This is a genomic window from Rhizobium sp. CG5 (assembly GCF_023701945.1).
Taxonomy (GTDB): domain Bacteria; phylum Pseudomonadota; class Alphaproteobacteria; order Rhizobiales; family Rhizobiaceae; genus Allorhizobium.
This window is the reverse complement of the sequence record NZ_JABAEF010000003.1, coordinates 112,579-169,412: the sequence shown is the minus strand read 5'-3', so window position 1 is coordinate 169,412 and position 56,834 is coordinate 112,579. Positions and strand designations below refer to the sequence as shown.

Below are 56,834 nucleotides of genomic sequence, written 5' to 3'. Positions count from 1 at the left end.
ACCAGGTCAGGTTCAGTCATCGAAAACCAACTGGTAAGCACGGCGTGGCTATCGCGGAATATTCGGTGCCAATGGTCCTCTGGCCAGAGGTGTGCAACAAGCGATTGGCTGACCTGGATTTTATGAAAATGGCGCGCCGTCTCAGGCGATGATGAGAACTATGTCTACGCTATCGCCCTCTAATGCCCTCCACAGCTCTCCTTTGAGTCGATTGAGCGACAATACCCACTTTAGCGCACTTCAGATCCAAGGCTGCAAAAGCTGCGGGGTGAAAAAGCGGCCGTCGCAATGTTTCGCAAGTTCGCATAGCTCTAAGCTGGCGGCGTTTCGAGAGCGTCCAGAACATCCCGTCCCAGACTAAATCGTTCTCGATACCCAGGAAGGCACGTGCAACTGCGTGAACGCTCCAGGCCGATGAGCGCGATGACGTCGTCCGCCCTTTCCGATGGGATTCGCATACGACCGTCGCGAAGGGCGAGATACAGCGCTTCGACGGCAGGTTGATCGCCGAGGTCGGCGATGGCCGTCGGATGACAAAAGAGGTCTAACGACCAGCCAGGCGGTCGCGCTTTCATTAGGATGCCGGCGCGGGTACGCCCCTTTCGTTCATCAATAACCGGCAGGAGACATCGAGAGGCGGCGACCGCGATCGTCGCGGCCTCGCCGTCGTCCAGCGAAGGCGAGGTCGACGTGAGTTCGTGGAATATCTCGTATTCCACGTCGGTTATATTGGCGAGAGTCACGATTCCACCCGTCACGAGGCCGTGCAGAAAGCTGTGCTCGCCGTTACGGCGGCTCGTCTCGTGCTCCAGTTCTCCAGCCACAATCTCCGGCACGACGATATCGTTAGGGATGGCCGTGAGGATGCGCTCGCCATGCTTGCAAGCGTGAAGATTGATCAGAACACTCGTGTCGAGAACAAGCGGATCCGCGATATCAATCAGGGAGCTTGAGCAACTCATCCGTCTCTCTTTCCTCAAGCTCGATCTGGTCAATAATGCCGCGAAGCTCCACTCGGCCCACCTTTAATAGTTCCGCCAACTGTCCTTCAGACATCAGTTCACGCTTCCAGGCGGCATGCGCCATCAGGCTCATGCGGTGGGAAATGGGCCGGTCCGCGTCGCTCTTCGCTGGATCGCGGCGATCGGTCATTTCGCCGAGAACCTCCTGGACATGCTCATCGGTGATGCCGCCGTTGTTTTCGAACCAGGCCCAGGTGCCCTTCTTGGCAAGGCCTAATTCCTCGAGTCGGAGAGCGCACGCTTGGCGCGAGATATTATACTGTTGGGCGAGGAGAATGATCAGACGCCGGGTCGTTTTGCCGGTGATCTCCTTCAGTTGGCGGAAGCTTTCCGAGAAACTCTCGGCTGGCGTCACGAATGCACGGCCAAAAGCGTTAGCATAACGCTCATCGCGTGACAGGAATTTCTCATCGTCTTCAAGCACCTCCGGAGTCTGGCGGGTGCCATAGAAGTGGCCGAGTTCATGCGCCGCGGACTGGATGCGCCGCGGCAATGGATGGTTGGCATTGAGAAGAATGCACGCGCCGACGCTTTCATCGTAGGTGAAAAGACCGGCAACCTTCGAACCGGAAGAAAGCCGGCGCTGATACAACCGGATGCCGAGACCCAGGTCGATGACCGAGAAGATGTCAGCAATCGGTCCCGGACCAAGACCCAGCCAGTCGCGCAAATCCTTCGCATGCTTTTCGGCCAGGGCCACAACGTCGCCCTCGTTGATGCCGCGCTCCGGGGGATAATTTCGCCGCCGCTGGATGCCGAGGATGTTCTCCAGTTCAACGTCGGCTTTGATTAGGTCGTTGAACAACTGAACGGCTTCGTTGGTGTGTGCGTCCTCGGTTTCCCGCAATTTGCGGAAGCGGGGCATCAGATCGGTATGCACAGCTTCTCGGCGGAGGAGTGCGTTCACCGATACGCCGTAGTGGCGGGCGAGCATCTGGATTTCCTGAATGCGCACCCGGCGCACACCCTTCTCGATTGATACCAGCGTTGGGCGGGACATGCCGATGACTTGAGCCGCGTCATCCTGGCGGATTTCTGCATTCTCCCGTGCTATCCGTAGCCGACGTCCAATTTCCTGTGCGCTCAGCTCATTCAGATCGCCCATAGCGCCCTCCATCCATCCAGCTCTTCAAGAAGCTTTGTTCTCCTTGTGCGGACAGAAATGCCCGCCATTCCTCGGCATGCGTTACCAACATCGTCCTCAGTTTCTTCAGAGCTTCCTCGTAGCTTTCCCCTATTGCGGCCGCGATTTGCCAGGCGTGAACGCGAAGGTCGTCGTCAGGCAAGCCGCTCATGTCCGCGAGATGCTGCAGGTGGCGCACACCGACGCTTCCGTACTCGACCATGATGTCCCGATCAGCCTTCTGGGGTATGACCGACAGAGCATCGCCAGCGTCAGACGCGGCAAGGTCGGACACGACATACGTTCGAGGTGCCTCGTTGACGCCAGCGGCATGCATGCTGAGGCGTCTCAGCATGCAGGCAGCGCACAGGCCACACTGCTTCTTGCCACCTACATTGACGATCCGGCGGGTCTGCCAACAGGAATGGGTACTCGTCAGATGCCCTTCGGACTTTCCGGCTATGCCCAAAAATGCGCGTAGCGTCTGGCCTTTCGTAGACCACAGACGCGGCTGCTCAAACTGGACCCGGTAGCCCTGCAATGCCTTGATGAACCGCTCCATCTTCCGGAAGAACGTCGGATGGTTACGATAGTCGGCGTAGATGTTGTGCAGCGGAAGCAGCACGGGACCAAGCGCGCCCTGGCCGCTCTCCGGAACTACGATACGCGGCACGCTTGAGAGCTGCGCGGCAATCGCCGTCACCGCCGCAAACTGGAATCCGCGCGAGCGGAAGCTGCTTTCGTTGCCGCGGTACCCCTTAACCTTGAACGGAATTCGCGTGAAATAGCTGTCACCATTTTTCCGGCGCTGGCGATTGCCGGCGACGCGAATACAGAGCGCCTGTTCCTTGTCCCCGCTGAGAGCTGAGACGGCACGGGAATCCAAACCATCGCTATAGGCGACAGCGAAGGTTTTGGTCTTGCCGAAGTCCAGCGGCATCTGCCGCGAGCCGATAGGCGACAGGTTCTTCGCCTGAACGAAGGTAAATCGCCACGAGTCGCCGGTCAGATGGTTCAAGACGCTATGAAGGCTCTTCAGGACATCCGGCTTCTGCCAACTCTTGAAGTCGATAACTGGAAGGGTCACATCCAAGGTGCGGCGCCAGCCCAGCGGACGCTTCCAACGACGGTCAGCGAACTCGACGGCGGCACAGAGGACCAGCAAGTCGTAATGCAGCGGTTCGCACCCCTTCACGTCGAAGGTATCCAGAACCGCTGCGTCGAAACGAATGTGCCGGCCGACCTCTGCGGTCGCCGCGTCCTTCGGGACGGTGCGGCCCGGCTTCTGCCCCTTCTCGATAACGAACAGGCGCTTGTTTGGCATCGATGACTTGTTCGGATGGGTGCTCACTCCTCGGGCCCCGCGTCTACGCCGGCTTTCTTCTGAACTGCCTGACTGAAAGCGCGCTTGTTGCCCGTTGCTAAGGCGTCGCTGAGTTCACTGGACTTGATCGCAGCGAACGTCTCGCGGTTCCGCTCGATTCCCTTCCGGTACTCTTCTCGGCTCATATCGCCGAGTTCGCGGGCACGGATGCATTCTTCGTCGAGGCGGTTCTTGGTAATGCCGATCCACTCTTTTGCCGTGCTTTCGAGCGCCTCACCGAGGGCCTTGTCGGGAGACATTTGATCTTGGAGGTTGGCTATCAAATGCCGTTGTAGGGCGTCCGTCAAAGGCAACGGCGCATGATTGTCGAAAATCGTTTCGACCGTCGTGACAGGGTCCAGGTCCATTTGGGCACGCCCGGCGTGAGCTTTGAGTTCATCGAAAAGAGGACTGAATGCCTTCATGTCCACGTCACCAATCATGCTGTGGCACGCATGCATCGTGCGCTCTTCCGGGCTCGCGGCATCACTGACCAGTTCCTGGCCGTAGCGCTTCCAGCGGCTGGGCAGTTCCGCATTTCTGAATGGTCCATCAGTCATGATCGCCTCCCATGTCGGCAACATAGGCACGTAATCTGACAAAGTCAATATTTAATGGATATGTCCTGACATTTTGGACCAGTGGAATGCCATCGTCGCAGACCAACATCGCGATCCACCGACGGCTTTGGTCACGAATGAGCCAGCCATAAAGCGTATCGGACTTCTAGGAAGCCCGATCACGTTGCGGTACCGGACACCGTTGGCCAAAGAAAATAAGTCTGTGAATCCAATGGCCTGATAGCAGGCCGGGCCTGGAGGAACTTGCCCAGTGTCGATTATCACTGTAGTCCTGCATGAACGAAGGGCGATACGAATCGACAGGCGATGCACCCAGGAACGGCCGTCCGGCAAGATTGCGTTGAAAAGAACGGGTTGAGCGTAACCGACGCCGCCCGAATCCTCGGCGTCGATCGGCAAACCCTCAGCAATTTGCTGAATGCCCGGTCGGGAATCTCGCCCGAGATGGCCATCCGGCTGGAAAAGGCGTTCGGCACGCCAGCCCGCGAATGGCTGATCCGGCAGCTCGACTATGAGTTGGCCGAGGTCATGCACCGGGCCAACAAGATCAAGGTCGAGCCTTTCCGCGCCTCGGCTACGGAAAGCGGGGGGATGCATGAACGCCGTCGAGATTGAAGAGGCCATATCGGCGCTCGCAGAGCAGCCGTTCGACGCGGGGGAGTTTCCTTATCTCTTCCTGCAAGCCTTCGGGAACAAGGAAACGACTCTCAAGCGGCTGCGCAAGGGCGAGTCGAACAAGTCCGACCTTGGCGGCGTCCTTCAGACCAACAACATCCATATCGCCGTCGCCGCACCCGGCGAGGTGACGAACACCCTTGCTGCGCTGAAGGCCAGCCCGGCAACGACGCGGGCGAAGGCGAGATTCGTGCAGGCGACCGATGGCGACACGTTCGAGGCCGAGGACTTGGCATCGGGCGAGACGGTCGTCTGCGCCTTTGCCGACTTCCCCGACCATTTCGGCTTTTTCCTGCCGCTCGCCGGCATCACCACCGTGAAGCAGGTACGCGACAGTTCCTTCGATATCCGGGCGACCAGCCGCCTGAACCGCCTCTATGTCGAGCTTCTGAGGGACAATCCCGAATGGGGAACGGCCGAACGCCGGCCTGACATGAATCATTTCATGGCGCGGCTGATCTTCTGCTTCTTCGCGGAGGACACCGACATCTTCGGCGGCACGCGGCGCTTCACCACCACCGTCGAGCAAATGAGCGCCAAGGACTCGTCCAACACCCATGAGGTGATCGGCACGTTGTTCCGCGCCATGAATATGAAGAGCGCGGATCGCGTTGCGGCAGGGATTCCCCGCTGGGCCGACCAGTTCCCCTATGTGAACGGCGGGCTCTTCTCCGGCAGCATGGACGTGCCGCGCTTCAGCCGCATCGCGCGCTCCTACCTTCTCCACATCGGCAATCTCGACTGGACGAAGATCAATCCCGACATCTTCGGCTCGATGATTCAGGCCGTCGCGGAGGACGAGGAACGTGGCGCGCTCGGGATGCACTATACCAGCGTTCCGAACATCCTGAAGGTGCTCAATCCGCTGTTCCTCGACGACCTGCGCACGCGGCTGGCCGAGGCCGGGGACAATCCGCGCATGTTGCTGAACCTACGCAAGCGCATGTCGCGGATCAGGATCTTCGATCCGGCTTGCGGCTCCGGCAACTTCCTTGTCATCGCCTACAAGCAGATGCGGGCGATCGAAGCTGAGATCGACAAGCGCCGCGGCGAGGCCGACCGGCGCAGCGACATCCCGCTCACAAACTTTCGAGGGATCGAGCTGCGCGACTTCCCGGCCGAGATCGCACGCCTTGCACTCATTATCGCCGAGTATCAGTGCGACGTGCTCTATCGCGGCCAAAAGGAGGCCCTGCGAGACTTCCTGCCTCTGGACGCCGAGAACTGGATTACGTGCGGCAACGCCCTGCGGCTGGATTGGCTGAGTATCTGCCCGTCCACGGGGACCGGCGTGAAGCACCAGGCTGATGATCTGTTCCACACTCCGCTCGATCAGGCTCAGATCGACTTCGAGAATGAAGGAGGAGAGACGTATATCTGCGGAAATCCGCCATATCTCGGCTCGACATGGCAATCGGCCGAGCAGAAATACGACCTTCAGCAAATTTTCGATGGACGCACAAAGAGCTGGAAATCGCTCGATTATGTCGCTGGTTGGTTCATGAAAGCTGCTGATTACGGCACGCAGACTAATACCATTTCTGCTTTTGTGGCCACCAATTCAATTTGCCAAGGTCAGCAAGTGCCAATCCTCTGGCCGTTGATCTTGCAGACCGGCCATGAGATCGCGTTCGCACACACCTCATTCAAGTGGGCTAATCTGGCGAGCCATAATGCAGGTGTAACGGTTGCCATCATTGGCATCTCAAATCACGCAGGCAATTTGCGGCGGCTATTTTCGATCGGCGAGAACGGCACAACGATTGAGAAACAGACGGACAACATCAATGCGTACCTAGCGGCTGGTCGCAACATCATCGTGAGCAAAGAAAGCTCCCCTATTTCTACCATTCCAAAGATGATCTTCGGGAATAAGGTGGTGGACGGCGGACATCTGCGGATGAGCCGTGATGAAATAGGTGGACTTGGCCTTCCAGAAGAGAGCAAACGAAATATCATTCGACGGATTTACGGTTCGGCAGATTTTATTCGTGGAGAGAGTGTGTACTGCCTATGGATTGATGATAAAAATCTATCTGAAGCCATGAGCTACCCAACAGTCGCTGAACGGATAGAGGCGGTGAAAGCTCTTAGGCTCGCGAGCCCAGATAAGAGCGCCAACCAGATGGCCGATCGCGCTCATCAGTTTCGTGAGATGAGGCGAGCCCGAAACCATACTATCGTTCTTCCGAGAATTACGTCAGAGAATCGAGAATTTCTGCCTGTTGGGATTATCGACGCTAGCGGCGTGGTCAGCAGTCAAAGCTTTGCTCTATATGATGAACCAATTTGGCTGCTATCGATCATAGCATCACGTCTTCACGTAATGTGGATCGCGACGGTATGCGGGCGCACGCGAACCGATTTTGCATATTCCAACACCCTCGGCTGGAACACTTTCCCGGTCCCCGCGCTCACCGAGAAGAACATAGCCGACCTGACGCGTTGCGCCGAGGACATCCTGTTGGCGCGTGAAGCGCATTTCCCGGCGACGGTCGCCGATCTCTACAATCCCGACAATATGCCCGCCGACTTGCGGGAGGCCCACGAGCGCAACGACGAGGTGCTTGAGCGCATCTATATCGGCCGCCGGTTCCGCAACGATACCGAGCGGCTGGAAAAGCTGTTCGACCTCTACACCAAGATAACCGCCACCCCAGGCAAGGCCCTCAAGGCCAGGAAGGCGGCGTCGGCATGAGCAGCTATGTGTTGTTCCAAATGTGGGGACCGTTTCGGCAATCGTTGATCAAGGGGCATTTGTTCTATGTCGAGCAGGCGCGGAAGCGTTTGCTTTCGCAGTTCGACGAAATTGAGGTTGATGCCGACCAGGCAGCCGAGGAGTGGCTGGAGCAAAGTGGTCAGCACTTTGACCCGGACCGACATGACCCCGGCGACTTCTATGAAGCAGCCAACGACGTGGGCATCGAGTTCTATGGGCTCTTGAGCGGCATGCGAGAGCAAACCCGCTTGAGCGCCGTCGCTGGGATGTTCCACGAGTGGGACAAGCAGCTACGCGATTGGCTGGCACGTGAGATTCAGCATTGGCATCGTGGCGACAACGCCACCTTGAAGGTCTGGTCGGCTGACTTCGGCCAGATCGCCGACTTGCTAGAAAGCTTCGGCTGGAATGTCCGCAATGCAGACTACTTCCGCACGCTTGATGCGTGCCGCCTTGTGGTCAACGTCTACAAACACGGCGAGGGCAAATCTCTCGATGAGTTGAAAAGTAGTTTTCCTGAATATCTTGATGACCTGTTCAACGGCTCCGGCGGCGCTTTCTCAGACACAAAATATCGTGACCACACGCACCTCAAGGTGAGCGACGATCAATTTCAGGCGTTCTCGGACGCGATCTTGGCGTTCTGGCGGGACGTTCCAGAGAATGTCATCGATTCCCAAATGACTGACGTGCCGGATTGGTTTGGCAAGGCCATCATGAAGGACCGCGCCGATCCACAACAGGCGAGTAAGAAATGACCAATAGAGCCGATAAATCCGTCCCGTCTGTTTCAGTCTCTTACGGCCGCAACGGCAGCTCGACCAAGGCCAATGCCCTTGGCATGCGCCCGATGCAGGAACGCGCCTATGAGAAGCGGGGCGAGCAGTATCTTCTCATCAAGTCGCCGCCCGCTTCGGGCAAGAGCCGCGCGCTTATGTTCATCGCCCTCGACAAGCTTCACAATCAGGGGCTCAAGCAGGCGATCATCGTCGTGCCGGAAAAATCCATCGGCGCCAGCTTCAACGACGAACCGCTGACGAAATTCGGCTTCTGGGCCGACTGGACCGTCGCGCCGAAATGGAACCTTTGCAACGCGCCCGGATCGGACAATGGCGGCAAGGTCAATTCGGTCGAGGCGTTCCTGCAAAGCGACGACAAGGTGCTGGTCTGCACCCATGCCACCTTCCGCTTCGCCGTGGACAGGTTCGGGGTAGAAGCCTTCGACGATCGGCTGATCGCCGTTGACGAATTCCACCACGTTTCCGCCAACCCCGACAACAAGCTCGGCCTGCATCTCGGCCAGTTCATCGCCCGCGACCGCGTGCATATCGTTGCGATGACGGGTTCCTATTTCCGGGGCGATGCCGAAGCCGTGCTCGCCCCGCAGGACGAGTCGAAGTTCGATACCGTCACCTACACCTATTATGAGCAGCTCAATGGCTACGAATATCTGAAGCAGCTCGACATCGGCTATTTCTTCTATTCGGGTTCCTATGCCGACGACATCCTGAAGGTGCTCGACCCCGCCGAAAAAACGATAGTCCACATCCCCTCCGTCAATTCGCGCGAGAGCACGAAGGACAAGATCAGGGAGGTCGAGCACATCATCGAGGAGTTGGGCGAATGGCAGGGGGCAGACCTCGCCACCGGCTTCCAACTGGTTAAGACGCCCGAAGGCCGCGTCCTTCGGATTGCCGACCTGGTTGATGATGACGCCGCCAAGCGGGACCGGGTTTCCGCCGCGCTGAAGGACCCGGCACAGAAGAACAACCGCGACCATGTGGACATCATCATCGCGCTCGGCATGGCGAAGGAAGGCTTCGACTGGATTTGGTGCGAGCACGCGCTGACAGTCGGCTATCGGTCGAGCCTCACCGAGATCGTGCAGATTATCGGCCGCGCCACCCGCGACGCGCCGGGCAAGACCCGCTCCCGCTTCACCAACCTGATTGCCGAGCCGGACGCCTCCGAGGAAGCCGTCACCGAGGCGGTCAACGACACGCTGAAGGCCATCGCGGCAAGCCTGCTCATGGAGCAAGTGCTTGCGCCGCGCTTCGAGTTCAAGCCCAAGAACCCGCAGAGCGGACCGACGCCCGGCTTCGACTATGGCGAAGGCGGCTATGATCCCAATAAGACCAACGTCGGCTTCAACGAGGAGACGGGGCAGTTCCAGATCGAGATCAAAGGTCTTGTCGCGCCGAAGAGCGAGGAAGCGCAGCGCATCTGCCAGCAGGACTTGAACGAGGTCATCGCCGCCTTCGTGCAGGACAAGACGACGATCACGCGCGGCCTGTTTGATGGCGAGCACGCTGGTGGCGAGACCTTGGCAGAAGAGCTGACCCAGCTACGCATGGGCAAGATCATCAAGGACAAGTTTCCCGAGCTGGACGAAGAGGATCAGGAGGCCGTGCGCCAGCACGCCGTCGCCGCTCTGAACCTTGCGCAGAAGGCCAAGGAAGTCGCTTTGGGCGGAGCCGATGGCGACGGCGACAAGAGCCCGAACACGGCCTTCGTCGAGGGTGTCCGCAAGTTTGCAATGGACGTGCGCGAGCTGGACATCGACCTGATCGACCGTATCAACCCCTTCGGCGAAGCCTATGCCATCCTCGCGAAGACCATGAGCGAGGAGAGCCTAAAGCAGGTCGCGGCCGTGATCGGGGCCAAGCGTGCCACGCTGACGATCGAGGAGGCGCGCGAGCTTGCCAAGCGGGCTTTGAAGTTCAAGCAGGAGCGTGGCCGACTCCCCTCGATCACCTCGCCCGACGCCTGGGAAAAGCGCATGGCCGAAGGCGTGGCGTTCCTTCAACGCATGAAGACGGAGGCGGCGCGTGGCTAAGGGCTTCACCGACGAGGATGACGCGCTTCTCGAAGAGCTTGGCGTAGAAGTCGAGGCGAAGAAGGAATCCAGCCGGACACCGCGCGAAGAGCGCGTTATCGCCGGCTTCGAGGAGATTCAGCGTTTCGTCGAGCAGCACGGCCGGCCTCCGCAGCACGGTGAGCACCGCGACATCTTCGAGCGCCTATATGCGGTGCGCCTCGATCGGCTGCGCGAGCGGGCCGATTGCCGCGCCGTGATCGAACGCCTCGATCATCAAGGGCTTCTAGGTGCTACGGAGCCTGCCCCTGTCAGCGCGCCCGATGACCTCGACGATGACGAGCTTCTCGCGCAGCTTGGGGTGGTCGACGAGCCGAGCGACATCACGGAACTCCGGCATGTTCGGTCGGCTGCAGAGAAGCGGGCGGCCGAGGAAATCGCCAACCGCCAGCAATGCGAGGATTTCGACCAGTTCAAGCCGTTGTTCGAGCAGGTGCAGCGCGATCTTCAAAACGGCGTTCGCATGACACGGCGGTTTGTGAAGGACGCGGGTTTCCTGAAAGCGGAAATCAAGGCGGGACAGTTTTTTGTCCTTGGCGGACAAACCGCCTACGTCGCCGAGGTCGGAGAGCCGTTCAAGGCTCCGAATGGGGAAACGGATGCGCGACTCAGAGTCATCTATTCCAACGGAACCGAAAGCGATCTGCTTTTGCGATCGCTTCAGCGGGCGCTTTATAAGGACGAGGCCGGCAGGCGAATTAGTGATCCGGTAGCAGGTCCCTTGTTCGCCGACCAGAGCGAGGAAGGAGACGAGGCGAGCGGCATCGTCTATGTGCTGCGTAGCAAATCCGATCATCCAGCCGTTGCCGCGCATCGTGACGTGCTGCACAAGATCGGCGTGACCGGCGGTGACGTCGCGCGTCGCCTCGCCAACGCGAAGCTCGACCCGACCTTCCTTATGGCCGATGTCGAGGTCGTCGCGACCTACGAGCTATTCAACATCAATCGCACCCGGCTTGAGAACCTGATCCATCGGATCTTCGGCAAGGCCCGCCTTGACATCGAGATCAAGGATCGCTTCGGCATGCCGATCATCCCGCGAGAATGGTTCCTTGTGCCGCTTTTCGTGGTCGATGAAGCAATCGAGAAGATCAGGGACGGAACCATCACCGGCTATGCCTACGACCCGAAGACCGCCTCGCTCACGCGAACTGTCGGATAGGAGGCGCCTAGCCATCGACGGCTGGTGACGGGTGGAGAGGTCAACCGTGGTGATGACGGTTGGCACAGGAATCTTCGCCTTAGAAAGCAAATCTATGTGGATTTTCGGATATGGCTCACTGATGGAGGACGGATGGGAAAAGGAATTCGCATGCCTCCGTCGCGAAAGAGCCGCGCTTACTGGTTATGAACGCTCCTTCAGCAAGGCGTCGACGCTCAACTGGGGTTCTAAGGACGATCCTGCTCCCACCTTGCGCGTCGTTCCGCGTGAAGGTGCTGTATGCCGCGGCATCGCATTTGAGTTTGAGACATCAAGGGAAGATGCCGTCATTGCCTATCTCTCGAAGCGAGAGGGGCAAAGCTTTTGGCGACGGCAGGTAAAGCTCACATTGGATGCAGGCCAAGCAGTTCAGGGGTGCTGCTTTTTCTACGAGGGAAAGAATCTCATTCAAGCCACGAACGTCGAGGAAGTAGCTGCCATGGTACTACGGGCACGCGGCAGGGACGGAAGCGCTTTGGACTATCTTCGTAACACGAAGGATGCCGTCGATCGCATGGGTTTCCGCGACGAGGCTGTTGAAACCTTGTGGGCGGCAGTATTGCAGATGCAGAAATCCTGAAGTCGTTCGTTCATACGCGATTGATATTGTCCTCGTCGGGTGCGGCGGCCGAACTATTTTCAGCCCGAAAGGACCGGCATTCTGGCTACTGTTGTCCTAGATTCCGATACCATTTCCGCTCGGGCGGCGTCTTGGAGATGTCATCGTAACGGAAGCATTCGGCGAGATCGTCTACCGATTGGAGGACACCAAGCAGTACGTGGGCATTGATCGGTGTGCCGCCGCCTGTCTCATAGTGACTGACGTAGTTCGCGATAATCGCAGGGACATGCTGGTTGCGGAAATCTGTCTTCTGTTGCGCGCTCAGTACGATTCTGCCGGCGCCGTCGAAAAGGTCGATGGCCGATGAGATGGCGTCGAGGGCATTCCCGACAGTCTTGTTGTCGCTCCGGATCGCATAGTCGGGCGGCACCGGAATTTTCAGCTTAGAGATGATCTGCGACAGCTTGAACTCCAGGTACTGCCGTACGAACGGCTGGCCGATGTCCACCTGCCCGGCCTGAAGATGTGTCGTCGCGAGATTCTTGAGCCGGTTCGCATCGAGCTGGCTGGCGTACACGTTCCCCGTTGGGGCTGCGCCTTGCAGGCGCTGGTGGTGCCAACCCACCTGCTCGCTCGCCGTCTTGTCGAAATACTTCTCCAGCAGCGTGTCATGGCTGAGCACGATGAATTGCAGGCCGTCGGCTGCCGCTGAAGCCTGCAGCTTGGTGCGCAAGGCCTCCATCAAGGCGAACTGGTGGCCGCCGTCGAAGCTAGAGGTGATGTCGTCGAGCACCATGAAGCGGGCGGGACCGCTCTGCTTGACCGCCGCCGCGAAGAAGATCGAGCCGGCGATGGCGTTCCGGTAGCTCTCCGACAGGACGGCCCGTGCCGAGATGCCGGCCTCGCCGTAGAAGTTCTCCAGCTTCAGATCCACGTCTTCGCTGTCCGCCGACCGCTCCAGTTTGGGCCGCATATCCACGCCGCCCCGCACTAGACCCCGAAACAGGTTCTGATAGCTCGCCTCGATCGCGTTGATGCGCTGGGTCGCCAACCGGCTCTCCGCCTCGCCCACGGTCCTGGCGGCGGTGCCGATGAAGGTTTGCCACCGCTCTCGCCATTTCTTGTGCGTCCGCCAGGCGCTTGCTTCCTTTGCCGCTGTTTGATGCCCGAGGATGGCTTCACGAAAGCGGCTTCCGGCTTCGAGTTGCTGGGTCAGCGCAACTAGCGACGGCGGCAATTCGGCCTGAAGCTCCTGTTCCCGCTTTTGCACTGCCTCCAGGACGGACTTTCGCTCTTCTTCAAGCTGCTGCGCGTTATCGACCGCTTCCCGTAGGCGACCCTCGGTCAGGCGGCTTTCGATCGCCAACTGTCGGATGCTCGCCCGGTGCTTCTTGTTGTCCGGGACGGTGAGGGCGGCACAGCTTTCCAGCTTGTTGAGCCAATCCAGCCAGATGCTGGCAGTCACGGCCTGCTTGAATTCTTCGCCGAGTTGGTCTGCTTCACGGTAGCGCTCAAGCAGGCGCTCCATCCGCGTGGCAATGGGCTCTTCGATATGCGTGTCGCAGACGGGGCATTGGTGAGGATCGCTATAGTCCGCTTCCTCGACCACGCCCTTGGCGGCCCCGAAAAGGTCCTGCCGGCTCTTGCTGCCGGCGAGTGCTACCGCCGCGTCATGGCGGCGTGCCAGGTCGAGCAGCGCCCCGATATCGGCCGCCGCTTCCGGCGTGGACGCGCTCTTGGAAAGCTCCTCGATATTGCGCAGCACCTTCTGATATTCGGCCTTCGCCGGGCCACCCTCCGCCGCGACGATGGCGGCGCGAGCGGCTTCCATATCCACCGTCAGGATGTCTTTTCCGGCGAAGACAGGCGCGAGCGTCGGAATGGCGGCCAGTGCGGCCGTGACTTCCACGACCCGCTGCGCTTCCGCCGACAGGTCCTGGATTGCCGTTCCCGTCACAGCCTCATAAGCCGACAACGCCGCGGCCCGATGGTCCCGCACGAGCTTCTCGGCGGCCTCAAGCTTCGCCTTCAACGCGGCCATCTGGAAATCGGTGTTGAAAGCCCGAGTGTTGCTCGCCTGGTCGAACCGCTGGCGGAGGTGCGCGAAGCGGGTCAGTCCGATCAAGGAGGAGAAGGTGCGCCCCCGATCAAGGGGCGAATCGTCGATAAAGCGGGCGAACTTAGCGTAGTCGACGACCGTGAAATCTTCGGCCAACGCGGCGAGGAACGCTTCGGGGTCGGTATGTCCTGTCGGGCTTGTCACGGTGCGCTGGCCTGCGGCCGTGCGCTGGACGACGATTTCGATTGGTGCGGTGCCGTCGTCAGGTGTGAACTCCAAGGAGATGGAGCCGACTCCGCCCGTATGGAAGCGGTTCACATAGTATGTCTCTGGCCGCTCACTCCGCTGGAGCCCGTCGAGTTTGGGCAGCTTGTCAAAGATGGCGTAGCTGATGGCCTCGAACAGCGAGGTCTTGCCGATGCCGTTCTGGGCATAGATGGAATTGACCGCGTCTGGCTTGAAGCGAAGGGTGAGCGGATCTCCCTCGTTCTTGATGCCTCGAAACCCTTCGACGCCGAGCTTGGTCAGGTAGTAACGGGGCATCACTCGCCTCCTTGAGAGGCTATCTCCGCCTGCGCGGCGGCCTCCAAGGCTTCAAGGACCTTCTGATTGAAATCTCGCCGCGCGTTGTTGTCGCCGGTTTCCAGGATGGCGAGGTTATCGAAGAGGATTTTGGCGCACTCGGCATCAATTGTCTCAAGGTGAGCCTTCAGCCTACCGATGTTCGTCGACCAGTCCTCATCGAGTGAAAAGTCAAAACTGCCCGACATACTGATTCCCCCCAAGCGATCTCCCACAGCCACAATATACAACCGCTGCAATTTGCTCAATTGAAGTAGAAGAGCGGCGAGGCTCCATATCTCGACGGTGTTGCGACTTTTCTCAGTGATCCCAAGGGCTCGCACCGCCTCTCAGGGCTAAGGGCTCCGCCCTCGCGGCGGGCAAGAGCGGCCGGGCGGTATCCCCGACCTTCCGCGCGGATACGGCTTTCAGTAATCCCAGAACTACGGAAATCCGCTTGTGCAGGTCGGGTGATCCCCCTCCGCCCGGCCGCTCTTGCCCTCTGCTACCCCGGTCTCGCCGACGGGCAGGGTTGCAGCGCAGCGCTGCGCTCCAACCCAAGCCCATAGGAGAACGACCATGACCACGACCGCAAACAGCATCCCGACCGTCGAAAATGGCGCGACGGTTTTCATCCCGCTTAACAAGCTCAAGAAGCACCCGAAGAATGCCCGCAAGACCCCGCACAGCGAGGCGTCTATCGAGGCGAAGGCAGCGAGCATCGCCGCCAAGGGCATCTTGCAAAATTTGGTGGTGGAGCCGGAGCTTGATGCGGCGGGCGAACCGACCGGCGGCTATCTCGTCACCATCGGCGAAGGCCGCAGGCTGGCGCAGATGCTCCGAGTGAAGCGCAAGGAGATCAAGAAGACCGAACCCATCCGCTGCGTCATCGACACGGCGAACGACGCGGCGGAGATCAGCCTTGACGAGAATGTCACCCGCGAGAACCTACACCCCGCTGATGAATACGAGCGCTTCCGCGAGCTTTCGGAAAACCACGGATGGGGCGCGGAAGAAATCGCGGCCCGCTTCGGCGTGTCCCCACATGTGGTGAAGCAGCGGATGCGTCTTGGCGCTGTCAGCCCCAAGCTGTTGCAGGCTTACCGCGACGGCGAACTAACCTTGGATCAGTTGATGGCCTTCGCCATCACCGACGATCACGCGCGGCAGGAACATGTCTATCAAAACCTGTCCTATAACCGCGATCCGTCCATCATCCGGCGTGACCTGACCAAGATGAACGTGGCGGCGACGGATCGGCGCGCGGTTTTCGTCGGCGCGCAAGCCTATGCCGAGGCGGGCGGCAACATCATCCGCGACCTGTTCACCGAGGATCGCGGCGGCTTCTTTGAAGACCCCGCCTTGCTGGACCGGCTCGCCATCGAGAAGCTGGAGTGGGTCGCCGCTGAGGTGCAGGAGGCCGAGGGGTGGAAGTGGACTGCCGCCTATCTCGACTTCCCCCATGCCCATGGGATGCACCGCGTCTACCCGCATTCGGTGGAGCTTTCGGAAGCGGACGCCGCTTCCTACGACGCCGCGCAGGACGAGCTTGAGCGCCTGACGGCGGAATGGGAGGACGCCGATATTGACCTCCCGTCCGAAGTGGACGCCCGGTTCGCGGAGCTTGAAGCCGAGATCGAGCGTATCAACGCGCTGCGCCACGCCTACGATCCCGACGAGATCGCGCGCGGCGGTGTGTTCGTCGTCGTGGCCCATGACGGGCAAGCTCGTATCGAGCGCGGCTTCATCCGGGCCGAGGACGAGGCACCGGAGCCGGAAGCCGTCGAGGATGGCGAAACTGTCATCGACGGGGTGCGCGTCAATGGTGATGGTGAGATCATCGACGGCGACGAGCAGGACGGCGAAGGCGACCACGTTCCCGCAAGTGAGCCGGAAGAAGAAGATGCCGGGGATGACGGCAAGCCGCTGCCGGATTCGCTTATCCGCGACCTGACCGCACATCGCACCCTTGGCTTGCGTCTCGCCCTTGGCGAGCAGCCGGATATGGCGCTGATCGCGGTCATCCACACGCTAGCCGCGCAGACCTTCTATAAGGGCGGAGGCGAGGCCCATTGCCTCGAAATCCGTCCGACCAGCAACTACCTCGCGGCCCACGCGGACGGCATCGAGGACACGGCGGCGGCGAAGATGCTGGCGGATCGCCATGCCGGATGGGCGGCGGACATGCCGTGCGATGTGGCCGACCTCTGGGGGTTTGTCGCCGGTCTGGACTATGCGAGTCTGATGGCCTTGCTCGCGCATTGCGCCTCGCTCACCGTCAATGCGGTGAAGCTGCCGTGGGAAACCAGCAAGCGCCGCGCTCATGAGACGGCGGACAAGCTGGCGACGGCGGTGACGCTCGACATGACGGCGCACTGGACACCGACCGTGCGGGCTTATCTCGGTCGCGTCACCAAGGCGCATATCCTCGCCGCCGTGCGCGAGGCCCTTGGCGACGAGGCGGCGGAGCGGATCGCGGACATGAAGAAGCCGGCGATGGCAGAAACCGCCGAGCAGCTTCTGGCCGGGACCGGCTGGCTCCCGCCTGTGCTGCGCACCGAGCGGCCCGAGGCGTTCGCCACCGACGCCGATGTGATGGCACCGGAAGCACAGAGCGATGACCATTTCGTCGTCGCAGCGGAATGATCGCCGAGCCGGGACCGCGCAAGCGGTCCCGGCTTCTCACTGAAAAAATCGCGGCCGCGCGGTTGCCCGCGCGGCCGGCTCACCTCGACCATCGCAATGACACATCCTGTTCATGGTCGACAGGACAGGCACGGATCGCCAATACTGCACCATCCTCGAAGGAAGGAGCGATTGATCGGCAACCCGCGCCAGGCGTGAAGGAGAAGAATCATGGTCGCCGTAATGTTCATGAGCGTTGCTCTGATCGCAATGCTTTGCGTCCTGGCCTATACGCTCGCAGTCTATGCGCTGCCTTTCATGCTCGGCCTGACCGCCGCGCACTTCGCCTATCAGACCGGCTCCGGCTTCATCGGCGCGGGCCTCGTGGGGCTGGTGGCAGGCGGTGCGGCCTTCGGCGTCCTGGCGCTGCTGTTCGACACGCTGCGCTCACCTACCTTGCGCCTGATTGTGGCGCTGGTCTTCGCCACGCCCGCCGCCGTTGCGGGATATGCACTCGTCCACGGCGTCACCAAAGAATCCGTACCGTCCGAAATCTGGCGGCAAATCTTCTGCATCATTAGTGGCGGTTTCGTTGGCGTGTCGGCCGTGATGCGGCTAGCGATTCCAGCCGCCACGCTCCACCTGACCAGAACACGATAGCGCAGTCCCCCCGCTAATCAGATGATACCCACTTAGGTGCCGGGCCGCTCGGAAAGGACCATTCGCGACCGGTTTTTTCCTTCAGCTTTTCCAGTTGTTTTTGTAGTCGGCTTATCATCAGCTCATCGAGAAAGATAACCAGCGGTTCCCACTCAAGCGCACCTCCGACATGAAACCCCATGTTGAAGCTGACACTTAGATCGAACTTGCCTCCTTCGAAGCCAATGACCAAATTTCCGCTGATCGTATCGTGACCAACATTGTGCGCATATCGCTTATTGCGAAGTTCAACTATGTTGTCATGCACCGGGCGAAGCTTTGCTGGTAACGCTTTTCGAGAAACACCGCTCCCCAAGCCGCCGTCGACGAGGCGGCAGTATGTCGTGACGAATGCCAAGGTCAGCATATCGTTCTCTAGCGTCCACTCCATCGTCGCTTCAAAGTTAGTGGAAGCCAATCGGTGCTGAATGTAGCGGAGACTTGCCATCGTGGGAAACGCATGAACTAAGCGGTTCAAGTTATTTAAGCTCTCATCTACGCTCGCGAGAACAGTTTGGCCATCTTCTTTGAGGGCGTAGATGTGCTCCTGCCACTCGGCAGGCAGGTATTTGATCGCCTCCTCGGGGAATGCGACGTATTCTTTCTCGTCATCCTCTTCCACGTCACCATCCTTGCTTTCAGCATTTTGCTTCAAGATAGCTCCATACTCGCCGTAAATCCTCGGAATTTGGATCGATTCTACGCTTGGGGCGGCAGCGGTCCTTTCGCCGACGCCCCAATATGGCGAGGCTTCCAGAAGGCTGGCTTTCAGTCGCCGTTGCGGCGGGACCAGATGAGGTTGTGGCCGCGCCGCCCGTGGCCTGTCAGGCGACATAGCAAGGCCGGGAAACGCGGATCATCCGACAGGCCGGAGCTATTGGCGTGGCATCATGCGCGCGGACGTTCGGCAGCATCGTTCGAGGTCAACGCAACGATGGGAAAGTAGGACCGAACGTTCGTCACGCTCACCGGGGACAGTTGCCGAGCCATGACGGCGAGGATCAGGGCGGTAGTGCGTCGGCCTGCGAGGCCCACGCCGTTTCCGTTCTCGAGCGGCGAGGCGCAGGGATAGCCGCCATTGCCGTATTTCCCCGATTTCCTGAAACGGGCGCTCCATCCGCGATCTCGATTGGCATGGGTCTAGCCGGAGGACGGCTTCGCCTCGCTCGTCTCCGCAACGTCCATCGCCAACTTTTTTCCGCCGCCTTCGGCTTTGCATCGCGAAGCAAAAAAGCCGTCTCCGGCCGCCTTCCACTTCGTTCCAGCCCTCACGGGTGCAGGGCCGAGAGCCCCCGGTCAAACGCCCCCCCATCGAGGTCGCAATGGTGCGGCCCGACAGGAAAGGAATACGGCAATGGCGACCATCGGCACCTTCACCAAGAACGAAAACGGCGCGGGCTTCACCGGCGCGGTCAAGACCCTGACCCTCAACGTCAAGGCCAAGTTCGTCCCCTCCGAGGGCGAAAGCGAGCGCGGCCCCGACTTCCGCATCTTCGCCGGTGCGACCGAGTTCGGCGCGGCCTGGAAGAAGACCGCCCGCGAGACGCAGCGCGAATACCTCTCCGTCAAGCTGGACGATCCGAGCTTCCCGGCCCCGATCTACGCCAGCCTGGTCGAAGCAGAAGACGGCAGCGGCCACAACCTCATCTGGTCCCGCCGCAACGGCGACTGAAAGCCAGCCTCCCAAGAAGTCCCGCCGCGAGCGGGGCTTCTCTATGCTCATGGCCGCCACCGCGTGAGCCTACGGCTTCAAAAGACTTTTGATCTTATCCAGACTCCAATAGGGGTCGATAAAAGGACATTTGTAATTTGGTCCGAGTTGCTCGCGTTCGGCGTCATCGAAAAAATCTTTGGCGGCCTCGTGTAGATCTTCGGGGATAATCAAAAAGGCCGGATCGGTTTCCTTGAAATGGAGATCGCCGGTGTGACGCCATTCACGCTCCCATTCGAAGAAGTATGACGAACTTCCATACTGTCCGGGTAGGTCGACGAAAGGTGCCACACGCCAGATCGGATCGTCTGGGTTCCCCGCTGCGCCATCGATAAGTGAGCGTAAGGCCAAGGCGTGCGGCGTATCCTGATAGGCATAAAGGATCGGACCTCCGTTGCGCGCGACGATGAACTCTTTTCGGAAGACGATTCCGTATGAGCCGCGCTTGTCGGCCAGACGTTTGAGCTGATGCAGCGGCACTTCGCTGAAACAAACACATGGTGATGATTCTGTGTGATTCTTGCCGATGCCGAAGCGGTTACGCGCTTCGAGACGGCGACTCGCAAGAATGGAGATCGAATTATCGTATTCGCTGCTCGCCGCCGACTTCTTTGTAAAATGAACAACAAACGGGGACATATCTTCCCAGTTTGGATGGGTCGGTCCAATCAGCTTCTGCACCACAATTTTCTCCGAACGACTCAGTGAGCGCCGCAAGCGGCACGATTAATCTATTGAAACACTAAGGGCGCTGCCCTCGCGCGGCGCAAGGGACCGCTGACGCTCGACCGGGCCGGTCTCCCCAGCCTTCCTCCACATCGTTCCTCCGTTCCGTGCAGGCCGGGTGATCCCCCTCCGGCCCGGCCGCCCTTGCACCTTTCTACCCCGGTCTCGGCGACGGCCAGGGTTGCAGCGCAGCGCTGCGCTCCAACCCAAGCCCATGAGGATCAAGACCATGTATCACCAGCTCGCCACCCGGTTCGGTCGCAACTCGCATCAGATCAGCGGGCGTGAAGCCCTCGACAATGAAGCCCTTTACCGTCACGTCCCTTCTATCTTCGCCCGCGAGGCCCATGACAGCCGTTCCGAGCGTTACGTCTATGTCCCGACCATCGATATCGTGGAGGGGTTACGCCGGGAGGGGTGGTTTCCATTCTTCGCCGTGCAATCCGTTCCGCGTGACGACAGCCGCCACGGCCACGCCAAGCATATGCTGCGTCTGCGCCGGGATGACGGCATCGGCAAGCCGCAGGCCGCCGAAGTCATCATCGTGAACAGCCATGACGGGACCAGCGCCTATCAGATGTTCGCCGGGATGCTGCGTTTCGTGTGCACTAACAGCATGATTGCGGGCGAGCGGTTCGAGGAAATCCGCGTGCCGCACAAGGGCAATATCCAGCATGACATTATCGAGGGAGTTTATACGGTCGCGGAAGACTTCCCGCGCTTGATCGACGCCAGCGAAACCATGAAGGAAATCCGCATTTCCGAGGATGAGCGCCGTGTTCTGGCTGAGGCAAGCCTTGTCGCCCGCTATGGCGAGGATGGAAGTCCGCTGCGCCCCGAACAGATCATCGAGCCGCGCCGCCGCGAGGATATGGGCGGGAGCCTTTGGAGCACGTTCAACGTGATTCAGGAGCATTTGACCAAGGGCGGGCTGCGCGGCCAGAAGCGCAACGCCGAAGGTCGCATACGCCGCAGCCAGACCCGCGCCATCAACGGTATCGACCAGAACGTGACGCTGAATCGGGCGCTCTGGACGCTGGCAGAAGGAATGCAGCGATTGAAAGGATATTGATCGCGAGGGCGACAGGGCCGCCGACTTCGCGGCCCTGTCCTTCACCACAGACTTTCAGCACCCCCCAAAAAAACCGCGCCGATCCGGCCGTGCGGATCGGCGGCGCGCGGTCACGCTCGAAAACATGGCCGCGCTCGCCGGGTTGCGCCCGGCTCGCAGAATCACACAAGCACTCTTAAGAATAAAATAACCAAGACGGTGATCGCGTTAGGTGCTTCAGTTATCTTAACAGCACGACTACAGTTACTTTCAGCCATATTTGAAGCTCTCTATCCGGGCATTGCTTTGCATGAGCCCGGATAGAGAGGTAACGCCATGCTGAGCATCGACTGGCGTTCACCGGCGGCATACAAATTTGCCAAGAGCATCCCCGCTGCCGGTTTCGCTTGGGAATATCTTCGCCGCGACGACGATTATCGCCGCGAGTTTCAGGCAATGACCGCCACGAGCGAGCAAGATCCCGAATTGCTTGAAGCCTTCGTGCAACGCTGGGGGCTACGATTTTCCGACCGATCCTGAAACACCGTCTGATCGGCAATCACTGTTCTGGAATCCGAGCCTTCAGCCACAGGCGATATTGCTCTCTCCAGTGTGGCATCGCGACGGCGAGACGGAACCAATCATCACGCTGGCGCATCTCGACGGCCTCGACCTGCGCCGCGCTACAGACGGCTGGCATGGCATCTGGCAGGTCGATGGCACCGCCCATCAATTCTGGTTGCCGCAAGCCGTTCCCGATGCGGCGGCTTTCTACGCAGCATCCTTGCCGATGGATTCCTTTCTCGAACTGCGCGCCCATGCCGCTCGTCGATTCTGGCGCGCACTCAACGGCCGTCCGCCGGGTCCCGATTTTCGCGCATTGCCCGCCCAGCTCCGGCAATGGCACACCCTATCCCTGCGCGCTCTCGACGCTCGCCTTCGCGGTGAGAGCTACCGTGCCATCGCCGAAGTCCTACTCGGCTTTCACGGCACAAAGGAGGATTTCGAGGTCGATCCACGCAAGAACAAGGCCCGCCGTCTTGTCGCTCACGGCATCAAGATGATGCGCGGCGGCTATCGGCTGCTGCTGCACTATCCGATCAAGTCGCCGCCCAGATGAGGCCCACCGATCCAAACGGAGATCACTCGTGTCCGCTACCCAGCATAACGCTAGCGGCAGCCTGCTCCAGAATGCGCCGGTAGCCTGAATGGGAAAGCCATTGCGCGCGGGCGAGATGGCTTTCCCAGCAGCGGCGGCTACACGCTTCTTCTGCGACAGGATCGCGGTGTAGGACGATGCGGGCAACCTCTTTCCAGTCCGCGCCGTCCCGGCTCGCGTCCAGCAGGCGCAGATAGGTGACGTAGTGCTGTTCATCATAGGGCGTGATGATGTTTCCGCTCGGTGCTTCGTCGGCCACATCAGGATTGAGTTCGACTGCAACCCGCATTGGCACTCCCATTCCCGAGAGGGTTTCGTCTGCGGTGCGCCCCCGCAAACATCCTCTCTGACTCTTGGTGATCGGGGAGTTCGAAACCGTGACTAGACGGCCCCATGGCCTTTAGCTCGGAAAGCCTGTTGTATACGCCACAGGCTCCCCGACCATAGGTCAAGAAGTGTGTTGCCGTATCGGCCGGCAACAACCGCTAATCAGGGGTTTCGACGCCCCGGAGCAGCGCGTCTGCTCCGATTTCAGCCATAGCCGAACCGCGTGGGAATGTCTTCGCCGAATCCTCGCGGCTGGCAATGACCGCTGAATTACCTCAACTTATTTGCTTCACTGTAGCTTCTCCGGGGTGCCGCCTGCGCATGAGCGCAAATGCGGCACGCTATCCGCCGCCGATCCCTCGCCATGGTTCGCCATAGCCCGCTGTCACCACCGACAGCGGCAACCCTGACCAACCCGGAGGTGATCCCATGGCCATCCGCCCCAACGCGGAGATGCCGCCGCGCCTGTTGCGCACACAGGAAGCAGCCCGCTTCCTCGGCATTTCCATCCGCACCCTTGAGAAGCACCGGACCTACGGCACCGGCCCGACCTATCGCAAGATCGGCGGCCGCGTCCTCTACACCATCCGCGATCTGGAAACCTGGTCCGAGATCGGCACCCGCAAATCCACCCACGATCCCAACGCCGGCACGGTCTTTCCCGCGCGTCCGCTGACCCCTGAAGAGCGGGGTAAGTGCTGAATGCTGCGCGACGACGATCACAGACCCGCGCAGCTCGGCGACGCCAGCGAGCGCAGCCGCCTCGACCCCTTCGTGGTCGCAACCGGAGACGCCGCGCCGCGCGACCAGCGCGATTTGATGGAGCGGCCTTTCTTCTCGCTGGCGAAGACGCCGCGCACCAAGCCGATTCTCTACAAAGCAGCCGATGTCGAAGTGCAGGTGCTCGCCATGCCCGAGCACGGCATGGCGACCATATGGGACGCGGACGTGCTGATATGGGCGGCCTCGCAAATCGTGGCCGCCGAGAACAACGGCCTCAACACGTCGCGCTTCTTCCGCTTCACACCCTATCATTTGCTGCGCGCCATCGGACGACCGACGGGCAACCGCCAATATGTGTTGTTGAAAGCCGCGCTCGCCCGTCTGCAATCCACCGTCATCGCCACGACGATTCGCAACGGCCCGCATTGGCGGCGTCGGCAGTTCTCATGGATCAACGAATGGGAAGAGATGACGACGCGCGCCGGCCGCGTCGAAGGCATGGAATTCGTCCTGCCCGAATGGTTCTACAACAGCGTTGTTGACCGCTCGCTGGTTCTCACCATTGACCCGGCCTATTTCCGGCTGACGGGCGGCATAGAACGCTGGCTATACCGTGTCGCCCGAAAGCACGCCGGCCACCAGCACACCGGCTGGCTGTTCGAGGTCGCCCATCTCCATGTGAAGTCCGGCAGCCTCGCTCGCGTTTCCGACTTCGCGCTCGACCTGCGCCGCATCGCGGCCCGCCAACCGCTCCCCGGCTATCACCTCCAGATCGAGCGAAAAGACGGCCGCGAGTTGGTGCGCATCCGCCCCGAAAACCTGTCCACAGTGCCTGTGGAAACGCCTGTGAATACCATCGGCACATCAGGCGCACGGGGTATCGGCACATCGGGCGCAGCTCTATCGGCACATCAGGCGCACGAACCGCAGTTAAGCCTTTGGTCTACGACGCGGAATCCGACCGCTAACTTAGAATCTAACAGAGAAACTAACTCTTCTTCTTTGATGCGCGCGCACGCGAGGCGTGGTGCCGGTGCCGCCCGATCCGTCGCCGACGTGCTGCGCGACATGCTCGCCCGCGACCTCTCTGACAATCAGGGAGATCGACCATGAGCGGCAAAGCCTCCCGCCGCGCGCATGGCCGTCCACTGCCGGACGGACCAGCGCCGTTCACCACCCTGGTCGAGCTGACCTTCCAGAAACAGAAGATCGAGCATTGGATACGCTTCGGTCGCAAGAGCTACGAACAGATTCTCGACCGTCGCCGCAGCATCGTCGGCTTTGCGCCGGAAAATATCTTCGCCTTTGTCCGCTGGGCCGCAGGCGAGCATGGCACGATCATTTCGCGCATCGACATCGTGCGCGCCATCGGTCGCGGCGAGCCGTTCCAGACGCTGCCCTTCGTCCGTCCTGGCGGCGAAATTCTGCTCCGCCTCGACGGTTGGTCGAAGGTCCAGCGCGCCCTTGGTGCGATCGACGCGGTGGAGGCGCTTGGCCTCGATCCGGCCGACGCTTCGCCCGATCACTGGCGGCACGTCCATAACCGGCTGACTGCCGGTCTGGAGCCGAGCCCCTACACGCCCGAGCGTCATGCGGCATGGATCGGTCGCCGAAGGATCGACCCATGAGCCGCCGCCGCATTCTCGCGGTGACGTTGCTCGCCATCGTCGGCATTGCCGCCACCAGCGCCGTCGAGACACCGACGAAACTCATCTGGAACGCCACGGCGAGCGCGCCGGTCGGCTTCTACACCATCGAGCCGGCCGACCGGATCGAAGTGCCGGAACTCGTCGCCGTTATGCCACCCGAACCGCTCGCCGGCTTCATGGTTGCGCGCGGCTATGTCGGTCGCGGCGTGCCGCTGCTGAAGCGCGTCATCGGCTTGCCGGGCCAGCGGGTTTGCCGCAGCGGCCGCACCGTCACCGTCGACGGCGTGGAGATGGGCGACGCGCTCGACCGCGACCGGATCGGCCGCGATCTGCCCGTCTGGCAAGGCTGCCGCGTCATCGCCGACGGTCAGCTTTTCCTCATGAATTGGGACGTCCGCGATAGCCTCGACGGCCGTTACTTCGGCCCCATCCCCGCAAGCTCCGTCATCGGCCGGGCGCTGCCGCTCTGGACCGACGAGGAAGGCGACAGCCGCTTCGTCTGGCGCGCACCGACGCACTGACCATCCCCACCACAACCACCAGCGAAGGAGATTACCCATGCCACAGATCGGTCAATTCACGCGCGAGGAATCCGGCTTCACCGGGCGCGTTCACACGCTCACGCTTTACCGCGAGATCACCATCGCTCCCACCGAACATTCGGATGCGGAGAACGCGCCGGACTATCGCGTCCACCACGGAGCCGACGACGGCCCGGAGATTGGCGCGGCGTGGAAGCGCACCGGCGAGAAGGCCGGCGAATATCTTTCCGTGCTGCTCGACGATCCGGCCCTGCCGCAGCCGATCCGCGCCAACCTGTTCCGCGACGACGATGCGGGAGCGTCGTGGTCGCTGCACTGGAGCCGCCCGAAACCGCGCGAAGAGCGGGATTAAGGCCATGCGGTCCCGTGTCATCATCGCGCTCAAAGTCTTCATCCCATTGTTCGCGGAAAGGCCGTCTCATCCCTTCGTCCCGCTCGACCACAGGACGGCCGGCGCGCGCAGCGAAGGTCAAGGGCGGCCATCGGCCGGCGCCTCGCGCGTACCCTTAACCGTAGCGAGCACGCTGGCAGGTTGGCGTCGTGGCGGAGAAAGGTCGGCATGGCGTTATGCCGTTTTCCTGCTCGCTGGCGTGCTTGCGCTCGGCACGGGACCGGCCGTGACGCTCGCGCAATCCGCACCTATCATGCAGACGGTCGCCGTCGATGCTCACGCAGGGCATATCGCGGAGGCGTCGCAGCGTTTCGGCATCCCCGAGCGCTGGATTCGCGCCGTCCTGCGCGCCGAGAGCGCGGGCGACGTGCGCGCGATCTCGTCGGCGGGCGCGATGGGGTTGATGCAGGTTATGCCCGATACCTGGGCGGGCCTGCGCGTCCGCTATCGGCTCGGCCGCAACCCCTACGATCCGCGCGACAACATCCATGCCGGCACGGCCTATCTGCGTGAAATGTGGGACCGCTACGGCACTATCGCGGCGATGCTCGCCGCCTACAATGCCGGTCCCGGCCGCTACGACGAGTATCGTTTGACGGGCCGCGTGCTGCCCGCCGAAACCCGCGCCTATGTCGCTGCGCTTACACCGACGCTTGGCGGCGCGGTCGCATCCGAGACGCCGGAGCAGCAGGCCGCACCGCCACCAGATTGGCGCGATGCACCGCTCTTCGTCATGCGCCCGAGCGACAGGCGGGTCGCCGATCCCGTGCAGACTATCGGCACATCAGGCGACGGTCGCGCCGCCGTTCCGGTGCGTGAGCGCCGCAATACGGAGCCGCGAGACGGCAGCATGTTCGTAGCGCGCGCAGGCGACGGAGGAGCACCATGATGACGGCATTCCCGCGCTCGCTCGTGTTCATTCCGGTGTGCAGTCAGGCAGGGTCGCGCCTGGCTGCGTTCTCGGTAGGAAGGGCGGAAAGGGCAGAAAAGGCGGAGGGCAAGATAAAGGAAACCGGCACCATGTCGGTCTGGTTTCAGGGCAAGCCCTTGTCTGCACACTGTTTGGGGGAGCCGCGAGCGGCACCATGGTTTTGGACCCCACGTGCCGCGTGTCCGCGCAAAGCCTTGGCTTTGCAGAGTTTCGACCGGCACTCTAGCCCGAATTCAGGCGTTTTTCGGCTGGTTGGGCCGGAGGCGCATCCATGAGCGCCGACGACGAATTCCGCTTCCGGCCGAGACCCGGCCGCATCCGCGCCGATACGCCGAAGGCGGGTAAGGCCAAGAGCTTTCTCACGCAGGCGAAGAAGATCGCGCGCCAGCATAGCAACGCTCCGGCCAGATCGTCGGCGCGGCCGGCGCAGCGCGCTAACTCATCCCCCGGCGCGAAGAGCGGCAGAGCTTCCGGCGCGGCCAAAGGTCCGGGCCTCAAGCGCGGGCGCGGCGCGGCCTTCGTGCGCGCCCGCACACTCTCTGGTGGCTGGAAGCACAGCGCGCCCGGAATGCGCCGCATCATCGTCAAAACCCGCTATGTCCAGGGCGCGGGCATGAACGGGAAGTCGGCCGCGCATCTGCGCTACATCCAGCGCGACGGCACCTCACGCGACGGTGAGAGCGGCCAGCTCTATTCCGCCACCGAGGATCGCGCCAATGGTTCGGCCTTCGTCGAGCGCGGCGCGGACGATCGCCATCAGTTCCGCTTCATCGTCTCGCCCGAGGATGGCGCGGACCTGTCCGACCTGACGGCTTACACCCGCGACCTCATGAGCCAGGTCGAAACCGATCTCGGCACGAAGCTCGATTGGGTCGCGGTCAACCACTACAACACCGGACATCCTCATGTGCATGTCATCGTCCGGGGCAAGGACGAACTGGGCGAGAACCTTGTCATCAATGGCGACTATCTCGCCAACGGGATCAGGGAGCGCGCCGGCGAATTGACCACGCTCGAACTTGGTCCCGTCACCGAGATCGAGCAGAGCCGCAAGCTGTCGGCCGAGATTGACCAGGACCGTTTCACCCGCATCGACCGGGCCATGACCGAGGAAGCCGATGAACGCTTCCTCGACCTGCGCCATGAGCCGGCCGATCCGAAACGCCAGTTCAATCGCACGCTGCGCCTGCGCCGTCTCGCCAAGCTGGAGAAGATGGGCCTCGCCACCGAACATGCTCCGGGCGTCTGGGAATTGAGCGAGCGCATGGAACCGGCTCTGCGCGATCTGGGCGAACGTGGCGACATCATCCGCAATATGCACAAGGCGCTGAAGGCGGACGGCATGGAGCGCGACCCCATGACCTTCCATATTCACGGCGCTGCACCCGAGACGCCCATCGTCGGCCGCGTCATCGACAAATTTCTCACCGACGAGCTGGGCGAAAACCTGACCGTCGTGGTGGATGGGATCGACGGCCGGACGCACCATGTCGCCGGCATCGACGCCGCCCGCGTCGCGGACGCCCGGATCGGCAGCATCATCGAGGTTGGCCCCGCCGAGACCGCGAGCCGTCCATCCGACCGAACCATCGCGGCCATCGCCGAGGGCGGCGTCTATCGCCCGAGCCGCCATCTCGAACAGGCGAAGTTCGAGGGCCGCGTTCCGGGCGGCGATTACGAAGGCTATGTCGATGCGCATGTCCGCCGGCTGGAGGCGCTGCGCCGCGCCGGGATCGTAGAGCGGATCGAGGCCGACCAGTGGCGCATCCCCGAAGACTTCGAGAGCCGTACCGCCGCCTATGACGCCGGCCGCAACCGGCAGGCCAATATCCGTATCCTCTCCGCCGCCCGGTTGGAACAGCAGATCGGCTCGGACGGCGCCACCTGGCTCGACCGGCGGCTTATCTCGGCCGAGGCATCGGATCTCGCTCCGTCCGGCTTCGGGCAGCAGGTCCGCGAGGCGATGGATCGTCGCCGCGAGCATCATATCGGTCTGGGTGACGCCGCGCTTCAGCAGAACGGCCGCATCGCCTATAGGCGCAATCTCCTCGCCACACTGCGCGAGCGCGAGGTGGCTCGTGTCGGCAGCGAGATCGCCGCGACCAAGGCACTGCCGTTCCGCGCCGCCACGGACGGCGAGACCGTCGCCGGCAAGTTCACCGGGACCGTGCAGTTATCGAGCGGCAAGTTCGCCATCGTCGAGCAAAGCCACGAGTTCACCCTTGTTCCATGGCGGCCCGTCATTGACCGTCATCTTGGCCGAGACGTTGCGGGTGTCGTGCAGGGCGGATCGGTTTCGTGGCAGTTCGGCCGGCAAAGAGGAATCGGCCTGTGAGAAGGTTCACAAGCGAACCGCTTTCCTTTGCAGTTGCGAGGTCCACCGACACTGCGATTACATCCGGTATCTCGCCAGGAATTCTTGCGCCACGGCCTCGCTCGCGTCTGCTGATTTGGCTGAATTGCGAAGTTTTTTGTCTGAACTCTGCAATGCGGAAACGGCCCAAGTTAATATGATAGCACAACTCAACTTCAAAATTTGAGCCTGCCGCTGCGCAGCTCAGGAGCTGCGCTATGAACGTAGATTCGTCTGACTTTCCTTTCGTTCGCATGAACAACGACGCTCCGAGCGTTGCGCCAGTGGAAGAACTACTGCGGCAGTTCTCAGATCTTCTGGCGCGGAACGAAGCCTTCCTTTTCATGAGCGAAGGCGCATTCGACACCAGCGGCGACAACGTCGAAGACCGCAAGAAGGTGTCGCTCTGGATGAAAGCCAACAAGGGCGAGATCCGCCGACTCGTCAAAGGGCATATCCATGTTCAGCCGGACACCGTGAAGCGCGTAGCCGCCAAGGCATTTGCGCTCATATCCGAGAAATTCTGGGGCTATCCCATGTTCATCGTCGCCACGCCGGAAGAGGCCCAGGAGAAGGCTGCGGCGCTTTTGGCATCCTGAGCATCAACGCAGGAGACCTCTTGATGCTCGTCGGCGGAGAAGTATTCGACGCAGCCTATGTGGACAGGATCGACAGCCCGATCATCGTGATCGGATTGGGCATGGCGACCGATAGCTGGGAGCATCCAATCCACAGCCATCGCAAAGCCCAGCTCATCTTCGCCGATACCGGCCTCATCACGGTCGAAACCGAAGAATGCGTCTGGGTCGTGCCGCCCCAGAGCGCGGTCTGGATTCCCGGTGGGATGGTGCACCGCGCCCGTAATTCCGGTGACCCCAAGGGGTTTGCCGTCTTTATCGAACCACGGATCGCCGGCGCATTGCCGGACACCTGCAGCACGATGGCTGTATCGCCATTCCTGCGGGCGCTGCTCGAGCGAACTGCGGCTTTGCCTTCGGAGTACGATTCTTTTGGCCCGCAGGCGCGGTTGATGGGGGTGCTGCTCGACGAACTGGCGGCCGCACCGCCGGAATGGCTCCACCTGCCGATGCCGAGCGACCCGCGTTTGAGGAAGCTCGCCGATGCGATGCTCGCAACTCCTTCCGACCATACCACTCTCGATCAATGGGCCGGCCGGGTCGGCATGAGCGAACGCAACATGGCGCGGCTGTTCGTATCGGAGACAGGCCTCTCCGTCAGCAAATGGCGGCGCCACATGCACATCATCACCGCCTTGCCGCTGCTGGCTCAGGGCCAGACGATCCAGTCGGTTGCGGACGAACTCGGATATGACAGTCCCGGAGCCTTCGTCACCATGTTCCGCAAGGAAGTGGGTGCGCCGCCACGCCGTTTCCTGGCCGAGCGCACGGCCAATATCCGCGCACCCTTGAACATTCCTTCCGGAGGTTTCTATGAGTATCAGTGAGGCGGCACCGCCTGGAAAAAAGCAAAGTCCCATCGGGCAGGTTCTGCAACCGATCCGCGGCCGGTTGACCGTGGCGGCCGTCATGGCGGGGCTCGGAACCGCAATGACTCTGGCCCCCCTGGCCGGCATCGCGCATATCGCCAAGATCGCCCTCAGCGATACTGATCTGTCAGCCATCGCAGCGCTTGGACAAGCGCAGGCAGAAGTCTGGCAGACCGTCCTGTTCAGTCTGCTCAGCCTGTTTGCCGGGCTCGCTCTGGTTTCGTGCGCGGAACTGCTCGCGCACCTCGCCGACAATCATGTCACCCACCATTTGCGGGTCGCGGCCACACGGCGACTGTCACAGGTGCCGCTCGGGTGGTTTACCGGCCGCGCCTCGGGCGAGGTCAAACAGGCCATGCAGGACGATGTCGGCACGCTGCATGACCTGACGGCCCATTTCTACACCACGATGGGCCGCGCAATCGGCGCCATGGTGGCGTCGGTCATCTATATGTTCTTCATGGACTGGCGGATGGCCATCATCTCCATCCTGCCGTTCCCGCTGTTTTTCGTGATCTTCGGCGCCTCCATGAAGAGCGGTGAAGACCGCATGAATCAGTTCGTCACCGGCCAGGCCCGCATCAACAACGCCGTCGTCGAGTTCATCAACGGCATTCCCGTGGTCAAGGCGTTCGGGACGAGCGGCAAGGCGCATGCCGGCTATCGGCAGGCGGTCGATGCCTTCACCGAAGCATTCCTTGGCATGACGCGCCCGTTGCTTCGCTCGGTCGCAATGGCCAATGCCGTCATCGCGCCGACGACGGTGCTGGGCGTCGTGCTGGCGGCGGGTACCGCGTTCGTGGCGCTGGGTTGGATCGCGCCCGTCGACATTCTGCCGTTTGCCCTTGTGGCGCCGGGGATATCGGCCTCGCTGGTGATGATCGGCTACATCACCCATGGACTGCGCAACGCAACGGGTGCTGCGGTGCGGGTGCAGGCTCTTCTGGATACGCCGGTGCTCGATCAGCCGGCGGCAGGCTCCCTGAAAGCCCCCGAACAGACCGAGATCCGCGTCGAAAACGTCTCTTATGCCTATGACGAGCAGAATCCCGTTCTGTCCGATGTCAGCTTCATACTGAAGCCTGGCACGGTAACGGCCATCGTCGGCTCGTCAGGCGCAGGTAAGTCGACGCTCGCCCGCCTGCTGCTTCGCTTCTTCGACCCGACCGAAGGCCGCATCACGCTCGGCGGCGCCGATTTGAGGCACATCCCCACGCCGGAGCTTTATCGCAAGATTGGCTTCGTCCTACAGGAAGTCCGCCTGATCCACGCCAGCGTGCGCGACAACATCGCTCTCGGTCGGTCCTCGGCCACCCAGCAGGAGATCGAGGAAGCGGCCCGCGCTGCCAACGTCCACGAGCGCATCGTCAGCCTGCCGCGCGGATACGCTTCCGTCATCGGCGAGGATGCGCAGCTTTCCGGCGGTGAACAGCAGCGCATCAGCATCGCGCGAGCGGTCCTGCTCAATCCGCCGATCCTTGTGCTCGATGAGGCGACAGCCGCGGCCGATGCGGAGAACGAGGTCGCGATCCAGGAGACGCTTTCGAGCTTCGCCAAAGGACGCACATTGCTGGTCATCGCTCACCGTCTCGACACCGTCATGCACGCGGACCGCATCATTGTTATCGAAAACGGCGCAATCCGCGAACAGGGCGACCACGCTGAGTTGCTAGCCCGAAGTGGCCGCTATGCCCAGCTCTGGGCTTTGAGTGGTCACGACGCCAACCAGAAAGAGGCCGCTCCGACATGCTGAACACACTGACCCAACTGCTGGGTGCTGACGCCCCTGTCTTCCGCCGCTATGTCCGCATGGCCGCCATTTATGGGCTGCTGAGCGGTCTGACGATCACAGCGCTCGTGCCCGTCATCAGCAACCTCCTGCTCAACCAGACACAAACTGCCGCGTCCTGGCTCCTTTTCTTCTTCGTCGGCGTGCTCGCCTGCTGGGCGCTGCGCCGGTACGTCGAGGAGGCCGGCATGGGGGTGGGCACGGCCATCGTCCAGAGCGCGCGCCACCGGATCGGTGATCACATCGCCAGCCTTCCGGTCGGATGGTTCTCGCCCGAGAATACCGCACGCCTCAGCCATGTCGTGTCGCACGGCATGATGGAGGTCGCACAGCTTCCCGCGCACCTGTTCACTCCGCTGATCAGCAGCGCCGTGACACCGATCGTCATCGTGCTGGCCCTGCTTGCCCTGAACTGGCAGATGGGTCTCATTGCACTGGTTGCATTGCCGATCCTCGCGGGCATCTTTGTCATCGCCTCGCGTCTGGGGATGGCGGCAGATGAAGGATTCCATCACAAGGCGGCCGCGACCAGCCAGCGCATCGTCGAGTTCGCTCAGGCACAATCGGTCCTGCGCGCCTTCAACGGCGAAGGTGGCGGCACGCGCTTTCTCGAACAGGCGATCGAAGACCAGCGCAAATCGGGCTTGAAGCTCATCTATATGTCGGCGGTTTCCGTGGTCCTCAATGCGTGGGTGGTGCAGGTCATCTTCGCGGCCCTGCTGATAGTCGGCGCGCTGTGGCTGAACAGCTCTCTGGGCGCCGGTCTGGAAGCCGAGACAATGATCGCGGTCATCGTCGCATTGATGCTGGCCAATCGTTTCATCGACCCCTTGCTCGACGTTGCGGGTTATGGCGAGGCGATGCGCAGCGCGCGCGGCCAGCTCAACGCCATCCGCGACATCTTCGCCATAGCGCCGCTGCCGCAGGCGCGTTCGCCGCAAGCACCACGCGACGGGTCGGTCGAAATGCGCGACGTGTCTTTCCGCTATGAGACGGCGCAGCCAGACGTGCTGAAGGGTGTAAGCCTGCGTATCGCCCCCGGTTCGATGACGGCTCTGGTCGGGGCATCCGGTTCGGGCAAGACCACGCTTGTCCGCCTCATCGCGCGCTTCTTCGATGTGACCGGAGGCAGTGTTGCGATCGGCGGCATCGACGTGCGGGACATGTCGGACGATCAGCTTTCGGGCCAGATCAGCCAGATCTTCCAGAACACCTATCTGTTCCAGGGCAGCATTGGCGACAACATCCGCCTTGGCAAACCGGGTGCCAGCGATACGGAGGTGTTGGAGGCCGCACGGCTCGCCGGCGTTGCCGAAATCATCGCACGGCTGCCGCAAGGGCTGGAAACGCCGGTCGGTGAAGGTGGTGCTCGTCTTTCCGGAGGCGAACGGCAGCGCATCTCAATCGCGCGCGCCCTGATCAAGGCCGCTCCGGTTCTCCTGGTCGATGAAGCAACGGCCGCTCTCGATGCCGAAAATCAGGCGGCCATCGCGGAAACGCTGGCCAGACTGCGCGGCAAGCGCACCCTGATCGTCATAGCCCATCAGTTGTCTACGGTGGCCATGGCCGATCAGATCGTCGTGCTCGATGACGGCAAGATTGCTGAACAGGGCTCGCACGACGAGTTGAAGACGAAAGGCGGCCTCTATTCGCACTTCCTGGCGCAACGCCAGACCGCCAAGGGGTGGCGCATAGCTGCCTGACGGCCCGCTGCGCTTCCCCGTATCGTCTCAACACTGGCGTCTTGGGCATCTCCTGGGACGCCAGCAGCAATTAAGCCTGAAGATGGTCATACGTCGCAAATTCAACGCTCACAAAGCCCTGCTGATCGTCGGGCTTATCTTTGTCGCAACAAGCCTTCGCGGGCCTGTTACCGCCGTCGCACCAATTCTGGGCGAACTGCAATCGACGTTTGATCTTTCATCGGCTCTAGCCGGCTTCCTGACGACGCTGCCTTTGATCGCCTTTGGTGTCCTCTCGCCATTCGCAGCGATCTTCGCCCGGGAATATGGCCTCGAACGAGCCCTGTTCGGATCTCTTCTCATAACAATCGCGGGCATAGCGGTGCGCTCGGCCGGACCAGTGTGGTGTCTGTACCTAGGAACTGTCGTTTTTGGGGCTGGGATTGCCGTCAGCACCGTGCTGCTCCCCGGCATATTCAAGCGGGATTTTCCCGCTCATGTTCCCACCATCACCGGTATAGGCGCAATCAGCATCGGTGCCGCGTTCGCATCCGCAACTGCGGTTCCTCTGTCCAATGTCTGTGGATGGCAGATTGCGCTCGGGTCCGTCCTGGTGTTTCCAGCCGTTGCATTGGCAGCATGGCTTCCTCAACTGCGACATCCCTCCAGGCCAACACCCGACACCCCCAGCCCACCGCATGGAGGACCGGTCTGGCGATCTGTCATTGCCTGGCAGGTTACACTGCTCATGGGCGTCACTTCGCTGCTTTACTATGCGCTGGTCGGCTGGCTGCCAGCCATCTTGACCTCAAGCGGTTTCTCCGCTTCGCAAGCCGGCACACTTCATGGCGTGATGCAGTTCGCCTGGGCAGTACCGGGTCTCGTCCTCGGACCGATCGTTGCCGGCCTGAAGGACCAGCGATGGCTAACTGCGCTGATGGGCATCCTTACCGGCATTGCGTTCGTGGGACTGTACATTGCTCCCAGCTTGGCAGCTCTTTGGGTTCCGTGTTTTGGATTAGGGACAGGCGCTGGCATGCTGCTCGCCCTCATCTTCATCGGATTGCGTACCGGGAACGCTTCTCAGGCTGCTACCCTCTCCGGGATGGTTCAGTGCATTGGCAACCTGCTGGCCGCTTGTGGCCCTCCGCTCGCCGGGCAACTCCATCATGTGGTGGGAAATTGGTCCCTCCCGATAGCTGTTGGCGGCGTTCTTTCTGTTAGGATGGCAGCCCTTGGAACGCTGGCGGGGCGAGCGCGCATGATTGCGGCGTTGCCGTCTCCATTTCCGTACAATCGCAACTAAATGCCGTCACCAACATGCGGCGCCGGCATCTCAACGACAAAAATTCGCGAAATACATTGCGCCTATTCGGCGGCCGCATCTCCATGGCTTCCCTGGTTCAAACTCTTGCTGTCGCCGAGTACCTCAGCTTCCATAAGGCAGCGAAGGCGCTCGGCATCAGTCAGTCGAGTGTCAGTGCGAGGGTAAAATCACTTGAAGAAGAGCTCGGAATTCTTCTCTTTCATCGCAATACCCGCGGCGTCAGCCTCACTGAAGCTGGACGGCGTTTCGTCGAACAGGTGGATGAAGCAATGGTCATTCTCGACGATGCCATCAAGACAGCCGGCATGCGGGCGCATGGTGTAGAGGGACATCTACGTGTTGGAATACACTCTTTAACAACTGGAGGTGCATTGGATCATCTGCTCCGGCGATTTCGCTCTGAGCATCCTCTTATCCAACTGCACATTTCTGAAACCAGCGCCCGCGATGCGCAGATTAAGGTCAGGGAAGGAAAACTCGATATCGCCTTCATGGCTGACATTAAAGAAATCCCGGACCTTCATTCTCGTGTAGTTTGGCACGATCGCGTGATGGTGGCCGTATCAACAACACATCGTCTGGCAAGCAGGTCGAGTATAGATTGGCAACAACTCGCCGATGAACCCTTTCTTGTTAGGCAAGGCGGATCAGGCCCGCAGGTGCAAGAACTGATCGTACTTCGCTCGGTTGGACGATGGCCAATTCCAAACATCATCCGCTTGGATATTGGTAATAGTGCTCTCCTTTCGATGATAGCGGCTGAGCACGGTATCTCGTTGTTTTTGGAGGAAAGCGCCCTGACGCCAGTGCCAGGCGTGGTTTTCCTGCCCATTGCCGATGAGCCTGAGAGCGTTCGTTTTTCGGCGGTATGGTCTCCGAACAATCGCAGCCCCGTGCTCTCAAACCTGCTCAGTGTTGCACTTAAATTGCGTCAATCGTCAGTCCTGCTCAATTCTCCGTCTTTACCGGCTGGGTCCACGAAAAACGATCGATCATAATACGGCTCGGTTGAGCAAGGCCGCTCTGGATGGGCTGGCCTTCGCGCTTGGCAGCTTGCTAAGTCTAGCGCCGCCGCCCGCACGACGGCTCGATCCGTGAGAGATCGCTACCGGATACACAGGCGATCGCTTGACCAAACCATCCTATTTGTACGCCACAATATCCGGCAGCCCTCCCGCATCACCATTCCTGTTGCCACTCTCGGAAACGCCTATTCTCTGATCGGCTCCAACATTTTTGCCGATTGGAGCCTGTATGCGTGGAGGCCGAATACTCTGGGGTCAGATCGCCGTCGTCCTGACCATCGTTTTCGTCATGACCTGGACGGCGACGCAATGGACCGCATGGCGGCTCGGATTCCAGCCCCAGCTTGGCCATCCGTGGTTCGAGCTGGCCGGATGGCCAGTCTACTATCCACCAGCCTTCTTCTGGTGGTGGTTTTCTTTCGACGCCTACGCACCCGCGATCTTCACCGAAGGCGGGATCATCGCTGTATCTGGCGGCATTCTCGCCATCGCTGCTGCCATCCTCATGTCGATCATCCGAGCGCGAGAAGCGCGGAACGTAGCCACCTATGGCTCCGCCCGATGGGCGGGGGACAAGGAAATCCGATCCGCAGGCCTGCTCGGCCCCGATGGTGTCGTGCTCGGCCGCTATGATCGCGACTATCTGCGCCATGACGGCCCGGAGCATGTGTTGTGCTTTGCCCCGACGCGAAGCGGCAAAGGTGTCGGCCTTGTCGTGCCGACGCTGCTGACTTGGCCGGGAAGCTGCATCGTCCATGACATCAAAGGCGAGAACTGGAGCCTGACAGCCGGCTTCCGCGCCAAGCATGGCCGCGTCCTGTTGTTCGATCCGACCAACGTGCAATCCTCAGCCTACAATCCGCTCTTGGAGGTGCGGCAGGGCGAATGGGAAGTCCGCGACGTCCAGAACATTGCGGACATTCTGGTCGATCCCGAAGGCAGCCTCGACAAGCGCAACCATTGGGAAAAGACCAGCCACAGCCTGCTTGTCGGTGCGATTCTGCATGTTCTCTACGCGGAGCCCGACAAGACGCTGGCCGGCGTCGCGAACTTCCTGTCTGATCCTCGCCGCCCGGTGGAAGCCACCTTGCGCGCGATGATGGACACGCAACATTTGGGCAGGGCCGGCGTTCATCCCGTCATCGCATCGTCCGCGCGGGAACTGCTCAACAAGAGCGACAATGAACGGTCGGGCGTGCTTTCGACCGCCATGTCCTTCCTCGGCCTCTACCGCGATCCGGTCGTGGCGCGGGTGACGGCACGCTGCGACTGGCGTATTGCCGATCTTGTCGGAAGCCGGAAATCCGTTAGCCTCTACCTTGTCGTGCCGCCGTCCGACATCAATCGCACCAAGCCGCTGATCCGCCTGATCCTCAACCAGATCGGCAGGCGGCTCACCGAAGAACTAACGACCTCCAGTAAGCGCCATCGTCTGCTGCTGATGCTGGACGAGTTTCCCGCGCTCGGTCGTCTCGACTTCTTTGAGTCGGCGCTCGCCTTCATGGCCGGCTACGGCATCAAGGGCTTCCTGATTGCGCAGAGCCTCAATCAGATCGAGCGCGCCTACGGCCAGAACAATTCGATCCTCGACAATTGCCATGTGCGGGTGAGTTTCGCGACCAATGACGAACGCACCGCCAAGCGCGTTTCAGACGCCTTGGGCACGGCGACCGAGCTGCGCGATTCCACCAACTATGCGGGCCATCGGCTCTCACCCTGGCTCGGCCATCTCATGGTGTCGCGGCAGGAGACAGCGCGGCCGTTGCTGACGCCCGGCGAGATCATGCAGCTCCCACCCACCGACGAGATCGTCATGGTGGCAGGAACGCCGCCGATCCGCGCCACCAAGGCTCGCTATTTCGAGGACGCGCGGTTGCAGGAGCGCATTCTGACTCCTCCAGACCTTGCGGCCCTAGTGCCTGCTGCAAATCCGGCCACATCGGACGACTGGTCCGCCCGCGTTGTCTCGGCGGCGGATGGAGCATCCGCGACCACTACGGTCCACGCCGATGGCGACACAGCCAATGCCGGCATCCGCCGCGAGCCGGAATTGCCCGAGCATGAGGAAATCGTCGCGCCGCCACCGTCGCCGGCACAGGAGTTCGAGTTGCTGGACGACGAGCCCGACGTGGACGCGGCCAAGGCCAACGCGATGCGTGCCCAGATGCGCGTGGTCGCGCGGCAGGCGTCATTGGACCCCGGTGACGGGATCGAGCTTTGAGGAACGCGCCATGACGACTCGCACCCGCATGAATGTCTATTTCGACCCGGCGCTACTCAAACAGATCGACGCGCTGGCGCACCGCCGGAAGGTGTCGAAATCCGCCATCGTCGAAGCCGCCGTCGCATCCTTCCTGTCGGGCGATGCGAGCGAAAAACTGGAAGCGGCCATGTCGCGCCGTCTCGATAAGCTCGGCCGCCAGATCGACACGCTCGATGAAGATCTCGCCGTGCTCGGCGAAGCCGTCTCGCTGTTTGTCCAATTCTGGCTCATGGTCACACCGCCGCTACCAGACGGCGCGCATGCATCCGCCAAGGCAAAAGGTGCGGAGCGGTTCAAGGGTTTCATGCAGACGCTCGGCCGTCGATTGGCGACGGGAGACAGGTTCCTCAAAGAGCTGTCGCGCGATGTCGAGTCGGTCCCCGACGATCCCGCGGCAGATCAATTCGAGACGAACAGCGATCCCGCCTGAATAGTCGACCGTCCTATTCGCCGCCGATAGCCGCCGATCCCCGCACGCCTTCCGATACTTGTTGAACCGGCCTGATTTCAGGCTCTTTTAATCGACCCCGATCCGGGGACTGTCTGTTGCGCCTCGTGAAGAAACGGGGGCGATATGACTGCCAGCCATAACAAACCGGAAGCCATCGCACGCGGCGCGCGGATGCTGCGCACGGCGCTCGGCCCCGCCATCGCCCGGTTTCTGGAAGACCCCGCCGTCGTCGAAGTCATGTTGAACCCGGATGGCCGTATCTGGGTGGATCGGCTGTCGGAAGGTCTGGCCGATACGGGCGAGATGCTGTCCGCCGCCGATGGCGAACGTATCGTACGCTTGGTCGCCCATCATGTCGGCGCGGAAGTTCATGTCCGTGCGCCCCGCGTCTCGGCCGAACTGCCTGAGAGCGGCGAACGGTTCGAGGGGCTGTTGCCGCCTGTCGTCGCCGCGCCAGCCTTCGCCATCCGCAAGCCCGCCGTCGCTGTCTTCACGCTCGACGACTATGTAGCCGCCGGCATCATGACCGCCGGTCAGGCCGCGACGCTGCGCGCCGCCGTGGCAGCCCGCGCCAACATCCTTGTCGCCGGCGGCACCTCGTCCGGCAAGACCACGCTGACCAATGCGCTGCTGGCCGAGGTAGCGAAGACACAGGATCGCGTCGTCATTATCGAAGACACGCGCGAGCTGCAATGCGCCGCCCCGAACCTTGTCGCCATGCGGACCAAGGATGGCGTCGCCACGCTCTCCGATCTCGTCCGTTCGTCGCTGCGCTTACGGCCCGACCGTATTCCCATCGGCGAGGTGCGCGGCTCCGAAGCCCTCGATCTTCTCAAAGCCTGGGGCACCGGACACCCCGGCGGCATCGGCACCATCCACGCCGGAACCGGCATCGGCGCACTGCGCCGCCTCGAACAGCTCATCCAAGAGGCTGTCGTCACCGTCCCGCGCGCGCTGATCGCCGAGACAATCGACCTCGTTGCCGTCCTGTCCGGCCGCGGCTCCGCGCGCCGGCTCGCCGAACTCGCCCGCGTCGAAGGGCTCGGCTCCGACTGCGACTACCGCATCACCCAAGCCACCCCCACCACAGGAGAACCCACATGATCCGCACCGCTATCCGCGTGCGTCGCATGATCGCGACGGCCGCCACCTTCACCTACGTCAATCTCGTCCTCGTCCCGGCCGCCCATGCCTCCGGCTCGTCCATGCCGTGGGAAGCGCCGCTTCAGAAAATCCTCCAGTCGATCGAGGGGCCGGTCGCCAAGATAGTCGCCGTCATCATCATCATCGCGACGGGTCTGGCACTGGCCTTCGGCGACACGTCGGGCGGCTTCCGCAAGCTGATCCAGATCGTCTTCGGCCTGTCGATTGCCTTCGCGGCCAGCTCGTTCTTCCTGAGCTTCTTCAGCTTCGGCGGCGGGGCGCTCGTCTGATGGCGATGGCCTTCGAGCAACTCGACGTGCCGGGCTTCACTGTGCCGGTCCACCGGGCGCTAACCGAGCATATTCTGCTCGGCGGCGCACCGCGTTCCATCGCGATCCTAAACGGGACGCTCGCCGGGGCCGTGGGCCTCGGCCTACGCCTCTGGCTGGTCGGCCTCCTCATCTGGGCTGTCGGCCACTTCGCGGCAGTATGGGCCGCCAAGCGCGATCCGCTCTTCGTCGAGGTCGGGCGCAGGCACCTGCGCATCCCCGGTCATCTGTCGGTCTGAGGGGCACTGTCATGATGAACCTTGCCGAATATCGCCGCACCGCCAGCCGACTAGCTGATTATCTACCGTGGGTCGCGCTCGTCGCCGAAGGTGTCGTGCTGAACAAAGACGGCAGCTTCCAGCGCACGGCGCGGTTTCGCGGTCCCGATCTGGATTCCGCCGTCGCGGCCGAGCTGGTCGCTGTCGCCGGCCGCATCAACAACGCCTTCCGCCGTCTCGGCTCCGGCTGGAGCATCTTCGTCGAGGCGCAGCGTTCCGAAGCCGCGACCTATCCCGACAGCATATTCCCCGATCCGGCTTCCGGGTTGGTCGATGCCGAACGCAAGGCCGACTTCGAGGAAGCGGGCACGCATTTCGTTTCCGGCTACTTCCTCACCTTCCTCTATCTGCCCCCGGCCGAGGAAGCCGCACGCGCCGAGACATGGCTTTACGAGGGGCGTGAACGCTCCGGCGTTGATCCTCATGAGATCCTGCGCGGCTTCACCGATCGCACCGACCGCGTGCTGGCGCTGCTCGACGGCTTCATGCCCGAATGTGCCTGGCTCGACGACGGCGAGACGCTGACCTATCTACATTCCACCGTCTCGACGAAACGCCATCGCGTCCGCGTGCCGGAAACGCCGCTCTATCTCGATGCGCTGCTCGCCGATCAGTCGCTGACCGGCGGGCTGGAACCGCGTCTTGGCGGCGAACATCTGCGCATCCTCACCGTCATCGGCTTCCCGACCGCGACCACGCCCGGCCTACTCGACGACCTCAACCGGATGGCCTTCCCGTATCGCTGGAGCACGCGCGCGATCCTGCTCGACAAGACCGACGCGACGAGACTGCTGACGAAGATACGCCGCCAGTGGTTCGCCAAGCGCAAGGGCATCGCGGCGATCCTCAAGGAAGTGATGACCAACGAGGCATCCGCCCTCGTGGACACCGACGCCGCGAACAAGGCGCTCGACGCCGACATGGCCTTGCAGGAACTCGGGGCCGACATTGCGGGCATGGCCTATGTCACCGCCACGATCACGGTCTGGGACGCCGATCCGCGTCTCGCTGACGAGAAGTTGCGGCTCGTCGAGAAGGTCATTCAGGGCCGCGATTTCACGGCCATGGTGGAAACCGTCAACGCTGTCGATGCCTGGCTCGGTTCGCTCCCCGGACATGCCTACGCCAACGTCCGCCAGCCGCCGGTCTCGACGCTCAATCTCGCCCACATGATCCCCCTGAGCGCCGTGTGGGCGGGGCCGGAACGGGACGAGCATTTCGGTGCGCCCCCCTTGCTCTATGGCAAGACCGAAGGCTCGACCCCGTTCCGGTTATCCCTGCATGTCGGCGACGTCGGGCACACGCTCGTCGTCGGTCCGACCGGCGCGGGCAAGTCCGTGCTGCTCGCGCTCATGGCCTTGCAGTTCCGGCGCTATGAACGAAGCCAAGTGTTCGCCTTCGACTTCGGCGGTTCAATCCGCGCCGCCGCGCTCGCCATGGGCGGCGACTGGCACGATCTCGGCGGCGGCCTCACCGAAGGTTCAGACACCTCCGTTTCACTTCAGCCGCTCGCCGGCATCCACGACACCTATGAACGTGCCTGGGCCGCTGACTGGATCGTGGCGATCCTGATGCGCGAGGGCATCACGATCACGCCCGAGGCCAAGGAATATATCTGGACAGCGCTGACCTCGCTCGCTTCCGCGCCGGCCGAGGAACGCACCATCACCGGCCTCAGCGTCCTGCTGCAATCGAACGATCTGAAGCAGGCGCTCCGGCCTTATTGCGTCGGCGGGGCCTATGGCCGGCTGCTCGATGCCGAGGCCGAACAGCTTGGCCGCGCGGCCGTGCAGGCATTCGAGATCGAAGGGCTTGTCGGGACCGGGGCGGCTCCGGCCGTCCTGTCCTACCTGTTCCATCGCATCGGCGACCGGCTCGACGGACGCCCGACGCTGCTCATCATCGACGAAGGCTGGTTGGCGCTGGACGATGAAGGCTTCGCCGGCCAACTCCGCGAATGGCTGAAGACGCTGCGCAAGAAAAACGCTTCCGTCATCTTCGCCACGCAGTCGCTCAGCGACATCGACGGCAGCAATATCGCCCCGGCCATCATAGAGAGCTGCCTGACGCGGCTGCTTCTCCCGAACGAACGCGCGATCGAGCCGCAGATCACGGCCATCTATCGCCGCTTCGGGCTCAATGACCGCCAGATCGAAATCCTCGCGCGGGCGACGCCCAAGCGCGACTACTACTGCCAGTCCCGGCGCGGTAATCGCCTGTTCGAGCTGGGCCTGTCCGAAGTCGGCCTCGTGCTCTGCGCTGCGTCCTCCAAATCCGACCAGTCGCTGATCACCAGCCTTGTCGCCGAACACGGCCGCGAAGGCTTTCTCGCGGCGTGGCTCCAGGCCCGCGACGTCGGCTGGGCCGCCGAACTCATCCCGACTTTCTCGTCCCTCATCCCCCAAGCCGAAAAGGAGACTGAATCATGAAGACCGGTAAAATCCGCTCGCGTGCCGCCATTCTGGCCGCGACCATTCTGGCCGCGCCGATCATGCTCTCGCCAATGGTCGCGACGCCCGCGCACGCGATCATCGTCTTCGACCCGTCGAACTATGCGCAGAATGTCCTCACGGCGGCGCGCACGCTGGAGCAGATCACGCATCAGATTACGTCGCTTCAGAATGAAGCGCAGATGCTCATCAATCAGGCGCGCAATCTGGCGAGCCTGCCTTACTCCGCACTCCAGCAGCTTCAGCAGAACGTTCAGAAGACCCAGCAGCTTTTGAGCCAGGCGCAGGGCATCGCCTTCAACGTCCAGCAGATCGACCAGATGTTCCAGCAAAAATATGGGAACGTCTCGATGTCGACCACCGATCAGCAGCTCGTCGCCAATGCCCGCTCGCGCTGGCAGAACACTGTGGGGGGCTTGCAGGACGCGATGCGGGTGCAGGCTGGCGTCGTCGGCAATATCGACACCAACCGCACACAGATGTCGGCGCTTGTCAGCCAGAGCCAGGGCGCGACCGGCGCGCTTCAGGCGACTCAAGCCGGCAACCAGATTCTTGCGCTTCAGTCGCAGCAGCTTTCCGATCTGGTCGCGTTGCTCGCCGCCAATGGCCGGGCGAGCGCACTCACCGAGGCCGAGCGCGCCGCTGCCGCTGAACAGGGTCGCGAACAACGCCGCCGGTTCCTGACGCCGGGCAGCGGCTACACGCCCGGCAACGCGCAGATGTTCAACAGCGGCAAGTGATCGCGAGAGGGTGGGTACGTCATGGACAGCAAGATGCTGGCACGCCTCGGCGCAATCGTGTTCGTCGCCGTAGCCATCACAGCAACGGTGATCGAACTGAACCGCAAGGAGGACGCGCCGGCATCTTCGCCGGTGCGCCTTCACCAACCCGACCGCGACCCGCTGCGCGAAGGTCAACGCCGGTGCCAGCATCTCGGTCAGCAGGCCGCGAACGACACGGACTGCCTGCGCGTCTGGGCCGAGACTCGCGACCGCTTCCTGGGCCGCACGCCCGCGTCGCCTGCGCCGGAAGGACGGTGAACCGTGGGCGGCGCAGGCGTCATCGACAATTTCCTCGGGGTCTTCACCCGCTACATCGACTCCGGTTTCGGGCTTTTGTCCGGTGAGGTCGGTTTCATCGCCACCACGCTCATCGTCATCGACGTGACGCTCGCCGCCCTGTTCTGGTCCTGGGGCGCGGACGACGACATCATGGCGCGGCTCGTCAAGAAGACGCTCTTCGTCGGTGTCTTCGCCTATCTCATCGGCAACTGGAACAACCTCGCGAAGATCGTCTTCGACAGCTTCGCGGGCCTTGGACTCAAAGCAAGCGGCACCGGCTTTTCGACGGCGGACTTAATGCGTCCCGGCAAGGTCGCACAGACCGGCCTCGACGCCGCCCGGCCGCTGCTCGAATCCATTTCCGACCTGATGGGCTGGGTGGCCTTCTTCGAGAACTTCATCCAGATCGCGTGCCTGCTTTTCGCCTGGGCGCTGGTCATCCTCGCTTTCTTCATTCTGGCGATCCAGCTCTTCGTCACGTTGATCGAGTTCAAGTTGGCGACGTTGGCTGGCTTCGTTTTGATCCCCTTCGGCCTGTTCGGCAAAACCGCCTTCATGGCCGAACGTGTGCTCGGCAACGTCATCTCATCCGGCATCAAGGTTCTGGTGCTCGCCGTCATCATCGGCATCGGCTCGACGCTCTTCTCGCAATTCACGCAAGGTTTCGGCGGTCAGACACCAAGCATCGATGACGCGATGGCCGTCGTGCTCGCCGCTTTGTCTCTGCTCGGCCTCGGCATCTTCGGCCCCGGCATCGCTAACGGACTCGTCTCGGGCGGTCCCCAGCTCGGCGCCGGCGCAGCCGTCGGCACCGGCCTTGCGGCGGGCGGCATGGTGCTGGCCGGCGCTGGCGCTGCCGGCCTCGCCGCCAAAGGCGGCGCAGCCACGCTCTCGACGGGTGCGGCCGCCGTGCGTGGCGGCGCGACCGCAGTGGGCGCGGCGTCGGCCGCCTACAGCCTCGGTTCACTCGGCCAATTCGGTGCAACGGGTGTCGCGTCCGGCATGGGCGGCGTCGGGCGTGCGGCGGGCAGCGCGGCTATGTCGCCGCTTCGCCGCGCCGCCGCCAGCGTCAAATCCAGCTTCTCCGATGGCGTCAAATCCGGCCTCGGCGCGACCGGCGGCTCCTCGACCATGGGGACGGTCGGCGGCGCGGCGGAAACCCCGCCTGCATCGGCTCGGCCCGCCGGTGCGACGCCCGGCTGGGCACAGCGAATGCGCCGATCCGGCCACATGGGCCACGCCGTCCAGACAACCGCTCATGCCGTTCGGTCCGGTGACAGCCATAGCTCCGGTTCTTCCGTCAACCTCTCTGAAAGTGACCGCTCATGAACCTCTTCAAGCGACCCGCTGCGCATTACGGCAGAACACCTCAACCTGAAACCCCGTACCAGAAGGCTGCACAGGTCTGGGACGAGCGCATTGGCTCGGCCCGCGTGCAGGCGAGGAACTGGCGCTTTATGGCGTTTGGCTCGCTCTTTCTCTCAGCCGGCTTCGCCACCGCTCTCGTCTGGCAGTCTGCGAGCGGCACCGTCGTCCCTTGGGTGGTGCAGGTCGACAATCTCGGTCAGGCACAGACCGTTGCGCCCGCCACGGCCAATTATCGCCCTACCGATCCGCAGATCGCATGGCATCTAGCCCGTTTCATCGAGCAGGTCCGCTCGATCCCGGCGGACGCGATCATCGTCCGGCAGAACTGGCTTCGCGCCTATGAATGGACCACCGACCGCGGCGCGGGCGCGCTCAACGACTATGCCCGCACCAACGACCCATTCGCCAAGGTAGGCAAGCAGCAGATCGCCGTGGACGTTTCGAGTGTCATCCGAGCGTCGCCCGACAGCTTCCGTGTCGCCTGGACGGAACGGCATTTCGAGAACGGTCAGCTCTCCGGCACGCAGCGGTGGACCGCGATCCTGACCATCGCCGTCCAGCCGCCGCACGACGCCGAACGGCTCAAAGCCAATCCGCTCGGAATCTACGTCAACGCCATCAACTGGTCGCGGGAGATGAGCCAATGACGCCGGCACCCCGCAAATCCGCAATCGCCGCCGTGTTGCTTTCGGCGACCATGCTCGCCGGCTGCGCCTCCACCAAGCCGCCGCAGATCAGCTACGACGCCAGCGTGCCGCCTTTACCGGCCATTCCCGCATCGGTGACGGACGACCGGCCGAGGCCGCTGCATGTCCCTCCGGCCTGGACGGTCGCGCGCGGTGGCCAGACGGCCAGCACGGCGACGGGCCGTGTCGAGAACGCCAATGCGGCTGCGCGTGTGCAGCCGCACCGCGAGGGATATTTCAACGCCATCCAAGTCTATCCATGGTCGGAAGGCGCGCTCTATCAAGTCTATGCCGCCCCCGGCCAGATCACCAACATCGCGCTCGAACCCGGCGAGAGCCTGACTGGCGCCGGCCCGATAGCCGCCGGCGATACCGCCCGCTGGATTATCGGCGACACGGAATCCGGTTCCGGCGCGACCCGCCGCGTGCATGTGCTGGTGAAGCCGACGCGCGCCGACATCACGACCAATCTCGTCATCACCACCGACCGCCGCACCTATATGATCGAGCTACGCGCGGGCGAGAAGCCCTATATGCCCGCTGTCGCGTGGGCCTATCCGCAACCGGCAGGCGGCGGGCGGCAGGCCGTCCCGGCGACGCCGATCATTCCGGCCGTCACAGCGCGCAATTACCGTTACAGCCTGACCAGCAGCAGCAATCCGCCTTGGAAGCCGACCACCGTCTATGACGACGGCCGCCGCGTCTATGTCGAGTTCCCGCGCGGAATCGTGCAGGGCGAGATGCCGCCGATCTTCGTCATCGGCCCCGAGGGCGAAGCGCAGATCGTCAACAGCCGCATCTATCAACACATCCTGATCGTCGATCGCCTGTTCGGTGCAGCGGAGCTGCGCCTTGGCAGCGGCGACCGCCAGCAGATCGTCAGGATTGTTCGCACCGACGGGAGGCCGCAATCATGAGCGAGACCGAAACCAACACCGCCCCGATGCGCCTGCGCGCCGAAGCTCCCCGTGTCACCCGCCTGTCGCGCAAGATGCTTGCCGGCGTCGCGGCCGTCGCCCTGGTCGGGATCGGCGGGGCGCTGATCTATGCCCTTCAGACCCGCGCGCCTGGCGATGGCGGGGAAGAACTCTACTCCACCGCCAATCGGCAGACCGCTGACGGTCTCGCCGGACTGCCACGCGACTATACCGGCCCGATCCTCGGTCCGGCGCTGCCCGGCGATCTCGGACGGCCGATCCTTTCCGCGCAGAACAACGCGCAACCCGTCGTCCCGCCCGTCGTTCCGACACCCGGCGTCGACGAGGCCGAGCAACGCCGCCGCGCCGAGGAAGAAGCCGCCCGCGTCAGCACCGTCTTCTTTCAGTCGCGGCAGGGATCGGCAAACACGACCGGGACGGGAACGACACCCGGTTTCCCCAGTTTCGATCTCGGCGGTCAGACTGGTCAGCCGACCGCGCAGGATCGGCAGCTTGCGTTCCTCAATGCAGCGGCAGACCGGCGTACCGTGACGCCCGATCGCGTCACGCCGCCGCCATCGCCTTTCGTGCTGCAAGCCGGAGCAGTCATCCCGGCCGCGCTCATCACCGGCATCCGTTCCGATCTGCCCGGCCAGATCACCGCGCAGGTTACAGAGAATATCTATGACAGCCCTACAGGCCGCATTCTGCTGGTGCCGCAGGGCACGCGGCTCGTCGGCCAGTATGACAACAGCGTCCAGTTCGGACAGCGTCGCGTGCTGCTCGTCTGGAACCGTCTCATTCTGCCCAACGGCCGCTCCATGGTGCTGGAGCGCCAGCCGGGCGCGGACACGCAGGGCTATGCCGGTCTGGAGGATGGCGTCGATTACCACTGGTGGGATCTCGCCAAGGCCGCAGCTCTCTCGACCCTGCTCGGCGTTGGTGCAGAACTCGCCACCGACGACAATGACCGTCTGATCCGCGCCGTTCGCGACGGCGCCCAGGACACCGTCAATCAGGCCGGTCAGCAGATAGTCCAGCGCCAGTTGCAAGTCGCGCCGACGCTGACCATCCGGCCAGGTTTCCCGGTCAGGGTCATCGTCACGCGCGATCTCGTACTCGAACCCTACAGGAACTGACCATGGCAAAGCTGAAACTCGGTCCTATCGTCGAGGACAAGCCCGTCAAAGTAACGGTGGAACTGCCGGGGCCGCTCCACCGCAATCTGGTCGCCTATGCAGAGGTGCTGGCTCGCGAGAGCAGTCAGCCCGCCGCCGATCCCGTCAAACTCATCGTGCCCATGCTGGAGCGGTTTATCGCCACGGATCGCGCTTTTGCGAAAGCTCGTCGCACAACTAACGGAGCCGAAAGGGGTTAGGCCGCTCGACGATTGGCCCTAACTACATGAAACGCCTCGGCTCCGCAGCTCACTTCTCGTAGCTTTTGATCACGTCGCCGATCAAATTCTGCAGCGATTGAGCCCCGGCGCTGGTGAGAAACCAAGAGTCCGGATCAACGAAGAGCACGCGTCCGTTTTTCCATGCTTTGGTTTCACGCAGCAAAGGGTTCTCCAGGACAGCAGGATCAGCGGACCGATGCTCGATCGCAGCCATGCGGTCTACCACGTAGATAATGTCGGGGTCCGCATCATGGATAAATTCGTTGGAGATCGGCTGCCCATAGGGGCCTGGATCGACATGCAGGCTTGCCGGCTTAACCCCCAACGTGTCGAAGATGAAGCCATAGCGCGACTTCACACCGAAAGTCGTGAACGAGCCGTTGCTGTGCATGATAACGAGAGCCTTCTCAGGACGACCGTTTGTGACCTGCCGGGCCTCTTCGACCTTCCTGTCGATTTCCGCTGACAGTTGCTCTGCCCGCGCTTCAACGCCGAAGACACGTCCCAATGTCCCAAGCTGCTTTTTCACGACCTCGATATAGTTACCACTCTTGTTCATGAAATCGAAGTCGAAATAGATCGTCGGAGCGATCTGCGACAGTTCCTGATAGCTTCGCGCGGTCAGCGGCGAAATCAGTATCAGATCGGGTTTGGCTCGATGAACACGCTCCAGATTGGGCTGAATGGTCGAGCCAAGATCCGCGATATCCGGGTTGTCCGCATATTGCGACAGGAACCGGGGAACATAGTCCTTCGGCATTCCGATGACCGAAATCCCCATTTGGTCGAGCGAGTCGACCACGCTCATATCGAACGACACCACGCGCTTCGGGCGGCTTGCCAGCGTGGCGGTTCCCAGCTCATGCTGTACGATGACCGGCTCCGCTATTGCCGTTGCCGGTGAGTCCTGTTCGCCAGCCGTCACACCGTACAATGTCGCCGCCAGCGTCAAGACTGCTGCGGTCATGCACAAACCGATTTTGTTCTTCCATCTCATGATATCGCTCCTGATGGCTTGAAATAATTGCAAAGCATGGACTGCTCGCCTTTCAGGATCTCGAATTCGAGATCGTAGAGATCACGTAGATTTTTCTCGGTGATAACCTCTGACGGCGGCCCAGAGAACCGCACCGAACCGTGCTTCATGGCTACGATGTGGTCGGAGTAGTTGGCGGCAAAATTGATGTCGTGGACCACCATGATCGCGGTTCGCCCCTGTTCATCGCACAAACGACGCAAGGCCCTCATGATCTGGACGGCGTGCTTCATATCGAGATTGTTGAGAGGCTCGTCGAGAAGCAGGTAGTCGGTTTCCTGCGCGATGGTCATGGCGAGGAACGCCAACTGTCGCTGGCCGCCGCTGAGTTCATCGATGTAGGACTTGCGCAGCCGGTCGAGCGAGAGGAATTCCAGCGCCTGCTCGATCTGAGCGCGATCCTTGTCGTTAAGCGCACCCTTGCTGTAGGGGAAGCGCCCGAAAGCGACGAGTTCCTCAACAGTCAGTCGAAGATTGAAGATCGGCGACTGTCGCAGCGTCGCGATCTTCTGCGCGTAATCGCTCAGGCGAAAGTCTGTAATCGGCTTGTCTTCAATCAGGATCTCGCCGCGCGTTGGCAGGTGCAGTCTGGCGATGAGCATCAGCAACGTGCTCTTGCCCGCGCCGTTCGGTCCGATAAGTGATGTCAGACGCCGTGACGGAAAGGTCGCGCTTATGTCGGAGAGCACCAGGCTCGAGCTATAGGCTTTGTCGAGATTGCGGACGCTGATCATGCAGCACCTCGCGTCCGGATCATGAGCATCAGGAAGTAGATGCCGCAGACCAGATTGACGAGGATGCTCACGGTCGTCTTGTAGTTGAAGACATGCTCGACGAGGAATTGCGCGACGATGAACACGCAGATCGCCGTAGCGCAGGCGGCCGACAAGGTTATGTGTGGGCGGGTCGCACGCGTGATGGAGTAGGTAATGTTAGCCACGAAGACACCCATGAAGGCCGTTGGCCCGATCAGGCTGGTTGAAACGGCCACCAGGGCGGCGATCAGCGCGAGATAGAGGCGCACGTATTGTCGGTGATTGATCCCGAGAGAAATCGCCTGATCGCGGCCGAGCGATAGCACGTCGAGATAGGAGAGCGTCCTGAGTACGACCGCCACACTGGCCACGACCAGGACGACGGAATAGGCGATCTGTACGGATTGCGCCCTGTTGAACGAAACGATGCTCGCGCCCTGGAGAACGGCAAAATCGCTGGGACTCAATTTGATCGCGATGAACTGCGCGAAGGTCCCGAACAGCATCGTCAGAATCAAACCCGTCAGCAGCAGGAAGTAGACGTTGCGCTTGCCATCCCGGAACAGCCACTGATGGAGCACCCAGGAATAGGCCAGCATCAACAGCACGGAGAGGAAGAAGTATCCCGTGCTGTTGAGCGCGACAAAGCGATGCCCGCCCAACAGCAACGTCAACAGCGATTGAAACAGCAGGTAAACTGCCTCGTAGCCCATGATCGCTGGCGTCAGAATACGGTTGCCCGCGATGATCTGGAATACCACCGCGGAGAAGGCCACGCAGACGCCGCCGATCATCATCGCCGCCAAACGGTCGAGCCGTTTGGGAATGATGTATTCGAAATCGAGTTCCGACCTGAAGAGCAGGAAGGCAGCCACCAAAACGATGAGAAGGAGCGGCAGCCAAAGCCGAGATCTGGCGCGCATAATCATCGGTTCTTCCAGATGATCAGCGCGAGGAACAGCATGCCGCCAAAGCCACCGGCTGTTACTCCGATCGGGATCTCAAACGGGTAGATCAGGAGGCGCCCCACAATATCGCAGGCGAGCAGCAGACAGGCCCCGGACAGCGCTATCAGCGGCAGCGTGTTCCGCAGGTTCTCGCCACAGCGCAGCGCTACCAGATTGGGGATGACCAGACCCACGAAGGGTATGGCGCCCACAGCAATAACAGATGCGGAGACGGTGACGGCGACCAGTATCAGGCCGATGGCTGCCGTCGCGGCATAGCCGAGGCCGAGACTGGTGGCGATGCTATCCCCCATCCCCAGAACCGTGAACCGATGCGCAAGCAGATATGCGACGGCAACGACCGGGACGATGAGATAGAGAATCTCGTAGTTTCCCTCGATGACCTTAGAGAAATCTCCGATCAGCCACCCCTGCATGCTTTGAACGAGGTTCTTGCTGTAGGCATAGAGTTCCGCGATGCCGCTCAGCACGCTGCCGTACATCAGGCCAACGACAGGGACGAGAACGGTATTGTTCATGCCGATCCGCCGAATGATCGCGACAAAGATGAGGTTTGCCGCACAGCAAAACGCCAGGGCAAAAAGCATCTTGCCTGTCGGCCCCGCGCCGGGCGCAAATATCAGCGCAGTCAGGATTCCGAGCCTGGCCGCATCCAACCCGCCGGATGTCGCGGGTTCGACGAATTTGTTCTGAACGATATGCTGCAAAATCACGCCGCAGATCGACAGGCCGACCCCTGTCGTCACGAGGGCAGCAAAGCGCGGAAGACGGCTTGCCGTGAGCATCAGCAAGGCATCGTCTGATCGCCCCGCAATTTGTTCCCAGGACAATTGCTTGGCACCGATGAACAGCGACGCCACGCTCAGCAAGACGAACAGGGTTAGAAGGTGTGCACCGAACCTCGTTCCCATCGATCAGTATTTGTAACTCAGAGACGCAAATACGGATCTGCCCGCCCCATAAGAGCCCTGATTGTAGAAGCCGATCTGGCTGTAGTATTTCTCGTCGAAGAGATTGCTGACATTCACCTGGGCTTGCAGATTGGACGTGATGTTGTAGCGAGCGAACAAGTCGACCAGCGCATAAGCATCCTGGCCAACACGCTCCACGCCCAACGGCCCCGTGGCGTCCTGATAGGTCTTGCTCTGCCATCTCACGCCGCCACCGACTACCAATTTGTCGTCGAGGATTGGCGGGGTGTAGGCGGTGAACAGCTTTAGCGTGGAGCGTGGAACATCAGTGTTGATCGACGTCCCATCTGGGCCTTCCAGAGAATAGTGCGCGAATCCTGCGCCGACGTTCCAGCGGTCGGTGACGGCGCCGTTCACCTCGACTTCGAAACCAGTGCTCACCGTCCCCGAAGCGGCGAGATAGGCCTGCTGAGTGGTTCCGGGCACCATGTTTGAGCCGTCCACCACAGCAACATTATCCTGCTCTGTCCGGAACACCGCCAGAGAGGCGTTCAGCCGACCGTCAAGGTAGGAAGCTTTGATGCCCGCCTCGTAGTTTACCCCTTCCAGTGGCGCGAGGTAAGCGCCGCTACTGTCCTTGTAGGTCTGTGGATTAAACACGCCGGTGTAGCTGGCGTAGATGGAGTAAGTGTCTGTCAGGTCATAGACGGCGCCGAGATAGGGGATGAACTTGTGCTCTTCCGCGCTGTTCGCGCCCGTCGTCCGCCAATCTGCGAAACGGCCGCCGAGTAGTACCTTGAACTGATCCGTTATGTTCAGCTTGGCGGTGGCGTAGAGGCCCTTCTGATAGACCGTATTCGTACCCTGGTCATTTAAAGGCCCCCAGTTCGGCTCTGGCACGGAACCGTTGAAGGTGAAGGCATTATCGATCGCGAACATTGCGAAATTCGTGCCCTTCGTGTGCTCTTGCTGGCGACTTGCGCTCGCGCCGAAGACAAGCTCGTGCTGGCGGCCAAATAGCTCGAATGGTCCGCTAACGTAGGCGTCAACGGAATCGACCTTGCGATTCATGATGTACCAGTTGGCAAGGCCAAAAGTGCCTGCCCCGGTGGCCGGGTTTGGCCAGCCTTGAATGCCGCCGAGCTTCGCATTCGATTCTGTTTCGGCGTGAGCGCCGACCACTCGTGCTGTCCAACCGCTATCGAACTTGTGCTCAAGGCTGGCGAATGCGCGATGGTTCGTCGTGTCCCAATAGGACCAGGCCGGAGCAGGATTGAAGGAGCGTGACCAATCGAGCCGCTGGCCGGCGGAATTCCAGAGAGGGAAGCCACCCCAGGTTACGCCGTTGGGACGCGCTTCCTGATAATCGTAGCCAAAGCTCAACAGTGTGTTTGGACCAAGGTCCGCATCGATTACACCGTAAAACAGCTTTTTCTCGTTGCTATACCTGTCTAGCTGCGACTCCGTGTCCTGTAGGGTGGTCACGATCCGCCCCCTGACAGAGCCGTCCTTCGTCAGCGGCGTACTGATATCGGCCGTGCCTCGCCAATTGTTCCACGTTCCGCCGCCGCCGGTGATCGTTGCGGTGAAGACATCGCTAGTCGCGTGCTTTCGAACAAAATTCACTGCTGCCGACGGATCGCCAGCGCCGGTCAGCAGCCCGTTGGCCCCGCGAATGACTTCCACCCGTTCATATATCGAGGAATCAAGGTTTGTATCGATGTAGGTTCCGGTGGCGTCGATCGTCGTCGGAATCCCATCGAACATGAAATTGCCGACGCGGAAACCGCGCGACCAGTACGTGGTGCGCTCGCTGTCGTAGGTGCTCTGCGAAATCCCAGTGCTGTTGTTCAGGACGTCTCCGATCGTCTGGAGATTCTGATCCTTTATGCGTTCCTGGGTGATGACCGTGACGGACTGAGGCGTTTCCTTCAGCTCGAGATTGAGCTTGGTGGCCGTGGATGACGATTGCACCGTGTAGTCAGAACTATCTCCGTTGCCAGTTACTACGATGGGGTCAAGCACTGTCACGTTGGAGTCGGAGAGCTGTGGCTCCTGCGCAAATGCAGCGAACGCATGCAGCGATCCTGACAGCGCAGTGCCCAGACCCAGGAGGCGAGCGAAGCGCCATGCATGACGGGTACGGCGGCCGCTTTTGGAAGGGGCGTTCGTTCTGGAGCAAGAGCCCGTACTCTGAGAAGCAACGGCAGTTGACTTTGTAGACGATGCGTTCTTTAGAATGATTTGAGTATTCAAACTTGCCCCCTGAAAATCCGACTCGGTGCTGAGTGAACTTCCAAGAAGAAGTCACACGGTCTCACCGCGTATCGGATCATCAGTGCTGGCCGATAGCGAAGCTTGGCCAAGATGTTGTTTGAATCGGACATGCAGCGCACATCGTCGCTCGGACCAATGATTCGCGTCTGAAACGGCGAAGCTCCCCTTCGGCGTAAGACAGGCTGTGATGGTCTGCGTCGCCAGCGTGCACGACCCATTCATTAGCCTGATCAGAACGCTTCCAATTCGTCGGCCCTCTGCTGACTGCCTCCAGGCCGCCGCTTCGGCATCAGTTCGTTCTGTTGTTCAGAGGCAGCATTGCGAGCTATCAGACCGTTTGCTCCACGCTGGGACACTTTTCGAATTGTGTGGCATTGCCGATAGGAGAAACTTCGATCATAAGTTTCGTGTAGCTGCCAATTTCGAAATATCGGTCCTATGCGTTCATGCTTGCTTTAGACGACAACATTCCCATCGATCTCGATGTCGACGCCGGCATCCGAAAAGTCACGGCAATGGGCGTTCCCGTCGAGGCGAGATACTGGGAATATCGCCGTCATCGCCACAAGCGCTCGCAGCTTGTTTATGTGATGCGAGGCATCGTGAACTGCGAAGTCGACAATGCGGTGTGGGTCATACCACCCAATTGCGCGATCTGGATTCCGGGTGGCGCGGAGCACTCGCTGCGCGGCTGGGGAGCGGCTGAGTGCTACTCACTGTTTATCGATCCGAGTCGAGACCCCATGGGCCTGTCCCAGTGCCACACGCTCTCGGTTACTCTCCTTCTCAGGGAACTCATCATCGAAGCAGCCAAGCTGCCGGAAGCCTATGATGAAGAGGGCAGTGAAGGACGGCTGATCGCAACCCTTCTCGACCAACTCTCGGTAGCGCCAGTCGAAGATTTTTGCCTTCCCCTGCCACAAGACGCTCGGATCAAAAGGATGGCGAGAAGGCTGCTCGAGCATCCTTCCGACAAGACGACATTGAGCGAATGGGCGTTGCGAATTGGCATGAGCGAACGGAATCTTAGCCGTCTGCTCCTTGCTGAAACCGGCATGAATTTCAGCCACTGGCGCCGACAACTTCACGTCATTCACGCCTTGAGGCGTCTGATTTCTGGCGAACTGGTGCAGAATGTGGCACTCGATCTCGGCTATGAAAACGCGAGCGGCTTTATCACGATGTTCCGTAAGGTTGTCGGCAAGCCGCCCGCCCGATACTTGTCGGAAGGACAGCTCTGCGCTTACCATCGTTCATGTTTGCGTAGGATTGTAACGGGGTGACGGCTGCCATCTGCTAGCAGATGTCCGCGCGTTTTAGATTACGCATTGCAAACGCGACTTTGGCCACGACCGTCGCCCTTGCAATGGGAGAGGCGGTATCCTCACCACGCAACGGCTTTTGCAGCGCTATGGCCTCAGTCTTGGCCATCGGACTGAGCTTCATCGAGCTACTCCCAATCCACGACATCGTCACGTTCGGATCACGGCCTTCTGGGGTGCCGCCAACGCGCGAGGGCGAATGCGGCACGCTACGCGCCGCCCATCCCCCTCCATGCTTCGCCTAATTCCGGGGTTTCCCGAC

The 56,834-nt window shown here is 61.5% G+C and carries 54 protein-coding genes (1 of these 54 running past the window's edge); 40 read left to right on the top strand and 14 right to left on the bottom strand.

Annotation, left to right across the window (positions count from 1 at the left end; genetic code table 11):
- Positions 1-37, top strand: the final stretch of a protein-coding gene (locus tag HGO38_RS06680) for a PIN domain-containing protein (RefSeq protein ID WP_250955114.1). It extends 527 nt beyond the left edge of the window; 37 of the gene's 564 nt are visible here — the last part of the coding sequence; its start codon lies off the left edge, out of view; the stop codon is at positions 35-37.
- Positions 38-311: 274 nt separating this feature from the next.
- On the opposite strand, the gene HGO38_RS06675 is transcribed toward HGO38_RS06680, so the two are convergent.
- From HGO38_RS06675 to HGO38_RS06660, 4 genes are read right to left on the bottom strand one after another with little or no spacing between them, the layout of a single operon-like run.
- A complete protein-coding gene (locus HGO38_RS06675) occupies positions 312-962 on the bottom strand; it encodes a PIN domain-containing protein (RefSeq protein ID WP_234625123.1) in 651 nt (216 codons plus the stop codon).
- A complete protein-coding gene (locus HGO38_RS06670; protein WP_234625122.1) occupies positions 937-2,127 on the bottom strand; it encodes an XRE family transcriptional regulator in 1,191 nt (396 codons plus the stop codon). Before HGO38_RS06670 ends, HGO38_RS06675 begins: the two co-directional genes overlap by 26 nt.
- Positions 2,111-3,496 carry a 7-cyano-7-deazaguanine synthase gene (locus HGO38_RS06665; protein WP_234625121.1) on the bottom strand — a complete coding sequence of 462 codons (1,386 nt, stop codon included), beginning with the start codon at positions 3,494-3,496 and terminating at the stop codon, positions 2,111-2,113. The genes HGO38_RS06670 and HGO38_RS06665 overlap by 17 nt, the downstream gene beginning before the upstream one ends.
- Positions 3,493-4,068, bottom strand: a complete 576-nt coding sequence (locus HGO38_RS06660) for a hypothetical protein (protein WP_234625120.1) — start codon at positions 4,066-4,068, stop codon at positions 3,493-3,495. Before HGO38_RS06660 ends, HGO38_RS06665 begins: the two co-directional genes overlap by 4 nt.
- A 327-nt stretch (positions 4,069-4,395) precedes the next feature.
- Between HGO38_RS06660 and HGO38_RS06655 the strand changes: the two genes are divergently transcribed.
- From HGO38_RS06655 to HGO38_RS06630, 6 genes are read left to right on the top strand one after another with little or no spacing between them, the layout of a single operon-like run.
- Entirely contained in the window at positions 4,396-4,704 is a 309-nt protein-coding gene (locus tag HGO38_RS06655; RefSeq protein ID WP_267967340.1) for a HigA family addiction module antitoxin, read from the top strand.
- Positions 4,685-7,462 carry a class I SAM-dependent DNA methyltransferase gene (locus HGO38_RS06650; RefSeq protein WP_234625118.1) on the top strand — a complete coding sequence of 926 codons (2,778 nt, stop codon included), beginning with the start codon at positions 4,685-4,687 and terminating at the stop codon, positions 7,460-7,462. The genes HGO38_RS06655 and HGO38_RS06650 overlap by 20 nt, the downstream gene beginning before the upstream one ends.
- Complete coding sequence (locus HGO38_RS06645; protein WP_234625117.1) at positions 7,459-8,241, top strand: hypothetical protein; 783 nt, start codon at positions 7,459-7,461, stop codon at positions 8,239-8,241. The genes HGO38_RS06650 and HGO38_RS06645 overlap by 4 nt, the downstream gene beginning before the upstream one ends.
- Positions 8,238-10,319 (top strand): pseudomurein-binding repeat-containing protein, encoded by a 2,082-nt coding sequence (locus HGO38_RS06640; RefSeq protein WP_234625116.1) that lies wholly within the window; start codon positions 8,238-8,240, stop codon positions 10,317-10,319. Before HGO38_RS06645 ends, HGO38_RS06640 begins: the two co-directional genes overlap by 4 nt.
- Complete coding sequence (locus tag HGO38_RS06635) at positions 10,312-11,520, top strand: GIY-YIG nuclease family protein (RefSeq protein WP_234625115.1); 1,209 nt, start codon at positions 10,312-10,314, stop codon at positions 11,518-11,520. The genes HGO38_RS06640 and HGO38_RS06635 overlap by 8 nt, the downstream gene beginning before the upstream one ends.
- A gap of 52 nt (positions 11,521-11,572) precedes the next feature.
- On the top strand, positions 11,573-12,139 hold the full coding sequence (locus HGO38_RS06630; protein ID WP_234625127.1) for a gamma-glutamylcyclotransferase: 567 nt from the start codon (positions 11,573-11,575) through the stop codon (positions 12,137-12,139).
- 85 nt (positions 12,140-12,224) lie between these two features.
- Here HGO38_RS06630 and HGO38_RS06625 read toward each other — a convergent pair whose 3' ends face one another.
- Positions 12,225-14,723, bottom strand: coding sequence for an ATP-binding protein (locus HGO38_RS06625; protein ID WP_234625114.1), 2,499 nt, complete (start codon positions 14,721-14,723; stop codon positions 12,225-12,227).
- On the bottom strand, positions 14,723-14,950 hold the full coding sequence (locus tag HGO38_RS06620; protein WP_234625113.1) for a hypothetical protein: 228 nt from the start codon (positions 14,948-14,950) through the stop codon (positions 14,723-14,725). Before HGO38_RS06620 ends, HGO38_RS06625 begins: the two co-directional genes overlap by 1 nt.
- Positions 14,951-15,320: 370 nt before the next feature.
- Here HGO38_RS06620 and HGO38_RS06615 point away from each other — a divergent pair, with 370 nt between their 5' ends.
- Together HGO38_RS06615 and HGO38_RS06610 are read left to right on the top strand one after the other, a co-directional pair.
- Positions 15,321-17,387 (top strand): ParB/RepB/Spo0J family partition protein, encoded by a 2,067-nt coding sequence (locus tag HGO38_RS06615; protein ID WP_234625112.1) that lies wholly within the window; start codon positions 15,321-15,323, stop codon positions 17,385-17,387.
- A gap of 210 nt (positions 17,388-17,597) precedes the next feature.
- Positions 17,598-18,026, top strand: coding sequence for a hypothetical protein (locus HGO38_RS06610; protein ID WP_234625111.1), 429 nt, complete (start codon positions 17,598-17,600; stop codon positions 18,024-18,026).
- A gap of 13 nt (positions 18,027-18,039) precedes the next feature.
- On the opposite strand, the gene HGO38_RS06605 is transcribed toward HGO38_RS06610, so the two are convergent.
- On the bottom strand, positions 18,040-18,720 hold the full coding sequence (locus HGO38_RS06605) for a hypothetical protein (protein WP_234625110.1): 681 nt from the start codon (positions 18,718-18,720) through the stop codon (positions 18,040-18,042).
- A gap of 699 nt (positions 18,721-19,419) precedes the next feature.
- Here HGO38_RS06605 and HGO38_RS06600 point away from each other — a divergent pair.
- Positions 19,420-19,737: a DUF736 domain-containing protein gene (locus HGO38_RS06600; protein ID WP_020011524.1), complete on the top strand. Its 318-nt coding sequence runs from the start codon at positions 19,420-19,422 to the stop codon at positions 19,735-19,737.
- Positions 19,738-19,806: 69 nt separating this feature from the next.
- Here HGO38_RS06600 and HGO38_RS06595 read toward each other — a convergent pair whose 3' ends face one another.
- Entirely contained in the window at positions 19,807-20,457 is a 651-nt protein-coding gene (locus HGO38_RS06595) for an abortive infection system antitoxin AbiGi family protein (RefSeq protein WP_250955113.1), read from the bottom strand.
- A gap of 274 nt (positions 20,458-20,731) precedes the next feature.
- Between HGO38_RS06595 and HGO38_RS06590 the strand changes: the two genes are divergently transcribed.
- From HGO38_RS06590 to HGO38_RS06580, 3 genes are all read left to right on the top strand, one after another.
- Positions 20,732-21,574 carry a DUF932 domain-containing protein gene (locus HGO38_RS06590; RefSeq protein WP_234625108.1) on the top strand — a complete coding sequence of 281 codons (843 nt, stop codon included), beginning with the start codon at positions 20,732-20,734 and terminating at the stop codon, positions 21,572-21,574.
- Between the two features lie 315 nt (positions 21,575-21,889).
- Entirely contained in the window at positions 21,890-22,093 is a 204-nt protein-coding gene (locus HGO38_RS06585) for a transcriptional regulator domain-containing protein (protein WP_234625107.1), read from the top strand.
- Between the two features lie 58 nt (positions 22,094-22,151).
- Positions 22,152-22,673: a DUF2285 domain-containing protein gene (locus tag HGO38_RS06580; protein WP_234625126.1), complete on the top strand. Its 522-nt coding sequence runs from the start codon at positions 22,152-22,154 to the stop codon at positions 22,671-22,673.
- A 22-nt stretch (positions 22,674-22,695) separates the two neighbouring features.
- On the opposite strand, the gene HGO38_RS06575 is transcribed toward HGO38_RS06580, so the two are convergent.
- The gene (locus HGO38_RS06575; RefSeq protein WP_234625106.1) at positions 22,696-23,001 is read right to left on the bottom strand and encodes a DNA -binding domain-containing protein; all 306 of its coding nucleotides are present in this window, start codon (positions 22,999-23,001) and stop codon (positions 22,696-22,698) included.
- 467 nt (positions 23,002-23,468) lie between these two features.
- On the opposite strand from HGO38_RS06575, the gene HGO38_RS06570 reads away from it, so the two are divergent.
- The 26 genes from HGO38_RS06570 (at position 23,469) to HGO38_RS06445 (ending at position 49,282) form a co-directional block, all read left to right on the top strand.
- Positions 23,469-23,741 carry a helix-turn-helix transcriptional regulator gene (locus HGO38_RS06570; protein WP_234625105.1) on the top strand — a complete coding sequence of 91 codons (273 nt, stop codon included), beginning with the start codon at positions 23,469-23,471 and terminating at the stop codon, positions 23,739-23,741.
- The gene (locus tag HGO38_RS06565; protein WP_234625104.1) at positions 23,742-24,875 is read left to right on the top strand and encodes a replication initiator protein A; all 1,134 of its coding nucleotides are present in this window, start codon (positions 23,742-23,744) and stop codon (positions 24,873-24,875) included. It begins immediately after the preceding gene.
- Complete coding sequence (locus HGO38_RS06560) at positions 24,872-25,390, top strand: DUF2840 domain-containing protein (RefSeq protein ID WP_234625103.1); 519 nt, start codon at positions 24,872-24,874, stop codon at positions 25,388-25,390. Before HGO38_RS06565 ends, HGO38_RS06560 begins: the two co-directional genes overlap by 4 nt.
- Positions 25,387-25,932, top strand: a complete 546-nt coding sequence (locus HGO38_RS06555) for a S26 family signal peptidase (protein WP_234625102.1) — start codon at positions 25,387-25,389, stop codon at positions 25,930-25,932. The genes HGO38_RS06560 and HGO38_RS06555 overlap by 4 nt, the downstream gene beginning before the upstream one ends.
- Positions 25,933-25,969: 37 nt before the next feature.
- Entirely contained in the window at positions 25,970-26,305 is a 336-nt protein-coding gene (locus HGO38_RS06550) for a DUF736 domain-containing protein (protein WP_234625101.1), read from the top strand.
- A gap of 4 nt (positions 26,306-26,309) precedes the next feature.
- Entirely contained in the window at positions 26,310-27,233 is a 924-nt protein-coding gene (locus HGO38_RS06545) for a lytic transglycosylase domain-containing protein (RefSeq protein WP_234625100.1), read from the top strand.
- 313 nt (positions 27,234-27,546) lie between these two features.
- Positions 27,547-29,610 (top strand): relaxase/mobilization nuclease domain-containing protein, encoded by a 2,064-nt coding sequence (locus tag HGO38_RS31110; RefSeq protein ID WP_352230462.1) that lies wholly within the window; start codon positions 27,547-27,549, stop codon positions 29,608-29,610.
- Positions 29,611-29,846: 236 nt separating this feature from the next.
- Complete coding sequence (locus HGO38_RS06535; RefSeq protein WP_234625099.1) at positions 29,847-30,227, top strand: hypothetical protein; 381 nt, start codon at positions 29,847-29,849, stop codon at positions 30,225-30,227.
- Between the two features lie 23 nt (positions 30,228-30,250).
- The gene (locus HGO38_RS06530) at positions 30,251-31,093 is read left to right on the top strand and encodes an AraC family transcriptional regulator (protein ID WP_234625098.1); all 843 of its coding nucleotides are present in this window, start codon (positions 30,251-30,253) and stop codon (positions 31,091-31,093) included.
- A 103-nt stretch (positions 31,094-31,196) separates the two neighbouring features.
- Positions 31,197-32,888, top strand: coding sequence for an ABC transporter ATP-binding protein (locus tag HGO38_RS06525; RefSeq protein WP_250955112.1), 1,692 nt, complete (start codon positions 31,197-31,199; stop codon positions 32,886-32,888).
- Between the two features lie 104 nt (positions 32,889-32,992).
- Complete coding sequence (locus HGO38_RS06520) at positions 32,993-34,627, top strand: ABC transporter ATP-binding protein (RefSeq protein ID WP_250955111.1); 1,635 nt, start codon at positions 32,993-32,995, stop codon at positions 34,625-34,627.
- Positions 34,628-34,709: 82 nt separating this feature from the next.
- Complete coding sequence (locus tag HGO38_RS06515) at positions 34,710-35,912, top strand: MFS transporter (protein ID WP_234625095.1); 1,203 nt, start codon at positions 34,710-34,712, stop codon at positions 35,910-35,912.
- A gap of 83 nt (positions 35,913-35,995) precedes the next feature.
- Positions 35,996-36,931: a LysR family transcriptional regulator gene (locus HGO38_RS06510; RefSeq protein WP_234625094.1), complete on the top strand. Its 936-nt coding sequence runs from the start codon at positions 35,996-35,998 to the stop codon at positions 36,929-36,931.
- Between the two features lie 256 nt (positions 36,932-37,187).
- Positions 37,188-39,179: a conjugal transfer protein TraG gene (locus HGO38_RS06505; RefSeq protein ID WP_234625093.1), complete on the top strand. Its 1,992-nt coding sequence runs from the start codon at positions 37,188-37,190 to the stop codon at positions 39,177-39,179.
- A gap of 10 nt (positions 39,180-39,189) precedes the next feature.
- Complete coding sequence (locus HGO38_RS06500; protein WP_234625092.1) at positions 39,190-39,651, top strand: ribbon-helix-helix domain-containing protein; 462 nt, start codon at positions 39,190-39,192, stop codon at positions 39,649-39,651.
- Positions 39,652-39,795: 144 nt separating this feature from the next.
- A complete protein-coding gene (trbB, locus tag HGO38_RS06495; RefSeq protein ID WP_234625091.1) occupies positions 39,796-40,776 on the top strand; it encodes a P-type conjugative transfer ATPase TrbB in 981 nt (326 codons plus the stop codon).
- On the top strand, positions 40,773-41,105 hold the full coding sequence (locus HGO38_RS06490; protein ID WP_234625090.1) for a TrbC/VirB2 family type IV secretion system protein: 333 nt from the start codon (positions 40,773-40,775) through the stop codon (positions 41,103-41,105). Before trbB ends, HGO38_RS06490 begins: the two co-directional genes overlap by 4 nt.
- Positions 41,105-41,383, top strand: a complete 279-nt coding sequence (locus tag HGO38_RS06485) for a VirB3 family type IV secretion system protein (RefSeq protein ID WP_234625089.1) — start codon at positions 41,105-41,107, stop codon at positions 41,381-41,383. Before HGO38_RS06490 ends, HGO38_RS06485 begins: the two co-directional genes overlap by 1 nt.
- Positions 41,384-41,394: 11 nt before the next feature.
- Positions 41,395-43,851, top strand: coding sequence for a conjugal transfer protein TrbE (gene trbE / locus HGO38_RS06480; protein WP_234625088.1), 2,457 nt, complete (start codon positions 41,395-41,397; stop codon positions 43,849-43,851).
- Complete coding sequence (trbJ, locus tag HGO38_RS06475; protein WP_234625087.1) at positions 43,848-44,612, top strand: P-type conjugative transfer protein TrbJ; 765 nt, start codon at positions 43,848-43,850, stop codon at positions 44,610-44,612. Before trbE ends, trbJ begins: the two co-directional genes overlap by 4 nt.
- Before the next feature lie 21 nt (positions 44,613-44,633).
- On the top strand, positions 44,634-44,912 hold the full coding sequence (gene trbK-alt, locus HGO38_RS06470; RefSeq protein ID WP_234625086.1) for a putative entry exclusion protein TrbK-alt: 279 nt from the start codon (positions 44,634-44,636) through the stop codon (positions 44,910-44,912).
- Positions 44,913-44,915: 3 nt separating this feature from the next.
- Positions 44,916-46,262 carry a P-type conjugative transfer protein TrbL gene (trbL, locus tag HGO38_RS06465; RefSeq protein WP_234625085.1) on the top strand — a complete coding sequence of 449 codons (1,347 nt, stop codon included), beginning with the start codon at positions 44,916-44,918 and terminating at the stop codon, positions 46,260-46,262.
- Positions 46,259-46,948: a conjugal transfer protein TrbF gene (gene trbF, locus HGO38_RS06460; protein ID WP_234625084.1), complete on the top strand. Its 690-nt coding sequence runs from the start codon at positions 46,259-46,261 to the stop codon at positions 46,946-46,948. The genes trbL and trbF overlap by 4 nt, the downstream gene beginning before the upstream one ends.
- Positions 46,945-47,904, top strand: coding sequence for a P-type conjugative transfer protein TrbG (trbG, locus tag HGO38_RS06455; protein ID WP_234625083.1), 960 nt, complete (start codon positions 46,945-46,947; stop codon positions 47,902-47,904). Before trbF ends, trbG begins: the two co-directional genes overlap by 4 nt.
- A complete protein-coding gene (locus HGO38_RS06450; RefSeq protein WP_234625082.1) occupies positions 47,901-49,043 on the top strand; it encodes a TraB/TrbI/VirB10 family type IV secretion system protein in 1,143 nt (380 codons plus the stop codon). The genes trbG and HGO38_RS06450 overlap by 4 nt, the downstream gene beginning before the upstream one ends.
- 2 nt (positions 49,044-49,045) lie before the next feature.
- Positions 49,046-49,282 carry a DUF2274 domain-containing protein gene (locus HGO38_RS06445; RefSeq protein ID WP_234625081.1) on the top strand — a complete coding sequence of 79 codons (237 nt, stop codon included), beginning with the start codon at positions 49,046-49,048 and terminating at the stop codon, positions 49,280-49,282.
- A 49-nt stretch (positions 49,283-49,331) separates the two neighbouring features.
- On the opposite strand, the gene HGO38_RS06440 is transcribed toward HGO38_RS06445, so the two are convergent.
- From HGO38_RS06440 to fhuE, 5 genes are read right to left on the bottom strand one after another with little or no spacing between them, the layout of a single operon-like run.
- Positions 49,332-50,300 (bottom strand): siderophore ABC transporter substrate-binding protein, encoded by a 969-nt coding sequence (locus HGO38_RS06440; RefSeq protein WP_250955110.1) that lies wholly within the window; start codon positions 50,298-50,300, stop codon positions 49,332-49,334.
- Complete coding sequence (locus tag HGO38_RS06435; protein ID WP_234625079.1) at positions 50,297-51,073, bottom strand: iron ABC transporter ATP-binding protein; 777 nt, start codon at positions 51,071-51,073, stop codon at positions 50,297-50,299. Before HGO38_RS06435 ends, HGO38_RS06440 begins: the two co-directional genes overlap by 4 nt.
- Entirely contained in the window at positions 51,070-52,023 is a 954-nt protein-coding gene (locus tag HGO38_RS06430) for an iron chelate uptake ABC transporter family permease subunit (RefSeq protein ID WP_272492754.1), read from the bottom strand. The genes HGO38_RS06435 and HGO38_RS06430 overlap by 4 nt, the downstream gene beginning before the upstream one ends.
- The gene (locus HGO38_RS06425; RefSeq protein ID WP_234625078.1) at positions 52,020-52,973 is read right to left on the bottom strand and encodes an ABC transporter permease; all 954 of its coding nucleotides are present in this window, start codon (positions 52,971-52,973) and stop codon (positions 52,020-52,022) included. The genes HGO38_RS06430 and HGO38_RS06425 overlap by 4 nt, the downstream gene beginning before the upstream one ends.
- Positions 52,974-52,976: 3 nt before the next feature.
- Positions 52,977-55,229, bottom strand: coding sequence for a ferric-rhodotorulic acid/ferric-coprogen receptor FhuE (gene fhuE / locus HGO38_RS06420; RefSeq protein WP_234625077.1), 2,253 nt, complete (start codon positions 55,227-55,229; stop codon positions 52,977-52,979).
- Between the two features lie 467 nt (positions 55,230-55,696).
- Between fhuE and HGO38_RS06415 the strand changes: the two genes are divergently transcribed.
- Positions 55,697-56,533 carry an AraC family transcriptional regulator gene (locus tag HGO38_RS06415; RefSeq protein WP_234625076.1) on the top strand — a complete coding sequence of 279 codons (837 nt, stop codon included), beginning with the start codon at positions 55,697-55,699 and terminating at the stop codon, positions 56,531-56,533.
- Positions 56,534-56,834 lie beyond the last annotated feature (301 nt).

Excerpts from the sequence above, each read along its gene's own strand:
- HGO38_RS06670 (WP_234625122.1), bottom strand. The coding sequence starts at position 2,127 with ATGGGCGATCTGAATGAGCTGAGCGCACAGGAAATTGGACGTCGGCTA.
- trbK-alt (WP_234625086.1), top strand. The coding sequence starts at position 44,634 with ATGGACAGCAAGATGCTGGCACGCCTCGGCGCAATCGTGTTCGTCGCC.
- HGO38_RS06620 (WP_234625113.1), bottom strand. The coding sequence starts at position 14,950 with ATGTCGGGCAGTTTTGACTTTTCACTCGATGAGGACTGGTCGACGAAC.
- HGO38_RS06615 (WP_234625112.1), top strand. The coding sequence starts at position 15,321 with ATGACCACGACCGCAAACAGCATCCCGACCGTCGAAAATGGCGCGACG.
- HGO38_RS06585 (WP_234625107.1), top strand. The coding sequence starts at position 21,890 with ATGCTGAGCATCGACTGGCGTTCACCGGCGGCATACAAATTTGCCAAG.
- HGO38_RS06675 (WP_234625123.1), bottom strand. The coding sequence starts at position 962 with ATGAGTTGCTCAAGCTCCCTGATTGATATCGCGGATCCGCTTGTTCTC.
- HGO38_RS06525 (WP_250955112.1), top strand. The coding sequence starts at position 31,197 with ATGACTCTGGCCCCCCTGGCCGGCATCGCGCATATCGCCAAGATCGCC.
- HGO38_RS06655 (WP_267967340.1), top strand. The coding sequence starts at position 4,396 with ATGCACCCAGGAACGGCCGTCCGGCAAGATTGCGTTGAAAAGAACGGG.
- HGO38_RS06500 (WP_234625092.1), top strand. The coding sequence starts at position 39,190 with ATGACGACTCGCACCCGCATGAATGTCTATTTCGACCCGGCGCTACTC.
- trbE (WP_234625088.1), top strand. The coding sequence starts at position 41,395 with ATGATGAACCTTGCCGAATATCGCCGCACCGCCAGCCGACTAGCTGAT.
- HGO38_RS06490 (WP_234625090.1), top strand. The coding sequence starts at position 40,773 with ATGATCCGCACCGCTATCCGCGTGCGTCGCATGATCGCGACGGCCGCC.
- trbB (WP_234625091.1), top strand. The coding sequence starts at position 39,796 with ATGACTGCCAGCCATAACAAACCGGAAGCCATCGCACGCGGCGCGCGG.
- HGO38_RS06550 (WP_234625101.1), top strand. The coding sequence starts at position 25,970 with ATGCCACAGATCGGTCAATTCACGCGCGAGGAATCCGGCTTCACCGGG.
- HGO38_RS06430 (WP_272492754.1), bottom strand. The coding sequence starts at position 52,023 with ATGATTATGCGCGCCAGATCTCGGCTTTGGCTGCCGCTCCTTCTCATC.
- trbG (WP_234625083.1), top strand. The coding sequence starts at position 46,945 with ATGACGCCGGCACCCCGCAAATCCGCAATCGCCGCCGTGTTGCTTTCG.
- HGO38_RS06650 (WP_234625118.1), top strand. The coding sequence starts at position 4,685 with ATGAACGCCGTCGAGATTGAAGAGGCCATATCGGCGCTCGCAGAGCAG.
- HGO38_RS31110 (WP_352230462.1), top strand. The coding sequence starts at position 27,547 with ATGAGCGCCGACGACGAATTCCGCTTCCGGCCGAGACCCGGCCGCATC.
- HGO38_RS06610 (WP_234625111.1), top strand. The coding sequence starts at position 17,598 with ATGGTCGCCGTAATGTTCATGAGCGTTGCTCTGATCGCAATGCTTTGC.
- trbJ (WP_234625087.1), top strand. The coding sequence starts at position 43,848 with ATGAAGACCGGTAAAATCCGCTCGCGTGCCGCCATTCTGGCCGCGACC.
- HGO38_RS06565 (WP_234625104.1), top strand. The coding sequence starts at position 23,742 with ATGCTGCGCGACGACGATCACAGACCCGCGCAGCTCGGCGACGCCAGC.
- HGO38_RS06485 (WP_234625089.1), top strand. The coding sequence starts at position 41,105 with ATGGCGATGGCCTTCGAGCAACTCGACGTGCCGGGCTTCACTGTGCCG.
- HGO38_RS06450 (WP_234625082.1), top strand. The coding sequence starts at position 47,901 with ATGAGCGAGACCGAAACCAACACCGCCCCGATGCGCCTGCGCGCCGAA.
- HGO38_RS06560 (WP_234625103.1), top strand. The coding sequence starts at position 24,872 with ATGAGCGGCAAAGCCTCCCGCCGCGCGCATGGCCGTCCACTGCCGGAC.
- HGO38_RS06515 (WP_234625095.1), top strand. The coding sequence starts at position 34,710 with ATGGTCATACGTCGCAAATTCAACGCTCACAAAGCCCTGCTGATCGTC.
- HGO38_RS06600 (WP_020011524.1), top strand. The coding sequence starts at position 19,420 with ATGGCGACCATCGGCACCTTCACCAAGAACGAAAACGGCGCGGGCTTC.
- HGO38_RS06415 (WP_234625076.1), top strand. The coding sequence starts at position 55,697 with ATGCTTGCTTTAGACGACAACATTCCCATCGATCTCGATGTCGACGCC.
- HGO38_RS06445 (WP_234625081.1), top strand. The coding sequence starts at position 49,046 with ATGGCAAAGCTGAAACTCGGTCCTATCGTCGAGGACAAGCCCGTCAAA.
- HGO38_RS06570 (WP_234625105.1), top strand. The coding sequence starts at position 23,469 with ATGGCCATCCGCCCCAACGCGGAGATGCCGCCGCGCCTGTTGCGCACA.
- HGO38_RS06645 (WP_234625117.1), top strand. The coding sequence starts at position 7,459 with ATGAGCAGCTATGTGTTGTTCCAAATGTGGGGACCGTTTCGGCAATCG.
- trbF (WP_234625084.1), top strand. The coding sequence starts at position 46,259 with ATGAACCTCTTCAAGCGACCCGCTGCGCATTACGGCAGAACACCTCAA.
- HGO38_RS06625 (WP_234625114.1), bottom strand. The coding sequence starts at position 14,723 with ATGCCCCGTTACTACCTGACCAAGCTCGGCGTCGAAGGGTTTCGAGGC.
- HGO38_RS06545 (WP_234625100.1), top strand. The coding sequence starts at position 26,310 with ATGCGGTCCCGTGTCATCATCGCGCTCAAAGTCTTCATCCCATTGTTC.
- HGO38_RS06660 (WP_234625120.1), bottom strand. The coding sequence starts at position 4,068 with ATGACTGATGGACCATTCAGAAATGCGGAACTGCCCAGCCGCTGGAAG.
- HGO38_RS06425 (WP_234625078.1), bottom strand. The coding sequence starts at position 52,973 with ATGGGAACGAGGTTCGGTGCACACCTTCTAACCCTGTTCGTCTTGCTG.
- HGO38_RS06440 (WP_250955110.1), bottom strand. The coding sequence starts at position 50,300 with ATGAGATGGAAGAACAAAATCGGTTTGTGCATGACCGCAGCAGTCTTG.
- HGO38_RS06555 (WP_234625102.1), top strand. The coding sequence starts at position 25,387 with ATGAGCCGCCGCCGCATTCTCGCGGTGACGTTGCTCGCCATCGTCGGC.
- HGO38_RS06640 (WP_234625116.1), top strand. The coding sequence starts at position 8,238 with ATGACCAATAGAGCCGATAAATCCGTCCCGTCTGTTTCAGTCTCTTAC.
- HGO38_RS06590 (WP_234625108.1), top strand. The coding sequence starts at position 20,732 with ATGTATCACCAGCTCGCCACCCGGTTCGGTCGCAACTCGCATCAGATC.
- HGO38_RS06435 (WP_234625079.1), bottom strand. The coding sequence starts at position 51,073 with ATGATCAGCGTCCGCAATCTCGACAAAGCCTATAGCTCGAGCCTGGTG.
- HGO38_RS06505 (WP_234625093.1), top strand. The coding sequence starts at position 37,188 with ATGCGTGGAGGCCGAATACTCTGGGGTCAGATCGCCGTCGTCCTGACC.
- HGO38_RS06575 (WP_234625106.1), bottom strand. The coding sequence starts at position 23,001 with ATGCGGGTTGCAGTCGAACTCAATCCTGATGTGGCCGACGAAGCACCG.
- HGO38_RS06530 (WP_234625098.1), top strand. The coding sequence starts at position 30,251 with ATGCTCGTCGGCGGAGAAGTATTCGACGCAGCCTATGTGGACAGGATC.
- HGO38_RS06630 (WP_234625127.1), top strand. The coding sequence starts at position 11,573 with ATGACGGTTGGCACAGGAATCTTCGCCTTAGAAAGCAAATCTATGTGG.
- HGO38_RS06535 (WP_234625099.1), top strand. The coding sequence starts at position 29,847 with ATGAACGTAGATTCGTCTGACTTTCCTTTCGTTCGCATGAACAACGAC.
- HGO38_RS06510 (WP_234625094.1), top strand. The coding sequence starts at position 35,996 with ATGGCTTCCCTGGTTCAAACTCTTGCTGTCGCCGAGTACCTCAGCTTC.